We start from the raw sequence: 57,671 nt of genomic DNA, 5'->3' as shown, positions 1-57,671 counted from the left end.
GAATCCCCAGATCGACCGTAACCGTCGCAAACATCAGAAGTCGGAGAAAGACTGGATTGAACAGATCGCGGACAAACCATTCTCACTTGAGGAACACCTAATCTCTCAACTTAAGATTACACACTTAACAGCCGAGCAAATGAAAGTGATTCGGCATTTAATCAAGAATCTTGATGAAAACGGTTACTTTGTTGGTGATCTTACTGAAATCTCCCTTAAATTGCAGGTTGATCACGAAATAGTAGAAGACAGTCTAGCCATTATTCAAACCCTTGAGCCAGCTGGCATAGGGGCAAGGGACTTGCAAGAATGCTTACTGATGCAATCTTACTATAAAAATCCTAACAATGACCTAGCGCAAACAATTCTATCAAAATATTTCATTCCGTTTGCTGAAAAGAAGTGGAAGCCAATCGCAAAAGAATTGGGGATTAGCATGAAGGATTTACAAGATGTGTTTGATGAAATCCAACAGCTAAATCCAAAACCAGGAGCATTACTGCGAAATGAACCGACCACCTACATTATTCCCGATGCAATCATTGAGCAAACGAATGAGGGACTAACAGTACGTATGGTTGATGAATCCCTGCCGCGGATTAGTTTTAATCAGCCTTACTATCAAAAGTTTCATAATCAAAATCAGCAGGTCAGCCGTTTTTTACAGGATAAAGTCCAAGACTACCAATGGATTTTAAAAAGTATTGAGCAGCGGAAGGAAACCCTAACAAGGGTAGTGGGCAAGATTGTTGAAAAACAACCGGCTTTTTTTCAAAAAGGAAGTCAATATCTAGTTCCGATGACCATGAAAGAAATAGCCGGCGAACTTGATATCCATGAATCGACCGTCAGCCGGGCGGTTCGCGAAAAATATGTGCAAACACCAATCGGAACATTCCCATTAAAAACCTTTTTTACTAGTACGATTCAAACTCTAACAGATGAAGAAAGTACATCCTCTACCCAGGTGAAAAATGAAATCCATTCATTAGTTGCTCAGGAAAATAAACAAAAGCCGCTGTCGGATCAAGACATGGTGGAGCAATTAAAGCTTCAAAAAGGAATTCTTGTCTCAAGGAGAACGGTGGCTAAATACCGGGAACAACTTGGAATTCCATCGTCATCAAAGAGAAAACGGTTTATCTAGAAAGGATAGAAGAAATGCATACGATCACGTTATATACTAGGAATCGCTGTCCTCTCTGCGACAAAGCGAAGGCTGCTATTATCGAATTGCAAGATCAATGGAAGTTTCAACTTGAAGAAATTGATATTGAAACAAGTGATGAGTTAACAGAACGCTATGGTCTAATGATTCCTGTTGTTCATTTGGACGGAGAAGAAGTAGGATTCGGATTTGTTGACAAAATCGACATAAGTAACCGTTTGCAAAAAAAAAACCAAATTAAATGAGTTGAAATCGATTTTTACTCCTGTTACAATAAAAAACGTAGTAGGGGTGATTTTTTTTAGTGTAGGTGGGACATAATATGTCTAGGGTGGACTTTTTGTGACCAACTACATATAATAAAGGAGCATGCAGTTCATGCAGTCATTTATTGATATACAAAAAAGATTATTACCCGATCTCCTTCAAGTCCTGCAGAAACGACACACAATTTTACGTTACATAGGATACATGCAGCCAGTAGGAAGAAGGAGCTTAGCTGTCAGCCTTGGGCTTACCGAAAGAATACTTCGTAGTGAAGTAGAATTCCTCAAAGAACAAAATCTTATTAATACAAACAATGTAGGAATGAGTTTAACGTCGGAAGGGAAAAATTTACTTGAAGATTTAGAAGGTTTAATGCGTGAGCTAAAGGGTATAGACGTCATGGAACTAGAATTAAAACACCGGCTCGGCATTAAAAAGGTGATCATTGTCCCAGGTGATGGTGACGAATCACCGATGGTCAAAGGTGAACTCGGCAAGGCGACTGCGATTTGCATGAAAAAGCTTCTAGGCGGGAAAAATATCATCGCTGTGACTGGCGGTTCAACAATGGCGGCCGTCGCGGAAAGACTTTCACCCGATTTAACCCAGAAGGAATTACTGTTTGTTCCGGCAAGGGGAGGGGTTGGTGAAGATGTACAAAATCAGGCAAATACCATTTGCTCGAATATGGCACACAACACTGATTCCCGGCATCGAGTTTTATATGTTCCAGATCAGGTCCGTTCGGAAATTTACGAATCCTTGATCAAAGAACCTGATATCCACGAAGTCTTAACTTTAATTCAATCAGCCAGCATGGTTCTCCATGGAATTGGGGATGCTATTACAATGGCTGAACGACGAAAAACCAACCCTGAAATTAAGAAGAAGCTTGAAGAAGGGAAGGCTGTCGGCGAAGCATTTGGGTATTATTTTAATGAAGAAGGCGAGATTGTCCATAAGGTATTAACGATTGGACTTCAGCTTGAAGATCTTGAGCATATCCCAAATGTAATTGCGGTTGCAGGCGGGACATCAAAAGCTAAGGCAATAAAGGCTTATTTAAAACAAGCGCCAAAATCGACGATCTTAATTACTGATGAAGGTGCAGCAAAAAGGTTATTGAAAGGGTAATTCCTTTTAAAAAATATAGCTTTACCCAAACAAAAGGAGGAAATTTATCATGACAGTAAAAGTTGGTATTAATGGATTTGGACGTATTGGTCGTAACGTATTCCGTGCGGCTTTAAACAATAGCAATGTGGAAATCGTTGCAATTAACGACTTAACAGATGCAAAAATGCTTGCGCATCTTTTAAAATATGACACTGTTCACGGAACTCTTTCTGAAGATGTAACAGTTGACGGTGAATACCTAGTAGTTGGCGGTCACAAAGTAAAGGTTATCGCTGAGCGCGATCCTGCACAACTTGGCTGGGGCGACCTTGGTGTAGAAGTAGTTGTTGAATCTACTGGCCGTTTCACAAAGCGTGAAGATGCTGCGAAACACCTTGAAGCAGGCGCTAAGAAAGTAATCATCTCTGCTCCAGCAGACAACGAAGATATCACAATCGTTATGGGTGTTAACGAAGATAAATATGATGCAAATAACCACCATGTTTTATCTAACGCATCTTGTACTACAAACTGCTTAGCTCCATTTGCAAAAGTATTGAACGATACATTCGGTATCAAGCGTGGTATGATGACAACTGTTCACTCATATACAAATGACCAACAAATCCTTGACTTACCACACAAAGACTACCGTCGTGCACGTGCAGCTGCAGAAAACATGATCCCAACTTCAACTGGTGCTGCTAAAGCTGTTGCGCTTGTATTGCCTGAATTAAAAGGTAAATTAAACGGTATGGCAATGCGTGTTCCAACTCCAAACGTTTCAGTTGTTGACTTAGTTGCAGAATTAGAAAGAGACGTTACAGCTGATGAAGTTAACGAAGCATTAAAAGCAGCTGCTGAAGGTCCATTAAAAGGCATTCTTGCATACAGCGATCTTCCATTAGTTTCTACTGACTACAATGGAGCAACTGTTTCTTCAACAATCGATGCATTATCAACAATGGTTCTTGAAGGAAATATGGTAAAAGTATTATCTTGGTATGACAACGAAGTTGGTTACTCTAACCGTGTAGTTGACCTTTGCGATTACATCGCTTCAAAAGGACTTTAATCCTTAAGATTATATAATTTAATGTTTTCCAATGGGGAGCGGGGAAGATTCCCCCTCCTTTTTTCTTTGATTTATGAGCTTTCGACAATATTCGAGCGGCTGTCATGACACCGCGCATAATGGAGGTCCTTTACACATGAATAAGAAAACACTTAAGGATATCGATGTAAAAGGCAAACGCGTATTTTGCCGGGTAGATTTTAACGTTCCAATGCAGGATGGACAAATCACGGATGAAACACGTATTCGTGCAGCTATTCCAACCATTCAATATTTAATGGAACAAGGGGCTAAAGTGATCTTAGCCAGCCATTTTGGCCGTCCTAAAGGTCAAGTTGTAGAAGAAATGCGCCTTACTCCGGTTGGTGTAAGACTTTCTGAAATTCTTGGCAAAGAAGTTAAGAAGGCTGACGAGGCATATGGTGATTCTGTTAAAGCTATCATCGATACCATGAATGAAGGCGATGTTCTTCTTCTTGAAAATGTTCGCTTCTATCCTGGTGAAGAGAAGAATGATCCTGAATTAGCTAAAAACTTCGCTGAACTTGCTGATGTCTATGTAAACGATGCATTTGGTGCTGCTCACCGTGCACATGCTTCAACAGAAGGTATTGCTCATAACTTACCTGCAGTTTCCGGCTTTTTAATGGAAAAAGAACTTGATGTTCTTGGTAAAGCTCTTTCTAATCCAGAACGTCCTTTTACAGCAATCATCGGCGGTGCAAAGGTAAAGGACAAAATTGGTGTAATTGAAAACCTTCTTGAACTAGTTGATAACTTAATCATTGGCGGTGGTTTGGCTTATACATTCGTTAAAGCTCAAGGCCATGAAGTGGGTAAATCATTACTAGAAGCAGACAAACTCGACCTTGCAAATTCTTTCATTGAAAAGGCAAAACAAAAAGGTGTTAACTTCCTTATGCCGGTTGATGTGGTAGTAGCTGACGATTTCTCTGCTGATGCGAATAAAAAAGTCGTTTCGATCGAAGAAATCCCTGCTGATTGGGAAGCTCTTGATATCGGACCAAAAACAAGAGAAATTTATAGTGATGTTATCAAAAATTCAAAGCTTGTGATCTGGAATGGACCAATGGGCGTATTTGAAATTGATGCATTTGCTGGCGGTACAAAAGCTGTGGCTGAAGCACTTGCTGAATCTGAAGGTACATATTCTGTCATTGGCGGCGGAGACTCAGCAGCGGCAGTTGAAAAGTTCAACTTAGCAGACAAAATGAGCCATATCTCTACTGGCGGCGGTGCTTCTCTTGAGTTTATGGAAGGTAAAGCACTTCCTGGCGTAGTGGCATTGAACGATAAATAAGACTAGAAACGAGATATTAACAAATTTCAGCCTGATATTAACAAAATCTAGGCAGATATTAACAAATTTTTTAATATATTTACAAAATTACGATAGATATTAACAATTTTTTGATAGATATTAATAATTGGCGACGAACGTAATTATGAAAGGATGTGCCACCATGCGTAAACCAATCATAGCTGGTAACTGGAAAATGAACAAAACCCTTTCTGAGGCAAAAAGCTTTGCTGAAGAAGTAAAAGGGCTTGTACCTCCAACTGACACAATGGAGTCTGTTATTTGTGCCCCTGCTTTATTTTTACAAAGCCTTGTTGAAGTAACAGAAGGTACGAACGTAAAAATTGGTGCTCAAAATATGCACTTCGAAGAAAGCGGAGCATTCACAGGTGAAATCAGCCCGAAAGCAATCGCTGATCTTGGTGTTCAATATGTCATTATCGGACACTCTGAACGTCGTGAAATGTTCAACGAAACAGACGAATCTGTTAACAAAAAAGCTCTTGCAGCTTTTAACTATAACTTAACACCAATCATTTGCTGTGGTGAAACACTGGAGCAGCGTGAAAATGGTGAAACAAACCAATTGGTTGGCGATCAAGTAGGAAAAGCGCTTACTGGTTTAACAGATGAGCAAGTAAAGCAATCCGTTATTGCTTACGAACCAATCTGGGCGATTGGAACAGGAAAATCTTCTACTTCAGCAGATGCGAATGAAGTTTGTGCACATATCCGTCAAGTTGTGGCAGAGCAATTCTCGCAAGATGTTGCCGATGCAGTACGTATTCAGTACGGCGGTAGTGTAAAACCAGAGAACATTAAAGAATACATGGCACAGCCGGATATTGATGGTGCGTTAGTAGGCGGAGCAAGCCTTGAAGCACAATCATTCTTAAAGCTACTGGAGGCAGGTCAGTATGAGTAAATCTCCAGTTGCGCTGATCATCCTTGATGGTTTTGGATGCAGAAGCGAAACAAAAGGAAATGCGGTGGCACATGCGAAAAAGCCAAACTTTGATCGCTTTTGGGACACCTACCCGCATTCCCATTTAACGGCATCTGGTGAGGCTGTAGGTCTTCCAGAAGGACAAATGGGGAACTCAGAGGTTGGCCACTTAAATATCGGTGCTGGCCGAATTGTGTACCAAAGCTTAACTCGTGTAAATATTGCGATTCGTGAAGGCGAATTTGAAAAAAATGATACCTTTACTGGGGCAATGGATCATGTGAAAAAGAACGGAACTGCTCTTCATTTATTTGGCTTACTATCAGATGGGGGCGTTCACAGTCATATTCAGCATATGTTTGCACTCCTTAAGCTTGCCAAAGAAGAAGGCGTTGAAAAAGTTTACATTCATGCGTTCTTAGATGGACGTGATGTGGGTCCAAAAACAGCTGAATCATATATTCAGCAAACACTGGACAAAATGAAGGAGTATGGCGTTGGTGAATTCGCAACCATCTCCGGGCGCTATTATTCAATGGATCGTGACAAGCGTTGGGAGCGCGTTGAAAAATCATACCGCTCGATGGTTTATGGTGAAGGACCTGCCTACACCAATCCATTAGACGTTGTCAAGGATTCCTATGAGCACGGAATTTTTGATGAATTCGTTATCCCATCTGTGATAACAAAAGAAGATGGACAGCCTGTGGCAACAATTCAAGACAATGATGCCGTTATTTTTTATAACTTCCGTCCTGACCGTGCTATTCAGATTTCTAATACCTTCACAAATGAAGATTTCCGCGACTTTGACCGCGGGCCTAAGCATCCAAAGAACTTATTCTTTGTTTGCTTAACACACTTCAGTGAATCTGTTGACGGTTATGTGGCGTTTAAGCCAACAAATCTTGATAACACAATAGGTGAAGTCCTTTCACAGAATAATTTAAAGCAGCTTAGAATTGCCGAAACCGAAAAGTATCCGCATGTCACATTCTTTATGAGCGGCGGACGTGAGGCAAAATTCCCTGGCGAAGAACGAATTTTAATCAATTCTCCAAAGGTTGCAACCTATGACCTTCAGCCGGAAATGAGCGCTTATGAAGTAACCGATGCGTTAATGAATGAAATCCAAAATGATAAGTTTGATGCTATCCTGTTGAACTTTGCTAACCCAGACATGGTTGGACACTCAGGAATGCTAGAACCTACCGTTAAAGCGATTGAAACTGTTGATGAATGTTTAGGTAAAATTGTTGATTTAATCCTTGAAAAGGGCGGAACAGCAATTATTACAGCTGACCACGGTAATGCCGATGAAGTGGTAACACTTGAAGGCGAGCCAATGACAGCACACACAACGAACCCGGTACCAGTGATTGTAACAAAGCAGGGTGTTGAACTCCGTGATGGCGGAATTCTTGGCGACTTAGCGCCAACCATGTTAGACTTATTAAATGTGGAAAAACCAGCTGAAATGACTGGAACTTCATTAATCAAATAAATTATTATTTTTAAGGAGAGAAATTAAATGCCATATATTTTAGATGTATACGCTCGTGAAGTATTAGATTCCCGCGGTAACCCTACTATCGAGGTAGAAGTAACAACTGATTCTGGTGCATTTGGCCGCGCTTTAGTTCCAAGTGGTGCTTCAACTGGTGAATACGAAGCAGTTGAACTTCGTGATGGCGACAAAGAACGTTACCTTGGTAAAGGTGTTCTTAAAGCTGTTGAGAATGTAAACACAATTATTGCTCCACACCTTGTACAAGAAGAATTAAGCGTTCTTGATCAAGTAGCAGTAGACCGCGCGTTGATCGAATTAGATGGTACTGAAAACAAAGGTAAATTAGGTGCAAACGCAATCCTAGGTGTTTCTCTTGCTGTAGCTCGTGCTGCTGCTGACTACCTTGGCGTACCTTTATACCAATACCTTGGCGGTTTCAATGCGAAGCAGCTTCCAGTTCCAATGATGAACATCGTGAACGGCGGCGAGCACGCTGATAACAACGTAGATATTCAAGAATTCATGATCATGCCTGTTGGTGCTCCAAACTTCAAAGAAGCACTTCGCATGGGCGCTGAAATCTTCCATACATTACGTTCTGTATTAAAAGGCAAAGGCCTTAACACTGCTGTAGGTGACGAGGGTGGATTTGCTCCAAACTTAGGATCAAACGAAGAAGCACTTCAAACAATCGTAGAAGCAATCGAAAAAGCTGGTTACAAGCCAGGTCAAGAAGTATTCCTAGCAATGGACGCTGCTTCATCTGAGTTCTACAACAAAGAAGATGGCAAATATCATCTTGCTGGCGAAGGTGTTGTAAAAACATCTGCAGAAATGGTTGACTGGTACGAAGAACTTTCTGCTAAATACCCAATCATCTCTATCGAAGACGGTTTAGATGAAAACGACTGGGAAGGCCACAAGCTATTAACAGAACGTCTTGGCAAAAAAGTTCAATTAGTTGGTGACGACCTGTTCGTAACGAATACTAAGAAACTTGCTGAAGGTATTGAAAAAGGAATCGGCAACTCAATCCTAATCAAAGTTAACCAAATCGGTACGCTTACTGAAACTTTTGATGCGATTGAAATGGCTAAGCGTGCAGGTTACACAGCTGTTATCTCTCACCGCTCTGGTGAAACAGAAGACAGCACAATCGCTGACATCGCTGTTGCAACAAATGCTGGTCAAATCAAGACTGGTGCGCCATCACGTACTGACCGTGTAGCAAAGTACAACCAATTGCTTCGTATCGAAGATCAATTGGCTGAAACAGCTCAATACAATGGTCTTAAATCTTTCTATAACTTGAAGAAGTAATTCAATATTAAAAAGCCTCTGTTCACTGTGGTCATTTTTCAGTGAACAGGGGCTTTTTTATGTTCAATAACGAAATTCTTGGAAAAAACAAGCAGGGAAATCACATCGCTGTGTTTAATATTAAGATAAAACCTATGATAGAACTGGGGTAAAAAGATGAAAAAGTATTTTAAACAGCTATCATGGCCACAGCGTGTGATGATTATTATCGCAGTTATGGTTTTGTGTATCTTCTCTTATTATCAGACAACGGGATCGCTTCCTTTGCAAAAGGATACCGTAACCGTCTCGGTGCAAAAATCAGATGACGGCCAGTCCGTCATTAAAATGGATGACCCAAACAGCCAAGAAATTGAAAAAGAATTTCCTATGAATATGAAGGAAGATGAGGTAATGGATGCGATCCATAAAATGTCTCATCAAAAAGTGGAGTCCAGTAAGAAGTGGGGGGCGATCCCGCTGACACCTGGGCGTGTCAATCAATTACTAAAAGTTGTTCAGAAAAATGAGGAAAACTATGTTAATTCTTCTGTATATCTAGACATTTTAGAGCGCTGGTCTAAGGGGGATTTTTCGAGTGTCGACAAAGATCATAATAAAATCTGGTATCTGCAAGGCGGCACAGTGGGGAAAGCTGTAGGGATTTTATCAGCAGAAGATGAAAAGAAGTATATTGAAGCGAATTTTAAGGTTAAACAATAAGGAGTTAGTAGGGAATTCCCTTTAGGTCTGTCACAATAACGACTATTGTCTAAAGGGGAATAGTATGGTAAATTTAATATACTGTGAACTGTACGTCTAACAGGAGGTGGCTTACATGCATACATTAGTTGTAATTTTATTAGTTATCGTAAGTATCGCTCTTATTGCGGTCGTTTTACTACAGTCTGGTAAGAGTGCTGGGTTATCTGGTGCCATTTCTGGCGGTGCTGAAACGTTATTCGGTAAGCAAAAGGCACGAGGAATTGACTTGATTCTACATCGAATTACGGTTGTATTATCCGTATTATTTTTCCTGCTTGCACTTGCGGTTACTTATTTTAAAATTTAATAAAACAAGCATACAACCTGGCCGTTTGGCTGGGTTTTTTGTTTTTAAAGGGACATTTTAGGTGCATGATGCAAAAAGGCGAACAGTGTATAACTGTTCACCTTGAGTCGTTATAGGGCATGCGAAACTGCATCCTACTGATGATTAAATTGACCAAACCTTGCATGGATTGACAGTCTCTTGGCTAATTTCATTATCTCATCTATGGCTTTTTCTTTTTTGACTGTCCAACTGCTTTCGGTCATAGTAAAGCTGACTCCATTAACAATTCTACCTTCATGATTATAGATAGGAGCCGCTACACAATAAAATCCAAGCGCTGCTTCTTGCTCTTCACAAATATAACCAGACTTCTTTGCAGTTTCTAATTGTTCCCATAGCTGATCGAGACTATTAACTGTATAAGGGGTAACCTGTAATAACTCCTTTTCAGAATAGAGCTGTTTCAGCTTTTCATAAGTAAACTGTGTTAATTGAATTTTCCCTAATGCTGTAGCATGGGCAGGGAATTGCATGCCTGGTTCACTCACAAGTCGGACGCGGGAATCACTTTCTTCTTTTGCTAAATACACGATATGGGTCCCGTGCAGCGTCCCTAGTTGAATCGTCTCATTTATTGCATTTACCGATAGGGCAGCTTCTTTTTGAAAGGACTCTAAAAGATTAAATTGGCGAAAATAAGCACCACTATAACCTCCTAAGGTTGGACCTAACGAATAGGTATCCCCTTTTTCTTTTACAATCCACCCTAAGGTTTCTAGTGTATTCAATAATGAAAACATAGAACTCTTATTAACATTCAATGTTTTTGAAAGATCAATTAACCTGTGAAGGCCCGGTTCTCTGGCAATTAAGTTGATCACTTGATTCGCTCGTTCGATTGCTGGGACCCAATATTTTTCAGACACTTAAACACCTCTTTACCAATTAAAAAACACGTTGCGTTTAAAAATTTATGATAGGATATTCGATTTCTCTAAAAGTATGCTATAAACCTGTTCTTTCTTTTCTGGACTTAGTGAGCGGACTGGGGCTAAAACATCTGTAGAGATTTCTATTCCGCGTAAGCGAATGGCTTCTTTCACAACATTCATGAATGGAGAGTCAAGTTTATATAAAGGGAGCAACGAAGCCAACTGCTGGTGCAAGTCAATGGCTTGTGCATAGTCTCCCTCCTTAAAGGATTGGTAGATTCCCACTGAAATTTCTGGTGCAAACGATGAAGTTAAAGGGATCGAACCATCTCCGCCAAGGGATAAAGTGTTTAGAAGGTGCTCGTCATACCCAGAAAATACAGCAAAATCGGGATGTTCGGACTTAATGGTTTGGATTAATTCTCTCGTATGTCCAACTGCTAATACAGTATCTTTAATTCCGACTATATTTGGATATTTATTAACTAGTCTAAGCACAAAGTCTGGCGCTAAATCTTGGCCTGTTAATTCAGGGTAATTGTATAAAATAATGGGCAGGTCTACATTTTCGGCAATTTCAGAATAGTGTTGAAAAAGGCTCTCCTCGGTCAATTTATAATAATAAGGATTAATGACCACCACTCCATCCGCCCCCATACTTTTAGCGTGAAGGCTTAAGGAAATGGTTTCGTTCGTACTTGGGGTACCTGTTCCAATTAGAACAGGAACACGGCCATTTACATAGCGAATGGTAAACTCAACTACTTCTTTTCTTAACTCGACTGGCATTTGTCCAAACTCTCCCCCAGATCCTAAAAAGAAAAGCCCGTCTACCTTTGAATGAATGAGGAAATCAATCAGGTTTCCCATTCCTTTTTCATCAATCTGTCCTTCTTTAAACAAAATAGTGGGTACGGGTGGAATAATTCCATGAAATTTCCTGTTGGTTACCATAAGCATCCTCTTTTCTGGTTTAATATACAAAACTATGGTTTCTTATGTAAAACTCAAATTAATTGTATCATACATTTTCCTTTTTATAACAAAATTTTTTCGATAATGTTCAGAAAAGTAAGATATAAAGTTAAATTCATATTTTTATCCATTTTCATCTAGCAATTTTCATTTGGAAGCGCTATAATTAAATTATGAAACATCGTTCCATAATACGGAACGATATAAAGGAGATGTAGATTGTGGAAACAAGATACTCAACACACCCAGATCAAATAAAAACATTTACGACCGAGGATATTCGAAAACATTATCTAATTGAAGAACTATTTGTACCAGGTGAGATTAAGCTTGTTTATACAATGGAAGACAGAGCGATTGTAGGCGGCATCACTCCTATTGGAGAGGCAATTTCCTTAAAGGGATATGATGAAATTAAGGCTGATTATTTCTTAGAGAGAAGAGAAGTAGGAATTTTTAATGTGGGCGGAAGCGGTACAATCATCGTTGATGGCGAACCGTTTGCAATGGAAAATAAAGATTGCTTGTATGTAGGACTCGGAAAGAAAGAACTGCTGTTTAGAAGCGAATCATCAGAAAGTCCTGCCAAGTATTATTTATTCTCAGCACCTGCCCATAAAGAGTATCCGACGCAGCATGTGGCCTTTAAGGATATTGAAGGTGAGAGGTTAGGTTCGCTTGAAAGTGCTAACGACCGAGTCATTCGCCGAATGATACATAATGAGGGGATCCAAAGCTGTCAGGTTGTGATGGGGATGACCCAATTAAATACGGGAAGTGTTTGGAACTCTATGCCCACTCATACCCACAGCCGAAGAATGGAAGTATACTTGTACATTGATTTAGATGAGAATGCCCGAATGTTCCACATGATGGGAGACCCGGCTGAAACGCGGCATATTGTGATGAAAAATGAACAAGCGGTCATATCTCCTCCTTGGTCAATTCATTGTGGCAGTGCCACTAGTAATTATACTTTTATCTGGGCAATGGCCGGCGAAAACAAGACTTATAATGACATGGATGCCGTTACTATGGACCAGATTCGATAATTTATGTTTAGAAGATTAATAGATTAATCTTCTAAACAGGTTGATATGCTAAAAATATTCGACTGACAAAATGGGGTAAAGAGGTGCGAAATACATGAGCTTAGAAGATTTTTCACTAGATTATTTTAAGTTAACAGATAAGGTAGCGATTGTGACAGGAGGCAATTCCGGTCTTGGCCAAGGGTATGCTGTTGCCTTGGCAAAAGCAGGAGCCGATTTATTTATCGTGACTCATAATAACAATTGGGAGGAAACAAGAGCCCTTATCGAAAAAACAGGAAGAAAGGTCCATTTCTTCCAAGCAGACTTAGCGGAAAGAGAAACGTTAAAACAAATCGTAGATGAATGTTTACATGTATACGGAAAAATAGATATCCTGGTCAATAATGCAGGAACGATCCGACGTACACCATTATTAGACTATAAACCAGAAGATTGGGATGCGGTCATGGATATTAACTTGAACGCTGTCTATTTCCTAAGTCAAGAGGTTGCTAGAGTGATGGTTCAGCAGGAGAGTGGAAAAATTATTAACATCGGTTCCATGCTCTCTTTCCAAGGGGGGAAATTTATTCCGCCATACACAGCAAGTAAACATGGTGTGGCTGGACTTACCAAGGCGTTTGCCAATGAACTAGGACAGTATAATGTTCAGATTAATGCTATTGCGCCGGGATATATTGCAACCGCTAACACCGCGCCAATTCGAGAAGATGAACAACGGAATGCAGAAATACTCTCACGTATTCCTGCTGGAAGATGGGCGTCACCTTCAGACCTCATGGGGGGAGTGGTCTTCTTAGCTAGTAAAGCATCTGACTATATGAATGGACATATACTTGCGGTTGATGGCGGCTGGTTAGCTAGATAACCAAACGGTGAAAGGAACCAACAGGGAAGTAATAAAAGATTGTCAAGAGAAACTAGGAAGTTGCTAATTTCGAAAGCGCTTATAGCTCACGTGCGGAAAAAGAAAAAATTCACACAGCAAGATATATCTGAATCTACCATTTTAAATCTATAAAAAAATGCCCCATTTTAAACTGAAATGTAAGGTAGACATTTATGAAAATTATGAAGTCAATGGAAAAGATCCCTGGCGGTCTAATGCTGGTTCCTCTTTTTTTAGGAGCGATTATCCATACGTTTGCTCCTAAATCCGGTGAGTACTTCGGTTCATTTACCAATGGTTTGATGACCGGGACGGTTCCCATTTTAGCGGTATGGTTTTTCTGTATGGGTGCAGGTATCAATATTAAAGCAACAGGTACAGTGTTAAGGAAGTCCGGAACACTTGTAGTGACAAAGATATTGGTTGCTTGGGCCGTAGCTTTTATTGGTGCATTGTTTATCCCAGAGGGAGGAATTCAAACAGGCTTCTTTGCAGGATTTTCTGTTCTTGCGTTAATTTCATGTATGGATATGACATATGGGGGTCTGTATGCTTCTATTATGCAACAGTATGGTTCTAAAGAAGAAGCAGGCGCATTTGTTTTAATGTCTCTTGAGTCGGGACCACTCGTAACCATGTTAATTTTGGGTACAACTGGATTAGCCGCATTTCAGCCGCAGGCTTTTGTAGGCGCTATTTTTCCTTTCTTAGTTGGGTTTATTCTGGGTAACCTGGATCAAGATTTCCGTGAATTCTTTAGCAAAGCTACGCACACCATGATCCCATTCTTTGGTTTTGCATTAGGTAATTCGATTGATCTTACGGTTATTGCTAAAACTGGTTTAGCCGGAATTCTATTAGGTGTCCTCGTAATCATTATTACAGGTATTCCATTGATGCTGACTGATAAATTTATTGGTGGAGGAAATGGAACAGCAGGACTTGCTGCTTCTAGTACTGCTGGAGCTGCAGTTGCTAATCCGATGATTATTGCTAATATGAAACCTGAATTTATGCCTATTGCTCAGTCAGCTACGGCTTTAGTAGCAGCATCAGTAATTGTAACTTCCATAATAGTTCCAATTTTGACAGCCTATTACTCTCAATATATGCAGAAGAAAAACAAAGGAAAAGTTGTTCGAAAAAAGGGAAATCAGTTTACTGCTTAATTTTCTACTCTTAGGGGGACATATCATTTATGTCTCCTCTTTAAAATAACAAGGAGGATTTCGTATGAGTAAAATTATTACTGTTGGTGAACCAATGGCTCTATTTGTTGCCGAACATGAAGGGGCTTTGGAAAATGTAGAGCATTTCAACCGTTTTGTTGCAGGTGCAGAAGTCAATTTTTCGATTGGGATGTCACGTTTAGGACATCAAGTCACGTATATTACACAACTGGGAAACGATCCATTCGGAAAAAACATTGAAACGTTTCTTCAGCACAATGCCATTGATACCACCTATGTGACATTTCATCCTAACTATATAACTGGTATGCAATGGAAACAAAAGGTAGTAAGCGGGGACCCGGAAGTATTTTCCGCGCGCAAAAATTCTGCGGCCTCCCATATGGGACTTGATACCATCGCAAATTTGAACTGGGATGGCTTTGATCATATTCATTTGACAGGCATCCCGCCAGCATTATCTGCAGGATGCCGGGAGATGGTATACGAGCTAATCAAGGAGGCCCGAGCAAGAGGTGTACAAATTTCGTATGATCCTAATTTACGTCCGGGTCTTTGGGCTGACAAGGAGGAAATGGTTCAAGTCATAAATGATCTTGCCTGTCGCGCAGACATTGTTCTTCCTGGTATTGAAGAAGGGAAGCTGTTAACAGGCAGACAAGACGTTCAGGGGATAGCTGATTATTATCATGCTGCTGGTGTAAAAACAGTTGTCGTTAAGCTAGGGGCAAAAGGTGCCTTCACAAGCTCCAAAGGTGAGCAATTCTATACGAATGGCTTCCCCGTAGAACAAGTGGTTGATACGGTAGGTGCAGGTGATGGTTTTGCAGTCGGGGTGGTAAGTGGCATTCTTGAAGGGCTGCCACTTAAAGAAGCAGTCAAACGCGGGGCAGCTATCGGAGCCATAGCGGTTATGTTCCCAGGAGACAATGACGGGCTGCCAAATAGAAACCATTTGGAAGAATTTATTGGAAGCACTTCTGTTCAGCTCTAAAAAAATAGGGTATTCCCAAGATAGAGAATACCCTATTCTCAAGAACCCGTATAGCCAAGGTTTCTTGAGATGGCGATGCTGTAATGTTTCATTTTTTCGACTAATGTTTGATTGATTACATCCAACGTTACTCGATTATTAGGCCCTGAAATACTAAAGCTGGCAATAATCTTCCCTCTATGATCGTAGATGGGGGAAGCGATACACATTAAGACCGCTTCATTTTCGGCATTGTCTAATGCGTATCCCTGGTTCCTAACCCTTTCGATTTCCTTTAAAAATTCTTCTTTAGAGGTAATGGTGTTCGGTGTTTTAGGGATGAAGTGAATGGTTGAAACGATTTTTTCAAGAGTGTCTTGATCCTTGTCGGAAAGTAAGATCTTTCCTACCCCCGTACAATACATGGGTGCTCGGCTCCCTATTCGGGAGTACATACGGATGGTCTGATTACTTTCAATTTTATCGATATAAACAACTTCTCCTTGATCTTCTATGCATAAGTGTACGGTTTCATTTACTTCTTGTGAAAGTCTTTCAAGATAAGGTTTTGCTATGGTAACAATATTGGAGTTATTTAATAGATTTCTAGAAAGAAATAGGACTTGTAATCCGAGTTTATACTTGTCCGTTTCCTCGTCTTTCACAACATAATTCATACTCGATAACGTAGCTAACAGTCTGTGAACCGTACTCTTTGTTAAACCAACCTGCTCAGATAATCGAGCAATTTGGATGCCGTCTGGATACTCGGAAAGCTTGTTTAATATCGTTAGAGCCCGTTCAAGGGATTGAACATTAGACATCGTTTATAACCTCGTTTATTAGAAATATTTTCTAGTATTAGATCTTTTTTGAAACGGCGTTCTATTATATGATACGCCATGTAGAAACTTTTGTAAATTTAATTCTAGGATGTAGGGAACTCATTCTATTGGCATTTTAGAATAATTAATTGAAAGAGGAGTCAAGGTGATGAAAAAGGTGAATATTTTATCAAAAATATCCGAGTGTGGTGTAGTAGCAGTCGTTCGGGCGGATTCAAAGGAAGACGCTGTAAATATTTCTGAAGCGTGTGTCAAAGGTGGGATCCAAGGAATTGAAGTGACCTTTACAGTAAATGGGGCGGATGAAGTCATTAAGGAATTGTCGGCTGTTTATCAGGGCAATGAAAATGTTGTAATTGGAGCTGGAACTGTTCTAGATGCGGCAACGGCAAGAATCGCGATTTTAGCAGGTGCACAGTTTGTCGTTAGTCCAGCATTTGATGAGGAGACAGCTAGATTATGTAATCTTTATCAAGTTCCTTATATGCCGGGCTGTATGACTCTAACTGAAATGAAACGTGCCTTGGAGGCAGGCGTGGATATTGTGAAATTATTCCCTGGAAGCGCCTTTGGCCCAGATTTTGTGAAAGCGGTAAAAGCGCCTCTGCCTCAAATTAATATCATGCCAACGGGCGGAGTGGATTTAGAAAATGTGGATCGATGGATTCGAAATGGATCTGTGGCAGTTGGAGTTGGTGGTAATTTAGTAGCTCCAGCGAAAACAGGAGATTTTGATAAGATTACGGAATATGCGAAACAGTATATCGAAAAAGTCCAAGCTGCAAGAGGATTATAATCGAGCGGATTGTAACAAAGATTTGACAGTAATGACTATTTTTTAGGAGGAATAGATGATGCTAACAAATTTAAAAGACACTACGACATTACATAATGGTGTGAAAATGCCATGGTTTGGATTAGGAGTTTTTAAAGTAAAGGAAGGCGAAGAGGTAGTTGAGTCGGTCAAAGCTGCGATTCAAAATGGATATGTAAGCATTGACACAGCGGCTATTTACGGTAATGAAGGAGGGGTCGGTCAAGCAATCAAAGAGTCCGGGGTTCCTCGTGAAAATTTGTTTATTACAACAAAGCTTTGGAATTCCGAACAAGGGTATGAATCGACCTTAAAAGCGTTCGAAACAAGTCTTAATAAGCTAGGTCTCGATTACTTAGATCTTTATTTAATTCACTGGCCAGGTAAAGATAAATATAAAGAAACCTGGAGAGCGTTTGAAAAACTCTATAAAGAGGGCCGTGTACGCGCCATTGGTGTTAGTAACTTACAGACTCACCATTTAGAAGATTTAATCAGTTCTGCAGAAATTAAACCGATGGTTAACCAAGTGGAATACCATCCTCATTTAACTCAAAAAGAACTGCATGCTTTCTGTAAACAAGAAGGAATTCAACTGGAAGCATGGTCACCATTGAAACAAGGACAACTTCTAACTGATCCTGTTCTTGAAGATATTGCACATAAATATAATAAAAGCGTTGCCCAAGTGATTTTACGCTGGGATCTGCAAAATGAAGTGGTTACGATTCCAAAATCAATCAAAGAACACCGCATTATTGAAAATGCCAATGTCTTCGATTTTCAATTATCCCAAGAGGATATGGAAAGAATTGATTCATTAAATCAGGATAGCCGCGCTGGCTCCCATCCTGATAAAATGACGGTTGGCTTTGAATAATATAACCAAAAATCAACGAACCTTGCCGTCTTCAGCAAGGTTTTTTTTATTATTTGGATCTCAAGGGAGTCGGTAAGGCTTTTTTCTGGAATGTTACCTCTTTTAATGCTTAAACTAATAGAAGCTAATAGAAATAAAAGGAGTTTTCAAAATGAAAGTTGCACCACCGAAACCATTTACCTTTGAAGGAGGAAAACGGGCCGTCTTGCTGCTCCACGGTTTCACCGGCAATTCAGCAGATGTCCGGATGCTCGGCCGTTTTTTAGAAAAAAAGGGCTACACCTGCCATGCCCCGCACTATAAAGGCCATGGAGTACCACCGGAAGAACTCGTCCATACAGGTCCAGAAGATTGGTGGCAGGACGTCCTAAATGGCTATCATTTTTTAAAAAATAAAGGACATGAAGAAATAGCAGTCGCTGGACTTTCACTTGGCGGCGTATTTTCCTTGAAATTGGGATACACTGTACCTATAAAGGGTATTGTACCTATGTGTGCCCCGATGCATATAAAAAGTGAAGAAGTCATGTACCAAGGAATTCTCGATTATGCCCGTGAATATAAAAAATATGAAGGAAAAACAGACGAGCAAATCGAAATGGAAATGAAGGAATTCCAAAAAACACCGATGAATACATTAAAAGCACTCCAACAATTAATTGCCGACGTACGTGAGCATGTTGATATGATCTATGCCCCGACGTTTGTTGTACAGGCTCGCCACGACAAAATGATTAATACCGAGAGTGCCAACATCATTTACAACGAAATTGAATCCACCATAAAAGAAATTAAGTGGTATGAAGAATCAGGACATGTCATTACGCTGGATAAAGAGCGCGAACAGCTTCATGAAGATGTATATGCTTTTTTAGAAAAGCTAGATTGGCATGATTAATAAAGCACCCACATAGGAGGGAATAGTTTGGAAGAAACAATTCAAAAGCACATAGATAAGCTTTTGCAATATATGAGGGACGAAGCCTACAAACCATTAACGGTCCAAGAACTGGAGGAAGCATTTGGGATTCAGGATTCCGGAGACTTTAAAGAGTTCGTAAAGGCACTTGTTCAAATGGAAGAAAAAGGACTTGTCGTACGCACACGCAGCAACCGTTACGGTCTGCCGCAAAAAATGAATTTAATCCGCGGTAAATTAATTGGCCATGCAAAGGGATTTGCATTTGTTGTACCTGATGAACCAGGTATGGATGATATATTTATCCCACCGAATGAAACGAATACCGCAATGCATGGCGATACGGTCCTTGCCCGTGTATCTACGGAATCATCAGGAACTCGCAGGGAAGGAAGTATCATCCGAATTATTGAACGAGGTGTCCAACAAATCGTTGGAACCTATGTCGAAAGCAAAAGCTTTGGCTTTGTGATTCCGGACGATAAAAAATTTGCCAGCGATATTTTTATTCCGAAGAATGCCTCTAAAGGGGCAGTGGAAGGACATAAGGTAGTCGTTAAACTTGTTACGTACCCTGATGGACGAAAAAGTGCGGAAGGCGAAGTTATTGAAATACTTGGCCATAAAAATGACCCTGGCGTAGATATTTTATCAGTCATACATAAACATGGACTGCCAATGGCCTTTCCTGATGATGTATTAACGCAGGCCAATGAGACACCTGATACGATTGATGAAAGTGAACTAGCAAATCGCCGTGACTTACGGAACGAAACCATTGTAACAATTGACGGGGCAGACGCTAAAGACTTAGATGACGCGGTCACCGTTACAAAATTAGAGAACGGCAATTATAAGCTGGGCGTACACATTGCCGATGTCAGCTATTATGTTAAAGAGGGTACGCCGATTGACGTAGAAGCAGAGGACCGGGCAACAAGTGTTTATTTAGTAGACCGAGTGATTCCGATGATCCCGCACCGCCTCTCAAACGGAATTTGCTCCTTAAATCCTAAGGTGGATCGTCTTGTGTTATCTTGTGAAATGGAAATTTCACCGGAGGGTACCGTTGTTTCGAATGAAATTTTTCAAAGTGTGATTAAAACAACGGAGCGAATGACCTACTATGATGTGAACCGAATCCTTACTGACAAAGATGAAGAAACACGTGCAAGGTATGAGTCACTTGTCCCGATGTTTGAATTAATGGAAGAACTCGCAGAAGTTCTAAGAAACAAACGAATGAAGCGCGGGGCCATCGATTTTGATTTTAAAGAATCAAAAGTCTTGGTAGACGAAGAAGGAAAACCAACGGATGTTGTCTTACGAGAGCGGTCAGTTGCCGAGCGGTTAATAGAAGAATTTATGTTAGCTGCCAACGAAACCGTGGCTGAACATTTTCACTGGATGGAAGTTCCGTTTATTTACCGTATTCACGAGGATCCAAAGGAAGATAAATTACGGAGATTTTTCGAGTTTATTACTAACTTTGGCTATATCGTAAAAGGAACTGCTAACGATGTTCATCCTCGTGCACTGCAGGAAATTATTGAAGAGGTGCAAGGCAAACCAGAAGAAATGGTGATTTCGACTGTCATGCTCCGTTCGATGCAGCAGGCAAAATATTATCCTGAGAGCCTTGGACACTTTGGTTTATCGACTGAGTTTTACACTCATTTCACCTCGCCGATTCGCCGTTATCCGGATACGATTGTCCATCGCTTAATCCGTACCTATTTAATTGAAGGAAAAATCGATGAGGCAACGAGGGAAAAATGGAATGCCCGCTTGCCTGAAATTGCCGAGCATTCTTCGAAAATGGAACGTCGTGCAGTAGATGCTGAGCGTGAGACGGATGAATTGAAAAAAGCGGAGTACATGGAGGATAAGGTTGGTGTCGAATATGACGGCATTATCAGCTCTGTGACCAACTTCGGCATGTTTGTGGAGCTGCCAAACACGATTGAAGGTCTTGTGCATGTCAGTTATATGACCGATGATTATTATCGTTTTGACGAGCGGCATTTTGCGATGATTGGCGAGCGAACCGGAAACGTGTTCCGAATTGGTGATGAAATTACGGTTCGAGTCGTTAAGGTTAATAAAGACGAACGTTCGATTGATTTCGAAATTGTCGGCATGAAAGGGACTCGCCGCGAGAGACCAGAAACTACAAGAGTCTTTAGTACAGGCAGTGATACACGGAAACCGCGCCGAAATAAACAGCAAGGCGAAGCCAAACAAGGTCGAAGCAGAAATGGACAAAAGTCTGAATCAGGCGGCGGTCAGGGCGGCAAGTCCAAAAATAAACGTAAATTTTACGATAATGTACCGAAATCCAAGAGCAGAAAGAGAAAAAATAAATAATAGGAAGAGGGGCCTTTCTGCAAGGCTCCTTTTCACTGTCCAGGTCCTGGCACCTGCACCTTGGGGTCTCGGGCTCAAGAAGGCTAAAGAAGAGCCTTCTCACCGGCTTGTCTGTAGCAGCCTTACGCCCCTGTTCAAGGCGCTTCCGCCTTTCTAATTGTACAGGCTATTATATTCTGCTAAAATAAATCCATAGAGTTGAGGTGATATAAATGCCAAAGGGTGTAGGAAAGGTAGTCGCGCAAAACAAGAAGGCTTACCACGACTATTTTATCGAAGAAACGTACGAAGCGGGCATTGTTCTTCAGGGGACTGAAATTAAATCGATTCGTGCCGGGAAAGTCAATCTGAAGGATGCTTATGCACGGATCCAAAATGGAGAAGCGGTTCTGTTTGGAATGCACGTGAGTCCTTATGAGCAGGGAAACATTTTTAATCACGATCCATTGCGTACGCGCAAACTGTTACTTCATAAACGTGAAATTAATAAACTGCTTGGAGAAACAAAAGAAGCAGGTTATGCACTTGTGCCGTTAAAGTTATATTTAAAAAATGGCTTCTGTAAGGTTTTAATTGGTCTAGCAAAGGGTAAAAAGAATTATGATAAGCGCGAATCGTTAAAGCAGAAAGAGGCAAAGCGTGAGATTGAAAGAGCCTTCCGTGATCGTCAAAAGATGTAATTGGAAATTAATTTACAAATAGTTACAATTGAAAAATGTTCTGAGTGTGTTATAATAAGTTTGTCGCTAAATCAGCGGCACAATCTTTTGCTCTGACAAAACGTGCCTGAGCAATTCCTAACGTCTGTTGCTAAATCTTTAAGTAGATTTCAGCACATTTTATAATGGGGACGCTACGGATTCGACAGGGGTAGTTTGAGCTTAGGTTGCGAGTCGAGGGGATCGGCCTCGTTAAAACGTCAAAGCCATAACTGGCAAAACTAACAAAACTTTCGCTTTAGCTGCTTAATAGCGCTTAGCGGTTCGCCCCTCCATCGCCCATGTGGTAGGGTAGCGGACTCACTTTAAGTGGGCTACGCCGGATTCCACCGCCTGAGGATGAAGGAAGAGAACAATCAGGCTAGCTGACCGGACGCCGGTCGATAGGCAAAAGGATCAGTGAAACGCCAATATATCGACTACACTCGTAGATGCTTAAGTGCCGATATCTTTGGACGCGGGTTCGATTAATTATTAGTCGCCTTGTGTGGTAACATACAAGTGATAATCTGGCTTTATCGGTGAAACCTAAGTCGCTTTTGGCGATAGGGCAATGCCGAGCGGTATGTGAAGTAATTCAACAGCCGTGTATCGACTTATAGGCTGCCTGCAACAGGTAGTACTAGGATGCGATTCCTGCCTTGAAGAGGTAAATTTATGTTTCGCATAAGACGCCAGAGGGCCTGTTTCTGGACAGGTTCAAGATATAGTCAGTGCCATGTCGAAAGCATGGATGAGCACGTCCCGCCGTCTCCACCATACATAGGTGGATAACAAGACTAGCAGAAATTGCTGGTCTTTTTTATTTTTGAAAAAATTCTTCTTCAAACATGATTTTCTTCCTCAATAAATTAGTATTGTACTTTCCATTCCGTAAAGTAACCTTTTCATAATTCTCTAATATCCATGGTTTTCATCCTAGAAAGAGAACGATAACTTTTGAACCCTTACCTATCTGTTAGGAATAAGTTCATATATCTGTTTGATTTATTTTGGTTTCAAACCATTCTTGAGAAGAACAAATTAAATGATCAGACTTGAAAACCCTCCAAGTCTTTTTTAGTGTCTATTAGTACATGAAGCGGAGGCAGTTACTCTCCAATTAAGAAAAGACATGCAAGTAGTAGTAACAACAAATATACTTTAATATTAGATTAGGATAACCACTAGAACATTGCAAAAATAATAGGGAGGAAGAGTAATTTGAAACGAGTTGTTATTTCTTGGAGTGGCGGAAAGGATTGCTGTATGTGTTTAGACAAAGTTATCAAACAAGGTTACCAAGTTGTAGGATTAATCACCATGGTTTCTGATGTTTTTAGGAGAACATGTGCTCATGGTATTCCGATAGATGTGGTAAAAATACAAGCTGAAGCATTACAAATACCTATCACTTTTATAAATTCTACACCTGATTATGAAAATCAATTAGTCAATGCTCTTAAAGACCTGAAGGAAAATCAAAATGTCGATACGGTGATTTTTGGATCCCTTTATGTAGAGACGGATCGACAGTGGAACGAGCAAGCTGCTGCGAAAGCGGGACTTAAATCAGAGTTTCCACTTTGGATTCGTACAGAAGAAGTAGGTGAACTAGTCAAAGAATGGTTGCAGTTAGGTTATAAGGCCATTATTTGTAGAGTGAAAGATGGTTATTTAGACAAGTCTTGGGTAGGGACAAATCTAAACGCTAATTTCTTCTCTCATGCTAGCCATTCGGATGTTTGCCCGATGGGGGAAATGGGGGAATTTCATACATTTGTTATTGATGGGCCCTTATTTAAAAAGAGATTAGGAGTGACTTATACCGATATTGTATTAAACAGTGGCCTCTGGTCATTAGATATTAAAGAGTCAAATTTAGTAGCTAAATAATCTACCATTTAGATTTAGCAAATAGGTTGCTCATTCGTTGAAAAATTTGAATAGTAGAAACAAACTATAATGAATAACTTTTACCTAATTGAAATAACCTGTGACTATTTACCCTTTTTTAGTATAATTTATTAAATGTCATATTAAATAATGATTTTTTTATTGGAAGGTAATCGTTATGGGAAAAATAGTTGTAACAGGATATGGGGTCAAAGCACCAAAAACAAATTCGCCAAAACGAAATAATGCTTTTGCATATATAAGAAAACATAAATAGAGTGGTGAATGGTTTGATCATTGCATTTTTAATCGCTATTATTGGAATGATTCCTGTGGTATTAGCGATTTGTGTTATAAAAATATATAAAGGTTCAGAATTAGCAACTGCCTTATTGCTTTATATGCTCTTTATCAGCTTTTGGCAGTTGGATGTAGCCGTTTTGTATTTGGATGGAATATTTTCGAAAAATCTAATCATGTTGCTTTTCAGGCTGTTTAGAATAGGAACAACCTTTATGGTTCCCATCGTATTTTACTTGGCTTATATATTAATAAAAAAACATACGGCCAACTTTAAAAACAAGACATATTATCAGTTTTTATTATCCATATTTAACCGAAAAGTATTATTCTTTTTAGTAGTATGGAGCTCCATTATCTATCTGATCAACATGACAAGACTTGGAATAGTAGATATAAAAGAAGTGAAAATATTACATTCTACTACTTATTTTTATTTTCCAGAGTATGGACCACTCCAATTCTTATATCTTTTCCATACAGGAAGTCTTATCATTTTTGTCATTTTTACTCTTATTATTTCTAGACAAATTCAAAATATCTATTTAAAAGGTTTTTTAAGTACATTTTCCTTTTGTACTTTTTTATTGTTTGTTTTTGGTTTTTTAAATTTTATCCCAGGAGCCGGAGCTTTATTTAGCAGTTTAGGTATTATTATCTTTTCTGTTATTATTGTTTTTTCGTTTATAAGAATGCATACCATGCTGACAGTGAATTTTAATCGGTTATTGGAGCGACAGAAGAAACTTGATAATGCTGGGAATCTCACCGCCAGTTTAGTTCATGAAGTTAAAAATATACTCCAAATTATAAACGGATATTCAAAATTATTAAGTGAGTTAAAGACCTTACCTAGCGAAGGTAAAAAGATGAATGAAATGATTCAATCCGCTGCACTGCAATTGGATGAATTAATTAAAAATTACACAGGATATTTGAAATATAAATCGATTGAATTTAATACGGTGGATCTAAACGAAATAATTGAACAAGCAATCGAAATATCTGAAGAATTTTTACAAAGAAATTCTGTAAAAGCTACTTTTGAGAAAGAATATAGAACTCTAAAAACTTACGCAAACCAGACATATTTAAAACAAGTATTTGTTAATTTAATAAAAAATAGCTCGGAAGCTTTTCCGAAAGAAAGAGCGATAAGAGAGATAATCATTTCTACCGATATCCAAATAGATCGCATCTTTATTCATTTGATCGATACCGGAAGTGGAATACCGGAAGAAAATTGGGAAAGTATTTTCGATCCTTTTACTTCTTCTAGAAAAGAAGGGTTAGGTTTAGGACTACCATTTGTAAAAAATATCATTATGGAACATCGTGGAGAAATAAAAGTGGTGGATAGTGGTCCGAAAGGAACCCATATTCAAATTATTTTACCCCAGTATTCTTTTAGTGATTTTTAAAGAAAAATTTAATAATGACAATAAATCCGAATTTTGTAGCAAGGTATGTAACCAAGATAATGAACAGAGAAATACAATACAAGTTGCGAAAGAAATAATCCTTTTTAAGAAGGTTTGTTTCATAAACGGAAATAAGAAGGACACACATAAACTAAACCAAACAATAATGGATAAAATAATTAAGCTGTCCCAGAGGGAATAAGGAAATATTTCAAAATAAATTAATCCACCTAGGATACTGCTAAACAAGAGGGGAACAAAAAAATCCCTTCTATTTTTTATAACAGGTTCACATGCTTGGGCTAGTGACTTTCCCAAATATATCGGATAAAGAAAATAGGGAAGAACAAAACCAAAGCAAATACCTGTTATTAATCTTCTTACGTTATTACTTTGAAATAAATGGGTGTATGACCCTAGTCCATCAAAGATCATAGGCACCATAAAGAATAATAGAAGAAAACTTACTTTAATTGTGGGTATGGAGATTATTGATTTCCTTTTCACGATATGTAAATATAATACGGTCGAAAAAATCCCAATATAGATCCCTGTATCTCTGGCACAAACGGAAAGTGTTGCTCCGGATACATGAAGAGATCGCTCTTCTAACTGGTGGCAGATGGCCCTTCCGAAAAAGTTTAATACCTCATGGATCAAATTGTATTCACCCCCTAAGTGAAGAACCCAATTTTATCATTATGTAAAATTGGGTTCCTGAACATCTGTTTAATGACTTAACTTTAATACCCCGAAAACGCCGGCATGATTGACAATGCCGATGCGGCAAACCAGCAGATACAGCTTAAAACCATCACAACGATCGCGATAATTAAACAGTTCTTCCCGACAACTTTCTTCTCAGGATCCTGATCATTCATCCAAATAATCCCGACAATAATCCCAACAATCGGAATAAGTATCGATAGAATATAAAAAAGTGCTTTTTGTCCACCTGACACTCATTTCACCTCCAGCAAGATGCATAAGAATATGGAATAGGAGAAAAATCTTGTTTCAATGATATGTATGTTAAACGGTAGTGTAATTTGCCTGTACTCCTTTTAGAAATTTCAGATTTATTTCTCCTTATATCCCCCCTTTATTACTTTTAATTGGTATAATATGTTAGTAAAACTTGTAATATGTAGAGTGACTAAATACCTGTGATAAAAGTACGATTTAATAGAAATGTAATATTTTTAATAGATTTGAAACAATTATTTAGGAATTTCGTCTATAATGGGGAAAGTGAAAAAACATCAAAGAGGGTATGTAAAATGCGAAATCTAAAAAAAGGTTGGTCCAAAGGGACACTTGTCGTCCTGCTGGCTATTGGATTCGTATGCACAGGGGTATTCTTGAGCCATCATTTTCAGGAAAGAACGATAAATAAACCTATTAATCATTCAAAAAATGAAACTATTAAACGTGCGATAGCGAAAGGACCAGCACCGGAGGAATTCATTAGGGACACCAATGATTTTAGACTTGAAAAAGAACGAATACGCAAGCAGCAAGAGCAAGCGATTGCGTGGAGAAATCAACAAGAGCGAGAGAAAAGTAACGTAAAAGAATCGACTACTACAGAACCTGCCGCGGCAAAACCTGCCACAAACGCTACAACTTCTTCAGAGCAACCAACAAAGGAATCAAAACCAGCACAGTCTGAACAACCGAATGCACCGCCAGCTAATCCAGTTCCGCAGAAAACGGTTTATTTAACATTCGATGACGGCCCGTCAGTATTTTCCGGCCAGATTATAGCTCTACTGGAGAAATATCGTTATAAAGCCACCTTTTTTATGATTGATGGCAATATTCGCCGTTATCCGAATGCGGTTAAATTAATGGTTCAATCTGGAGAAACGGTAGGCTTGCATAGCGTATCGCATAATCCGAAGATTTTTTATGCATCTGCGACAACTATCATTTCGGAATTAACGCAAAACCGTAATACGTTAAAAGAAATTTCCGGTGTAGATTCCTATATAATGAGAACCCCATATGGCAGTGTTCCGTATATGACAGAGGAATATCGAAAGGCTGTTCATGATAATGGATATTTAATGTGGGATTGGAATATTGACAGCAGGGATTGGGATTATAAAGATGCGAGATATGTGAACAGTGTCATCACGCAATTAAATCAACTGGCTAATCATAATGGTCCTATCGTTATTTTGCTGCACGAACGGAGGGAAACGTTAGCCCATTTACCACAGCTGCTTGATTTTCTATCGAAACAGGGCTGGATGAGTAGAGCAATTGACAGTTCGATGACACCGGTTCAATTTAAACCGTAAAAGAAGACTAAAACCGACAAAATACGGTAAAGATTTGATATAATTAAAAAAAGTGTAAAAACTTTTACTAGTAAACATAATGGGGTTCGATCAGTATCTATGATAAATAAACTTATGCAGAGCAGTGGATTTAAGAGAATTTCTATTTTTGTTCTCATTGCCCTTGTTTTATATGCAATGAGATCGATGATTAATTTAATTTTACTTACCTTTATTTTTACCTTTTTAATGAATCGCTTAGTCCAATTCATCGAAAAAAAGATCCCGCTTAATCGCAGGTTAATTGTGGTTATCTCTTATGCCTGTATTGTCGGGCTGCTTTCCTATTGTTTCGTCATGTATTTGCCGATGATTATTCAGGAAATTACCGCCCTAATCAAGCAGTTAACGGCTTTTTACACGGCCAAGCACGATAATATTATTTTAAATTATCTTGTGAACCGGATGGAAGAAATTAAAATCTCCAGTTACCTGGAGCAAGGATTTACTTTCTTAATTAAGTATTTTACGGATATTAGCAGTGTTACCTTACAAGTCTTATTGGCCTTGCTGCTAAGTATTTTCTGCTTACTTGAAAAGCCTCGCTTAATTGAATTTACAAAGAAATTTAGGAACAGTAAAATCTCTTCCATTTATGAAGAAGTTGAGTTTTTTGGCCGAAAGTTTGTTGGGACATTCGGTAAGGTGATTGAAGCACAATTGATTATCGCGGTAGTCAATTGTATCTTAACTACGATCTCCCTATGGTTGTTAGATTTTCCACAATTAGGCGGCTTATCAATTATGGTTTTTGTTTTGGGATTAATTCCTGTTGCTGGGGTTATTATTTCATTAATTCCGCTTGTGATTATCGCTTATAGTATCGGTGGATTAATGAAGGTTCTTTATGTGGGAATAGCGATTTTTATTATTCATGGAATTGAGGCTTACATCTTAAATCCGAATTTAATGAGTTCAAAAACGAATCTTCCTGTTTTCTATACCTTCATTATCTTGATTTTCTCCGAGCACTTTTTTGGTGTATGGGGCTTAATTATCGGAATCCCTGTTTTTGTTTTCCTTTTGGATGTTTTAGAAGTGACAGATCATAAAAAAGTTTAATTGAAAAAGCCCAAATCATGGGCTTTTTTTTTTACATCCCGCTTTAGCACCTAGGGGGTCGGGGGCATAAGCCCCTGTTCGAGGCGCTTCCGCTTTTGGTCTTTGAATCTTTTCTGTTATCCTAGACGTACATAGTTGAGGAGGAGAGATCAAATGAGCGAATGTAAATTGAATCACACTGAGGAAGATGTAAAAAGTAAATACGAATCCCAAGCAGCTTTTTTACCGGAAGATATGAAGGATTTATTTAAGCAGTTTTTTTCAAAAGAACATTCACAGGAACTATTGAATGAAGTGTTCCATTTGTTGAAAAAATATGATTTAGCACCCTCCGAGGAAAAAAATGAACGAAATAACCGTTTATATATGGTGCTAAAAAACGTTTAAGAAATGAGGATAGGATGGGAGAATTATTTCAATTATTAAAACGAGGGAATAAATCAGCTTTTTTGGCTGCCATTATTAATACCATTATTGCGATAATCAAAGGTGTGGCCTTTCTTTTTACAGGAAATGTGGCCATGTTTGCCGAAACGATGCACAGCCTTGGCGATGCGGCTAATCAATTCTTTGTGTTTGTCGGTTCGGCATTAAGTAAAAAGGCACCGACTGAGAAATATCCTAATGGGTTTGGCCGCTTGGTTAACCTGGTTCTTTTAGGGGCAGTGTTAATTGTAGGGGTTATGGCGTTTGAAACCATTAAAGAAGGCTACCACCATATTATTCATCCAACGGAGTCCAGTGGTTTTCTGATTAATATTCTTGTGTTAGCATTAGCAACCCTGCTCGAAACCTTTGTCTTGTTTAAAGCGATGAAAGAAATTTTACACGAAATCGAGATAGAGGCAAAAGGTCTAAATGTATTTACGGTGGCTTTTGCCAATTTGGGACGGGCGAAGCCGGCAACAAAGCTTGTGTTTATGGAGGATATGGTGGCGACTTTAGGCGGCTTGTTAGCCATTATTGCTGTTGTTATAGCCCACTTTACCCCTTTACATCAATCAGAAGGTATCGCCTCTGTTTTAATTGGTGTGATGATGCTCTTTGTAGTTGGTAAGGTCTTTTTAGATAATGCAGCCGGGGTTATTGGGCAAGCTGATGAGGAAATGGAAAATAAAATTGGTGTACTCGTGATGGAGGATCCAGATGTAAAGGATATTCAAGATATAACCGTTATTAAAGAGGGGGAAGACCTGCACGTTGAGCTGGAAATTGAGATTGACCCTCAATTAACGGTTGCTGCCGCCGATGATATTAAGGACAGAATACATGAAAAAATTATGGCAGAAAAAGGCGTCGTTGATGTCACGATCGAGATTGATGAAGCGGATGACGTTATGACATGGCAAAAGTCAGAACCAACTAAACAATCATAAGAAAGGTTCACGAGCAGATCGTGAACCTTTTTTATGTCGCGCTTCCGCTTTTCTGTGTTGCCTGCTTCAGCGTCTGGTAAAGGCGCTTCCGCTTTTCTATGTTGTCTAGCTTCAGCGCCTAGGGGCTCGGGGTCATAAGCCAATCCGTCAAGAAGGCTAAAGAGCAGCCTTCTCGCCGGCTCGTCTTATGCCTGTCGCCCCTGATCAAGGCGCTTCCGCTTTTCTTTATTCCCAGGGCTTATGTGTGGTAAAGACGCTGGCGAGATCTTTACTGCTTTTTCGATGTTCTTTCCGCTTTTCTGCTCGGTCTTTACCGGTTTCAAACAGCTTTTTCTCTTCTTCCGTTTCCGGGATGATCACAGGAACCTTTGTTGGTTTTCCGCTGTTATCTAAGGCAACAAAGGTTAAAAAGGCTGTCGCAGCAATTTTTCGAGTACCGGACATAAGATCTTCAGCAATCACTTTAGCGAAAACTTCAATTGAAGTCGTACCCGTATTCGATACAAAGGTTTCAATGCAAACAGAATCCTTTGGTGTAATCGGACTAAGGAAATCCACTGAATCAATGGAGGCTGTTACACACTCTGCTCTTGAATGACGTACAGCGGAAATCGAAGCAATCATATCGATATCACTGATCAGCTTTCCACCAAACAGGGTATTATGGTTATTTACATCGTTTGGAAAAATTCGGCTTGTTCGAACAACTCTTGTTTCATTGCATGTTTTTGCTTCCATATGATCCCTCCAAGTTTTATTTTGTCCACAAACTGATTTTTCTTGTTTCATTTTAGTGAAAAGAAGTGAAATGTGGTACATTACATATATCAATTAATTGGTGAGGAGGTCAACAAATGAGTTTGCAAGCACAAATTATGAAAGATTTAAATGTAAATCCCAGCATCGACCCGAAGGAAGAAATTCGTAAGAGAATTGATTTCTTAAAAGATTATATATTAAAAACGAAGGCAAAGGGCTTTGTACTGGGAATTAGCGGCGGACAGGATTCTACATTAGCAGGACGCCTAGCCCAGCTGGCAGTGGAGGAATTACGTACAGAGGGAACAGCGGCTACGTTTATTGCAGTGCGCCTGCCATATGGAGTTCAACAGGACGAGGAAGATGCTATGCGCTCGTTAGCCTTTATAAGGGCTGATCGCGAGGAAGTTTTTAATATCAAAAATGCAGTTGATGAAGTACAAAATGAATATAATGCCAGCATTAAAGGGGATCAGCTGAGTGACTATCATAAAGGGAATGTCAAAGCGAGAATGAGAATGATTGCCCAATATGCGATCGGCGGTATGGAAGGTCTGCTCGTCATAGGTACAGACCACGCTGCAGAAGCCGTAACAGGCTTCTTTACTAAATACGGGGATGGGGGCGCGGATCTCTTGCCGCTGACAGGCTTAACCAAGAGGCAAGGGAAGGCTTTGCTTAAGGAGCTAGGCGCAGATGAACGACTATATTTAAAGGTGCCGACTGCTGATCTCCTCGATCAAAAACCAGGACAAGCAGATGAGACCGAATTAGGAATTACATATGATGAACTTGATGATTATTTGGAAGGGAAACCTGTTTCACCAGAAATTGCAGAAAAAGTTGAAAAAAGGTATATCCTCACTGAGCATAAACGGAGACTTCCGGCCAGCATGTTTGATGAGTGGTGGAAATAAGGTAATAAGAGAATAGAAATAGGAGATGGCCTGCTGGGCTGTCTCCTTTTTTGTGGTAATACTTTAGTGAGATAAAATTTCCCATTGACTAACACCTCGGTAGGTTTTATATTGGATGAGGTTCATTAATATTCATACATTTAAAACATTATTTTTAATATAAAAGTTCGTCGAGGAGGATAACCGTGGGGAAATCAAATAAATTAGGATTCTGGGTGTTAACCGCCCTTGTCATTGGGAATATGGTTGGCTCAGGTATTTTTATGCTGCCTCGCTCCCTGTCAGAAGCAGCTAGTCCAGCCGGTGTGATTTCCGCTTGGCTTGTTACAGGCTTAGGCGTTCTGATGCTGGCCTTAGTTTTTGGCAGCTTGGCGATTCGTAAACCAAATTTGACAGGTGGCCCGCAAATCTATGCAAAAGAACTATTTAAGCCAGGTTCTCATGCATCCACTTTATCTGGATTTATGACTACCTGGGGTTACTGGATTGGAAACTTAGCTGGAAACATTGCGATGATCACCACCTTTGCCGGATATTTATCAACCTTTTTTCCAATCTTAACAAGCGATGCAAACTGGTTTACAGTCGGTAATTTCACTCTAAAAGTAGGTAATGGCCTAACATTTCTAGTCTGTTCCTTACTGCTTTGGGGTACCCATTTTATTATCCTGCGTGGGATGGAAAGTGCGGGGAGATTAAACTTCCTTGCTACTGCAGCAAAAGTAGCTGGTTTTGTCTTCTTTATAATTGTTGGTTTGTTTGCGTTTGAACAGAGCAACATCCTGCCGTTTATGGCTCCGAGAATGGATGAAGCTGGACATGCTATCGGTATTATGGGGCAAATTAACGGTGCTGCTGTCAATACCTTATGGGCATTTATTGGGGTAGAGTCAGCCGTCGTATTTGCTTCCCGTGCCAAAAAACAATCCGATGTAAAAAGGGCTACCATTTTAGGATTATTTATTGCACTGGGTATCTATATTGGTATTAGCACCCTTGTGATGGGGATGTTGGACCAAAACACGCTTATTCATTCTGATAAACCATTAATTGATGCCATTCAAACTGTTTTAGGACCTGTCGGCGGAAAATTATTAGCAGGGATTGGATTAATTAGTTTGTTTGGTTCAACCATCGGCTGGTTAATGTTAACTGCGGAAGTTCCTTATCAAGCAGCGAAACAAGGATTATTTCTGCCAGCATTCCTAAAAGAAAACAAAAAGGGTCTGCCTGTTTTTTCAATGATTGTATCCAACGGAATAGGACAGTTATTTATTTTTTCTACCGTTTCAAAATCCATCTCAGGAGCATTTGATTTTGTCATTGTCATTGCGACCTTAGCCTATTTAGTACCGTATCTTATTTCATCAGTCTATCAGCTAAAGTTAGTAATAACAGGAGAGACGTATAAAGCAGGAAAGCAGAGAATGACAGACGGTATTATTGCTTTACTGGCAACCGTTTATTCCGTTTGGGTGATTATAGCAGGTACAGCAGATCTTAAAACGTTTATGTATGGTATGATTTTACTTGCGAGCGGTATTCTTTTCTATCGGCCAAAAACAAAAAAGAAAAAGTCGGCCGATCAGAAAACAAAACGTGCATTATCTGCTTAACCTATCAGAATTTTTCTGATAGGTTTTTATTTTTTATAAAAGGGTAAAATAAGGATGCTTCATATAATCATTTCTTTTGACAGTTGCTAGAGGTTGTAATAAAATAAGTAAATCCGATAAAAATAGTAAGAATTAGGGGGTTTAATAACATGAAAAAACTTACGGTCATTTTTGCGCTGCTCCTAAGCTTTATGTTGGTGCTTTCAGCATGTGGCAAAGATGAGAAAGAAGATCAAAAGAGAGCAGTTAACACTGAAGAAAAGAAAACTGCGGATAATCAAGATTTATTGAAAAAGATTCAAGACGATGGAAAGATCACAATTGGTACTGAAGGTACATATCCGCCATTCACTTTCCATGATACAAGCGGTAATTTAACTGGATTTGATGTTGATTTAGCAAATGAAGTGGCAAAACGATTAGGTGTAAAAGCAGAATATAAAGAAACTCAATGGGACGCTATGTTTGCAGGTTTAGATGCAAAACGTTTTGATATGATTGCGAACGAGGTTGGAATTCGTCCAGACCGTCAAAAGAAATATGACTTTTCTGATCCCTATATTACGTCAGCCGGTGTTCTCATTGTCAATACTTCAAACACTAAGGTGAAAAAATTTGAAGATATTAAAGGCTTAAATGCTGCCCAATCATTGACAAGTAACTACGGTGATATGGCAAAAAAATATGGAGCCAATCTTGTTGGAGTAGAAGGATTTCAGCAAGCCGTTGAATTGTTGACACAAAAACGTGTCGATGTGACGATTAACGATAAGCTTACCTATTTAGACTATAAAAAACAAAAGCCTGATGCACCAATTAAGATTGCCGCAACGGCAAATGATGCGTCTTCAAGCGGATTTATGTTTAGAAAGAATAGTGACAAACTCGTTGATGAAGTCAATAAAGCCTTAAAAGAGATGGTTGACGACGGCACTTATAAAAAAATCTCAGAGAAATGGTTTGGTGAAGATGTACTTAAATAGTATTTTTGCTGATCCGGAACGAACAGCAAGGTTAATTGATATTGCAAAAAGTTCCCTCCAGCCTCTGCTGGAGGGGGCTGTTTTTTATACGATCCCGTTAACGCTTATCTCATTTGTGATTGGGATAATACTGGCCATTCTTACGGCATTAGCCCGAATTTCAGAGGTAAGAATATTTCAAATCATCGCTCGAGTGTATGTTTCAGCGATTCGTGGTACTCCATTGCTTGTGCAATTATTTATCATTTTTTACGGACTGCCTAATCTCGGAATCACGTTAGACCCGTATATTTCGGCGGTCATTGGTTTTTCTCTAAGTGTCGGCGCCTATTCGTCCGAAATTATCAGAGCGGCAATTTTATCAACGCCAAAAGGACAGTGGGAGGCTGGCTATTCAATTGGCATGACCTACTGGCAAGTACTTAGAAGAATTATCTTGCCACAGGCTGCAAGGGTATCCGTTCCGCCTTTATCCAATTCATTCATAAGTCTTGTTAAGGATACTTCGCTGGCTTCACTGGTATTGGTTACAGAAATGTTCCGCCGCGGTCAGGAGATTGCTTCCACCAACTACGAATTTTTATTAGTCTATTCAGAAGTAGCACTCATTTATTGGGTTATCTGCTTTTTCCTTTCCATCCTTCAAGGGTACTTGGAAAAGAGACTGGGCCGCTATGGGGCTTAACTTAAGGAAAAAGGGAGTGTTATCATGATTAAAATTAATGGTTTATATAAACAATTTGACCAGTTACAAGTGTTAAAAGGGATCGATCTAGAAGTGGAAAAAGGTAAAGTGGTTGTCGTAATTGGGCCGTCCGGTTCTGGGAAAACAACGATGCTCCGCTGTTTGAACGTGTTGGAAACACCAACGAAAGGTGTTATTTCGATCTCAGGTCAAAGTTTAGATTTTTCAAAAGCAGTTCCAAAGAAAGATATTGCTTCATTCCGCCGCTTAACCGGTATGGTTTTTCAAAGTTATAATTTATTCCCGCATAAAACAGCCCTTGAAAACGTGATGGAAGGGCCAATTGTTGTGAAGGGAGTAAATAAGGAGACAGCGAGGAAAAAAGCAGAAACTCTACTGGAAAAAGTCGGGCTAGCTGATAAGCAGGACTATTATCCGGCACAGCTATCTGGCGGTCAGCAGCAGCGTGTCGGGATTGCCAGGGCGCTCGCGATGGAGCCGGAGGTTATGCTGTTTGATGAACCTACCTCCGCACTTGACCCAGAATTAGTCGGTGAGGTGTTAAAAGTAATGAAGGACCTCGCAGCAGAAGGTATGACGATGATTGTGGTTACCCATGAAATGCGCTTTGCCCGTGAAGCAGCGGATGAAGTGATTTTTATGGACCAAGGTGTCGTTGTCGAACGTAATAAACCGGACGAAATTTTTACGAATCCAAAAGAAGAACGGACGAAAAAGTTTTTGAATATGATTCAATAGAGTGCTGTAGCTCATGTAGCTATGGCACTTTTTATTTTCGTCCAGCTCCAGCGCCTAGNNCGTCTTATGCTTGTCGGGGCTGTTCAAGGCGCTTGCGCTTTTGTTCTTTTGGATAAATTAGTAAAAATTTGTGAAACTTTTCCTTTTGTTAGTTCGTATTACTTAGTATATTAAACAAGTAAGTAAGAATATCTATACATGACTGCCTATTAAACTAGAATATGCCTTCATTATAATTAATAAAAAATAAGGATGGATGCCAATGGAACCTTTCAGCATTCCTTTAGATACCGTTTATTTATACGCCTTAATTATCTCAGGTGTCATCACTGTGTTGTACGTATTATTTGCGGACGTCTTTCACTTTCATGGGGCAGGGGAAGGTCTGGATTTTTTAAATCCGGTATTAATTTTTGCATTTGTAACGATTTTGTCTGCGAGCGGATACTTATTTGAAAATCTGTCTTCCTTACATTATTTACTTATACTCGGGATATCCGCAGTGATTGCGTTTATTGTTGTTACATTTTTAAATGTATTTGTACTTGTGCCGGTATCTAGAGCCGAGGAATCACTTGTCTACAAAGAGTCGGATTTACAAGGAAGGGTTGGTACTGTCATAACGCCAATTCCCGCTGATGGGTATGGAGAGGTGATGATTGATAGTACGAGCGGCCGGATTGCCAAACCTACAAAAAGCTTTGACGGTGATTTCATTCCAGACGGGACAAGGGTATTAGTCGTTCAGGTGAAAAACGGTGTACTAGAAGTAACCGTTTATCAACAATTAGAGAAATTCACATTATAGGGAGGTTTTAAAACATGGGAATGATTTGGATTATTATTGGGGTTGTCATACTTATTCTTCTGGCATTAATCGGTGTATTTATTACCAAGTACAAAACCGCAGGACCAGATGAAGCGTTAATTGTAACGGGCAGTTTCCTTGGGAACAGGAATGTCCACGTGGATGAATCAGGTAATAAAATCAAGATTATTCGCGGCGGCGGGAGTTTTATTTTACCAGTTTTTCAACAAGCAAAACCATTAAGCTTGCTATCTAGCAAACTAGAAGTAACCACACCGGAGGTTTATACGGAGCAAGGGGTTCCTGTCATGGCGGATGGAGTGGCGATTATTAAAATAGGCGGGTCGATTAGCGAGATTGCGACAGCAGCAGAGCAGTTTCTTGGAAAACCGAAGGAAGACCGTGAAAACGAAGCGAGAGAGGTACTTGAAGGGCATTTACGTTCGATCCTTGGTTCGATGACGGTCGAAGAAATTTATAAAAACCGCGATAAATTCTCCCAAGAAGTCCAAAGAGTTGCCTCGCAGGACTTAGCAAAGATGGGATTAGTGATTGTTTCATTTACGATTAAAGATGTTCGTGATAAAAACGGCTATTTAGATTCCCTAGGGAAACCGCGGATTGCTCAAGTTAAACGGGATGCCGATATTGCGACTGCAGAGGCAGAAAAGGAAACGCGGATTAAAAAGGCAGAAGCAGCTAAGGAAGCGAAACGGAATGAATTAGAGCGAGCGACGGAAATTGCGGAAGCAGAGAAGATTAATCAGCTGAAAATAGCCGAGTTCCGCCGTGAGCAGGATATTGCCAAAGCCCGTGCAGACCAAGCATATGATTTGGAAAGTGCAAGAGCCAAGCAGGATGTAACCGAGCAGGAAATGCAAATCAAGATTATTGAGAGACAAAAGCAAATTGAACTAGAGGAAAAAGAGATCCTTCGCCGTGAACGTCAATATGATTCTGAGGTGAAGAAAAAAGCGGACGCTGATCGTTATTCTGTAGAGCAATCAGCGGCGGCTAATAAGGCCAAGGAAATAGCTGAAGCTGAGGCTAATAAATACCGGATTGAAGCAATGGCAAAAGCCGAGGCAGAACGGATCCGTCTCGATGGTCTGGCAAAAGCGGAAGCACAAAAAGCACAAGGTTCAACAGAAGCGGAAATTATCCGCTTAAAAGGTTTGGCAGAAGCGGAAGCAAAGGAAAAAATTGCCGAGGCCTTCGAACAGTTTGGTCAAGCTGCTATTTTGGATATGATTATCAAAATGCTTCCGGAGTACGCGAAGCAAGTGGCTGCCCCGTTATCCAATATTGATAAGATTACCGTTGTTGATACAGGCGGTGCTGCGGGTGGAAATGGCGGTGCTAATAAAATCACTAGCTATGCTACCAACTTGATGGCTACCCTGCAGGAGTCTTTGAAGGCTTCGAGTGGTATTGATGTGAAGGAATTAATTGAAAACTACTCTGGTAAATCTAATGTAAGAAAAAGCATTGAGGAATTAACGGACGAACTAAAAAATAAAGCTGAATAATAAGAAAAACCTTATCCATCGTGATAAGGTTTTTTTTTAATAGGTTTGTTCTCTTATTAGCACAAAATATTTGCGTATTCTATGGAATGCTTGCTCGGTGTGAATTAATAGTTCAAATGACTCAAATTTCGAGTTTCGGAATATTAGTATTTAGTAGAAAAAGAGATGCAAAGGAAGAAAATGGGTAAAAAGGCTTCTTTTAAAGGCGTTTTTACATGAATTAACACCTATGATTTCGCTTTCATTTGAGTATTTTGGGATTAAATACCTGTTATTTTATAGTAATTTATCACTAAATTTTGATTATTTACAATTTTTGTATTAGTCTGATAAAATAGGAGAGCACTGTTCTTATAGAAGAACTTTGTAATATATAAATTGGGGGGAATAAACAGGTGAAGAAGAAAAATACCTTAAAGGTCTTATCCAGCCTTGCAGCTAGTACAATGGTAGCTACGACCATGTTCGCAGGCGCGTTTGCTGGAAGTACGGTCGCACCAAAACCAGCAGCAGCTGCCACCACTGCTGTATCAGCTCCAATGGATCTAAATGTAGTAGATTTTGATCGTTTGGGTGCTGCCTTGCAAAAAAGAGGACTTATTGCAAAGAACGCCTCAAAAGCAGAAATTACGAAAGCGGTAAAGACCTACATAGAGAAAAAACAGGGTCAAAAACCAGGTAAAGCGGACAAAAATTTAACAAAAGAGCAGCAAGAGTTTGATAAAAAAGCAAAGGACTTCGTGACAAAACAAAAGGACAAGCTAGCAAAGCAGCTTGCCAAAGGTCACGAGAATTTTAAAAAAGGCAAGCCGACTGGCGCTGTAAAAGTGGATTCTGCTAAGCAAGCAGCTTATGATGGTTCTGTTCGAAAAGATAAAGTGCTTGTACTTTTAGTAGAATACTCAGACTTTAAACATAACAACATCGAGCAAGAGCCAGGCTATATGTATGCTAAGGACTTCAGTAAAGAACATTATGAAAAAATGCTTTTTGGTGATCAAGATTTCACTCTATTCAATGGAGATAAGGTAAAAACCTTCAAACAATATTATGAAGAACAGTCTGGTGGCAGCTACACCGTTGACGGAACTGTATCCGATTGGTTAACTGTTCCTGGAACTGCAAAGGAATATGGTGATGATAACCCTGCAGGAGGGCATGACAACCTTAATCCAAAGGGACCACGTGATCTTGTAAAGGATGCATTAGTCGCTGCAGTTAACAAAGGTATTAATTTAGCCGATTATGATCAATTCGATCAATATGATCTTGATGGTGATGGCAATCGAAGCGAGCCGGACGGTTTAGTTGACCACTTAATGGTTCTTCATGCAGGTGTCGGACAGGAAGCTGGCGGCGGAGCACTTGGTGACGATGCGATCTGGTCACACCGATGGACATTAAACGGTGTTTATGCAGTACCTAATACGACTGCGAAAGTAAATTACTGGGGCGGGAAAATGGGTGCTTATGATTACACAATTGAGCCAGAAGACGGAGCAGTTGGTGTATTTGCGCACGAATATGGGCATGATTTAGGGGCTCCGGATGAGTATGATACTCAATATACTGGCAATGGCGATACAGTTGCACAATGGTCCATCATGAGCGGCGGCAGCTGGAGTGGTCATATTGCTGGTACGCAACCGCCAAGCTTCTCCCCGCAAGTGAAAGAATTTTATCAAAAAACAATCGGCGGCAACTGGGCTAATATTTCAGAAGTAAACTATCAAGATATTGATAACAATGGTTTAGCCACAATTATCGATCAAAGTGTTACAAAATCTAAGAATCCTGGTATCGTGAAGGTGAACTTACCTGAAAAGAAGGTTCCTGGAATTACACCTGAGTTTGGTGCAAAGTACTATTACAGTACAAAAGGTGATGACCTAAATACAGTACTTGAAACTCCAGTATTTGATTTAACAAATGCATCAAGTGCTACATTTAATTATAAGCAGTGGTTTGAAGTAGAGTACGACTATGATTATCTGTATGTGGATGCTGTAACAGAAGATGGTACGAGCACACGTCTTGATATTCTAGGAGATGAAAACACTGCAGACGGTTTAGATTCCTCAAAAGGTCAGTGGGTAGACAAATCCCTTGATTTAAGCCAATTTTCAGGAAAAAAAGTTAAACTAGTATTTAATTATGTAACTGACGGCGGTCTTGCACCAAACGGTTATGCTATTGACAACCTACAATTAACAGTAGATGGACAGGTGAAATTCTCAGATGATGCAGAAGGAACACCACAAGTTACATTAAATGGCTTTGAAGTATCTGATGGCTGGATCAAAAAACCTCATTACTATTACCTAGAGTGGAGAAACTACGCTGGTTCAGATACAGCTCTTCAATACTCTCGTGACGCAAAATATAATACAGGTTTAGTAGTTTGGTATGCTGATGATACATTTACTGATAACTGGGGCGGCGTTCACCCAGGTGAAGGCTTCCTAAGCGTAGTGGACTCTCATCCAGAAGCGCTTGTATTTAAACTAAATGGTGTTAACTCCATTGCTCAAACTACTCGCTACCAAGTTGCAGATGCTGCCTTCTCATTAGACAAGTCACCTGCATGGGATGTTAATTCACCTACACGTGGAATCTATGATTACAATGGACTTCCAGGTATAATGGAATTTGATTCTACAAAGTCTTATATCAATAATGTTATTCCAGATGCCGGAGTTAAGGTTCCAGCACAGTATCCTATTAAGGTCCAAGTCATTGGCGAAGCAAAAGACAACTCTGCTGGTGCCGTTTGGATCCACAAATAAGAAAAAGAAAGAGACAGTGGGATTTCCCAGTGTCTCTTTTCATTATTAAAGGAAATTATAAAATTTCGCTTGTGGATAACTGTAAATAAAAGGACTGTCGACGTCTAGCTCCAGCACTTATGTTCCTTACTTATAATGAAAATCTCAAACGGTTGATCTCCATTCCAATCAAAATGCTTAAGTTCAGCCAAAATACAGCCAATCAAAAAAGTGGGTGTCCCAACGACCGGGACACCCTTTATATAGTAGAGAGGTTAATTTTGGGATGAGTAAGATGGCTGAAAACCAATGTACTCGATCGATAAAGAGCCGATCACCGAAACTTTGGGGAGTTCGAAGTGTCATCTTCTCTTTACACGATTATCTTAGCGAAAAAGATTGAAGATGTTATGAAGAAGTTGTGGTGAATTTGTGAAGTTACGAACATCACAGACCGCTGGTGGTATAGTAAGGGTATGAGGAGTGATGATTCATGAAGATTCTTTTAGTGGACGATGAACGAAGAATAGTAGAAGTCCTCGAAGCATATTTAGAGAGAGAAGGCTATGAAATCCATAGCGCAGATAATGGGATAGATGCTTTGAAAAAGGCAAAAACAATCGAACCGGATCTAATGATACTTGACCTTATGCTGCCTGATATATCTGGTGAAGAGGTTTGCCGGCTGGTGAGAAAAGAGTCTGATGTTCCCATCCTTATGTTGACAGCGAAATCGGCAGAGGATGACCGTATCAACGGAATCGTTATGGGTGCTGATGACTATTTAACCAAACCCTTTAGTCCAAGGGAAGTTGTTGTTCGGGTTCAAGCCATCCTTAGACGCGTCAAAAAGGCAGATAAAGTTGAAGAACGCCTTGAATTTAACGGTAAAAAACTGTCCATTGATTTAGTCAAAAAAGAAGTAACAGTAAACGGTGAAGATGTGACGTTAACACCGATTGAATATAAATTATTAACCAATATGGCTGTTAATCCTGGTCGTGTTTACAGTCGAATGGATTTGCTTGAAAAAATTCAGGATGAAGGCATGTATTATGAAGGCTATGAACGGAGTGTCGATACTCATATCAAAAATCTCCGTAAAAAAATAGAATTAGATTCACGGCAGCCGGACTTTATCGTCACCGTTTTTGGGATGGGCTATAAATTTGGAGGGGTACTAGATGCTGCAAACGCTACGGTCTAAAATCCTTTTTTATCTAGTACTCATCTCGATGATTGGAATTCTAATTGTCAGTTTTTTTATCCAATATGGTTTTGAAGAAAGCTTTAATAGCTATTTGGATCGGAACCGTGAAAAAAAGATTGATAGAATTATCACCGAGATTGAGAAGGACTATCGAAAAAATGGCCATTTCACGAGTGACCCGGTGTATGGACTGCTCCATGAAAATGCGATGACAGACCAGCTTTATTTCCAATTATATGACCGATTTGGGAAAATGCAGATGGATACGTCCAGTATCCGCGGCATGCTAAATAGCTTTGGATTAACGGAACCGGAGCCAGATGGAGAAAACTGGCATAGTAAAACCTATACTTTGAAAGTTGACAATGCTATTATCGGCAAGCTGGTAGCGATTTACCCAGAAGGCTTAATTGATGATGAATACACCTTTATTCAAACCATTCAATTGTATATATTAGCGGCAGTTTGCTTAACGATTGTTTTAGCGATCGTCTTTAGTATGATCTTTTCTAAAAAACTAACTTCTGGTCTCAAGAAGCTCTCGTTTGCAGCAGGTGAGCTGCAGCACCATAATCTTGATATCCGCATACCTTTAAAAGGTCTGCCGACGGAGGTCAAGCAGATTGCCGTTTCCTTTAATAATTTGGCTGAGTCATTAGCAAAAGAAGAAATCCTTAGAAAGCAATTTACAGGCGACCTCGCTCATGAGCTGCGGACGCCGCTTGCCACATTAAGAAGTCAAATTGAAGCTTTCCAGGATGGGATTTGGGAGCCAACAGCACAGCGTTTGCAGGTAAGTCATGAAGAGCTGATGCGTTTAGTAAGACTTGTAAACGAATTAGAAAAGCTGCTTGCAGCGGAGAATCCGCAAATAAGACTAGATAAAATGGAACTTGAGGCAGGTAGTGTATTAGCGGCCTTATGGGAAATGTTTTTACCTATTTTTAAAGAAAAGGGTGTCGGTCTGCAAATTGAAGAACCCCTTCAGGAAGAAATATTTGAGGCAGATAAAGACCGGCTGATGCAAATTTTATCAAATGTACTTAATAATGCTTTGAAATACACACCGGAAGGGAAAAATGTAACGATTTCGGTTGTGACCGACAAAGAAGGGTACGTTGGTTTTAAGATTCAAGATGAAGGCTCCGGTATGGCGGAAGAGGATATCCCCCATATTTTTGAACGATTCTATCGAGGTGACAAATCCCGTGACAGAAAAACAGGCGGAGTAGGAATCGGCCTCTCCATTGTGAAGGCCTTAATGGATGCCCATAAAGGATTAATTAAAGTAAAAAGCAGGGTCAATAAGGGAACAAGCATTACCTTATGGTTTCCGCAGGAAGAGTAAAGGCCGCAATGTTGTGAACGGCCTTTTTTCTATGAATTTATTAATTCTTTAATATGGTAAACCCTTCCGCTTTCAGGGTTTCCTCTAAAAACTAGGTCAACTAAGGCGTTAGCAACGGCGTCAGTTTCCAATAACAAATTCTTTTCTTTATATTCCTTAAATTTTTCAAGTTCCTTAAAGGCATTCTCGGAGGAAGAACGGATCGTTTCCTGCATGCTAGTATCCATGACCCCCGGGCTAAAGCCAATAATGGTATTTTTCGTTTTCAATTCTGCCTGTTCAATTGCCGCTGTTTGGGTGAACATGTTTAATCCGGCCTTTGAGCTGCAATAAACACTCCAGCCTTCAATCGAGCGGACAGCCGCACCGGACGTAACATTGATAACGGTTACTTTTGTATTCGTTAATTGCGCCTTACTTAAAAATAAATTAGTAATTAGAATGGGTGCAATCAGATTTACTTTTATATTTCGAATGATCGGAGTTTGGTCTAAGTTACCTACTTTTTGAATCGGTTCGATCATGCCTGCATTATTAAATAGAAGAATATCTGTTGGGTTTTTTTCAAAAATACAGTGGGAAATCTCCATAAAGACCTCTTGTATTTCTTTTTCTAATGAGAGATTGCAAGAAACGTGTTTATATTCAATCCCGTTTTCGAGTGCAAAGTTTTTTAACTCCTCATTTTTTGTCCGGGAAACAGAAACGACTGCAATTTGCTCCTGTAAAAGGCGTTTCGCAATACTTTCTCCCAAGCCCTTCGAAGCCCCGGTTATGATTGCATATTTCATGGAAAACTCCCCCCTGAAAGCCAGTGTAATTATGTATAATACTATTTTATTCTTCTAAAAAATATTAAGCAAATCTTGGCAACTATATTTTAATATAAAAAAAGCAGCTCCAAAAAGGAACTGGGCCGCTCTTTTAATCATTAAAGCTTTAAAAATTTTTCTTGTCTAAAAGAATTGTCCGTTAATGCTGGAAAGAATTTCTTCCACTCATTTAGAAAGGATTGCGTGGAAGTATTAGGATGTTCAAGGACCAAAGTGGTTGGTCCTGACTGCTTCACTTGACCATTGACGATAATTGCTAGACGGTTGGTAAGATAATGAATCTCCATCAAATCATGGCTGACAAACACAGCGGTTGTTCTGGTGTCTTCCATAATCCTTTTAAAATCTTCCATTAAGCGGATCTTCGTAGGAAAGTCTAGTGCTGAAAACGGTTCATCGAGAAATAGAATTTCCGGCTCCACGATCATCGCTCGGGCAAGGTTGACCCTCTGTGCCTCACCGCCAGATAGATAGAGGGCATTCGTTTTGGCTAAATGACAAATCCCAAACAACTCCAGCCAATGAGTTACTTTTTCCTTGATCATTGCTTTGGGAACTTTCCGTAATTTTAAACCTAACGCGATATTCTGAAAGACCGTTCCATCTAATAGAAGGGATTGCTGCAGGGCAACTGAAAACCTTCTCCGTAATTCCAAAGGCACCTGTCCAGACGGAATGGTTTGCCCTCGGTACACAATCTCCCCGCTGGACTGCTTTTCCAAGAACGAAAGAACTTTAAGTAATGTACTTTTCCCAGCTCCGTTCGGCCCCATCAACCCGAGAATTTCTCCATCGTATATCTTGAATGAAGGGATATCAAGAATTGTTTTCTGCTGAGCACTATAGGCCATATTCTTTAGCTCAATTAACGGGTTCATGATATTCGCTTCCTTTGCTGTAAAAATGTTAATGCTGCGGTGATTAATAGTGCAACGGACAACAAAATAAAGGAAAGGGCTAAGGCAATGTCAAAGTTTCCCTTCGAAACTTCCATTACGATGGTAGTGGTTAATATTCGGGTATCACCTTGAATATTGCCGCCAACCATCATTGCAGCACCTACTTCAGCAATCACTCGGCCAAAACCGGCCATGATGGCTGCCAATATCGCCATCTTTAATTGTTTGATCAGAATGAACAATGTCTGCATTCTTGTTGCCCCGAGTGCCTTAATTTGCAGCAGCATCTTGTCACTGATCTGCTGAAAAGCTGTACAGGTAAGGCTCGTGACGATAGGCAGGCTTACTAAAACTTGGGCCATGACAATGGCTGTCGGCGAATAGAGCAAGGAGAAATCTCCTAATGGACCGGAGCGCCATAGGAGCATCGTAATCCAGAGGCCGGCCACAACTGGAGGCAGTCCTAAACCAATATTAATGAAAATTAATAGAGCTTTGCGGCCTTTAAATCTAGTTAATCCTAGTAACATACCAAGAGGCAGTCCGATGATGGTACTAATTAGAATGGAAATGAGACAGACTTTTAGTGTCAGCCCGGTAATAGCTAACACTTCCTGATCACCGGAAAGAATCAACTCTATTGCCTTTTTCAGTCCATCTAGCAGTAATTCCATAACGTCATGCCTCCAGGAGTTTCATTCAAAGTTTGACAAGAGGCGGACTCATATAAGAGGCCGCCCTGCAGTTATTTTATTCGGTATATTTAATGAATAAGGATCTACCAAATTCCTTTTTACCAAAGTTCTCAATCACATCTTGTGTTTTTGGATCTACCATAAATTCTACAAACTTTTTAGCATCGGTACTATTCACTTTATCATGTTTTTCTGGATTTACTTCCATTACATGATAAATATTCATTAAATCTTTGCCGCCTTCAACGACAATTTTAAGCGTATCTAAATTTTTTGATTGGGCAAGCCATGTGGCTCGGTCCGTTAATACATATCCTTTTTTTTCTGCGGCCACTTGTAAGGTTTGTCCCATCCCTTGTCCGGTTGAAACATACCAATTGCCTGCCGGTTTAATATTTGCAGTTGTCCAGATCGCAAGTTCTTTTTTATTGGTACCTGAGTCATCTCCGCGTGAAACGAAAGTAGCTTTGGTTTCCGCTAATTTTTTAAACGCAGCGACAATATCATCGCCGCTAACACCAGCAGGGTTTTCCTTTGGACCTACTAAGACAAAATCATTGTACATTACACGCTTATAGTTAATCGCATCACCTGCATCCACGACAGCCTTCTCTGCCGCTGGAGCGTGAACAAGCAGAGCATCTGCTTCGCCTTTCGTACCCATAGCTAAGGCTTCGCCTGTACCGACAGCAATTACCTTTACTTTGACATTATTTTGTTTTTCAAACATAGGGATAATCACATCTAATAAGCCGCTATCCTGCGTACTTGTTGTAGTGGCAAGAATCATTTCGGTGGGTGCCGGTTTAGCAGCTGTCTTTTTCTCTTTAGTAGCTGTTTCCTTTGTATTGGTGTTTCCGCAGGCTGATAAAACTAGAAGCATCAAAGCAAATAAGGCGATAATTAAACGATGTTTCTTCATACAAGTTCCTCCGTTTGACTAGTTTGATAGATGATTTTTCCTAAATCCTGAACCGAATAACCGTCTAAATCTTTCAGACTATCTTTGAAGCTAGCAGACTGTAAATAATGAATTATAGCCATTAAATGCGCCTTATTTTCTGTGGTAAAACGGAAAACAAGATCAAACTTTTCTTGCGCTACTGGTACAAAGTCCAGACCTAAGTGACTGGCGGCAGATTGAATGCCGAACGCTACATCAGCCATGCCGCGATTTATGTAGGAAGCAGCAGATAAATGGTTCCATTCTTCATTTGCGTAGCCGCTAATCTGACTTGGATTAATCCCGTGGCTCGAAAGCATTGATTCGAGTAAAAATCTTGTTCCTGACCCTTTTTGACGGTTCACGAACTGAACATCTTTTCTAGTCAAGTCCGTGAAATGATGGATATTTTTCGGATTACCCTTTGCGACAATGAAGCCTTGTTGCCTTGCAGCAAATCTCATGACAGTAATATTTTCATAGACAAAAAGCTGATGGATAAAAGGCAGATTATACTCTTGTGAGGCCGGATCTAATAGATGAATCGCCGCAATATCGCATTGGCCGCGGTAGAGCATCATTAATCCCTCTAAACTGCCGATGAAAGAAGGTTGAATTTGTAAGTTTAAAGCGCTTCCAGCTTGTTTAGCAAAATGTTCTACAAGAAAATCATGGCTGCCGAAGAGGCGAATTGGTACTGCTGGCATGCTGATTATGTTGGGAGCATCAGCACTTTTTTTAGCTGGCGCCTTCATGCTTTCTTTATAGCGTTCGAGTTCTATATACTCGATTCTCATTTTATTTCCTATTTTAAAAGCTTGAAGTTCCCCTCTTTTAATCAGTTCATAAACCGTATGCTTAGAGATTTGAAAGATTTGTGCAACTTCATCGGGAGTATAAGCCCGTTCGTCCATTATTTCCCCTCCTTTTTCCAGTTCATTTTATACAAAGAATAGCATATTACCTGTGACTTTTGTTAAGTTTTGTTAAGTTTCGTTAAGTTTTGTTTGGAATTGTCATGAATAGTTCAAGGGGAAGTTAAGAATTCATCTTTTCGTCACAAACTTCACTTTTTGTTCATTCGTGAGCAAGATGATTTGATGTAGTATTGTCATAGTAGGAAAATTTCTGGGTTAAGGGAAGGGATGTAAATGTCGAAACTTTTATATATTACAGCAAACCCTAAAAATGATATTAAACTATCAAAGGGGATGCAAATCGGGGAAGTATTTTTAGAGGAGATTAGGGCTGCGCAGCCGGATGTGGAAATTGAACGCTGGCACTTATATGATATGGACATCCCTGATATTGACATGGATCTTTTATACGCACGGGCTAAACTATCATTCATGGGCTATACAAAAGAGCAATTATCAGAAGCAGAGCGGACCAAACTTGAAAAAATGCACGAGCTTGCCGACCGTTTCATTGCCGCTGATTATTATGTATTTGTGACTCCGATTTGGAATCTTGGCGCTCCGTCCATTTTGAAAAAATTTATTGATAATTTATTTATTGTGGAAAAGACCTTTACGAATACCCCAGAAGGTCCTAAAGGACTGTTAACTGACAGAAAAGCGATTCATATCCAAACTCGCGGAGGTATCTATTCTTCAGGACCAATGGTTGACTTTGAGTTTGGCGACCGCTATTTACGCAAGGTATTTGATTTTCTTGGTTTCGAGAGCTTGGAAACCGTGGTTGCGGAAGGTATGGATCATTTTCCTAAACAAATTCCAGAAATTATGGCCAAAGCAAAAGAGCAGGCAGCCGAAGCAGCAAGAGAAATGGCAAAAGAATCGGTTACTATATATTAGAAAATGCGACTCACTGATGAGTCGCATTTTTTTAGAATCTACCCGTGAATTGAAAGAATAGAACAAGGATTCCCAATGCCCAAACATATATCGCAAATGGCTTTAAGGAATGATTTTTTAAATAGCCGATCATCCATCGTACCGCTACATAACCGAAAAGGGCAGAGGCGGCAATACCAACAAGTAAGGCAGATAAAGAAATCGCTTCGCCTTGTCCTTCTAGTAAATCCTTTGTCTGCAAAACAATCGCACCAGCAATCGCTGGAGTCGATAATAGAAATGAAAAGTAAGCAGCTGTTTCTCGGTCTAATTTTCGCCATAGTGCTGCTACAATTGTCATGCCGGAACGAGAAATCGCTGGCATGATCGCAACCGCCTGAAAGGTCCCAATGATGAATGCATCCTTATAACTGATATCGTCCATTTTCTTATAACCATTTTTCGCTGAGTCGGCAAGCCACAGGAATAACCCCGTAATTAAAAACTCCCAGCCAATCGTCACACCTGTTTTCGAAATGTCATCAATATAATCTTTAAACGCAAGACCAAATACGACAGCAGGAATAGTCCCGACGATTAATAGAAAGGTTAGTTTGCTAAACGGCTTCTTGAGTATTTTTATAAATTGGTCCTTATAAAAAACAAAAACAGCTAATAATGTCCCGACATGCAGCATGGTATCAAGCAAAAGTCCCGCTTCTTGAAGGCCAAATAAGTTTCTCCCTAAGTAAAGATGACCGGTACTGCTGATAGGCAAAAATTCCGTTAAACCTTGAATAATCCCGAGGATTAATGCTTCGAGTTTCGTTAACATACGCTCCCTCTCATTCTAAAATATTCTAAGCCTGTACATTTAAAAGATATGCAGAAAATTCTATTTCATGAAATCCTTATCTGATTTAGGCGGATATGGGATAACTGGTCAATGAAAAAATCTGTGGATGGAATCAAAATAAGTGCAAACCAACAGTCTTCTCCCATAAAATAGGAATATACCTTCCTTGAGAGGAGAACGCGTCTTGGAAAATTCTCATCTTCATTTTAATACGTCTATCGGAGTCAAGAAGCCAGAAAATATTCGAAACAAAGAACAGGCTTGTCCTTTTTGCGAAAGAGACCAGTTGACAGACCTCATTGCGGTGGATGGTCCGATCATTCTTTTGAAAAATAAATATCCAGTCCTAGAAAATGCTTATCAAACCGTATTAATTGAAACAGATGATTGCCATGGTGATCTATCGACCTATTCAAAAGAGCATCTCCATCGCTTGATTCGTTTCGGACTTGAACATTGGTTTGAAATGGAGGAAACGGGTCAGTACCGTTCGGTTATTTTTTTCAAAAATCATGGCCCGCTGTCGGGAGGGACGATTGCTCACCCACATATGCAGATTGTCGGTTTACATGATATTGATTATCGAGAAAAGGCATCACATGACATGTTCGAGGGTCTCGTTATTGCCGAGCAAAATGGTGTCCGTTTTACTTTGTCAACGAAGCCGCGCGTGGGCTTTTATGAATTTAATGTCGAAATGGAGGATACCGGTTACAGGCAAGAGTTTGCGGAGTATATTCAAAATGCCGTCCACTATATCCTGAATCATTTTCCTTTTAAGGCCACAAGCTATAATGTCTTTTTTAATCATGTAGATAATAAGATTTATGCAAAAATCGTCTCCCGTTTTGTAACCACTCCCCTTTATATTGGCTACGGAATTCCTCAGGTCCCGAATAATCTGGAATGGATGGCAGAAGAGGTAAGAAGGATTTATTTTTCCATCATGTAAATAAAACCAGCAGCCGGTTATAAGTTGAGATTTGTTGTTTTTCAAAATATAATGGAGGAATGGACAAGTTTTTGGTAAGGTGGAACGAATATGACTTCAAATAGCAATACAACTTCAAAGCTTGATTACAGCCTTGTGTTTATATTAATCTTACTTTTTCTAGCGAGCTGTTTCGCGATTTATAGTGCGCAAGCTAGCGGACAATATAAGGAGAACTTCTTAATCAAGCAAATTGTCTGGTATGTTGTCGGGGCCGGTATTATTACAATGGTTATGACCCTGGATTCAGATCAATTGAAAAAATTAACCTGGTACGCATACGGGTTTGGCGTCTTTTTACTAGGTTTTTTAATTGTTGCACCAGCAAGTATTGCTCCGGTCATTAATGGAGCAAAAAACTGGTTTGTGCTCCCAGGGATTGGCTCGATCCAGCCTTCTGAATTTGTTAAAATTTTTATTATTCTGGGTCTTTCACGTGTGGTTGATCAGCACCATTTAAAAAATTCGGTCAAAACACTGCAAACGGATTTGTGGCTTTTAATTAAAATGGGCATTGTCACGATGGTTCCGTTGGGCATGATCATCAAGCAAGACTTGGGAACTTCGCTTGTTTTCTTGGCCATTTTACTTGGAATGATTTTTATTTCCGGGATTTCGTGGAAACTGTTAGTGCCGATATTTTCGATCGGAATTATCTTAATTGGTACGATATTTTATTTTGTTCTTTGGAGCCCGGATGTTTTGGAAAAGTATCTGGGGGTTGGTGAATATCAGCTTCGCCGTATTTACTCTTGGCTTGATCCTTATAGCTACGAGGGTACGGATGCGTACCAGCTGACGAAATCCTTGCTTGCAATCGGCTCAGGTCAAACTGGCGGTAAGGGCTTCGGTAATCGGGAAGTTTATCTGCCTGAAAGCCAAACGGACTTTATCTTTAGTGTCGTTGGTGAGGAGTATGGTTTTATTGGTTCAAGTGTGTTAATAAGTTTGTTTTTCTTATTGATCTACCATATTACGAAGGTTGGTATGGAAACAAAGAATAATTTTTATACGTATATTTGTGTTGGTGTGATCAGTATGATTACATTCCACGTGTTCCAAAACATTGGCATGACCATTGGCGTACTGCCGATTACCGGAATCCCGCTGCCATTTATCAGCTACGGGGGAAGTTCCTTAATGGGGAACATGATGGGATTGGGATTAATCTTTTCGATTCGCTATCATTATAAAAAATATATGTTTTCTACTACGGCATAAAAAGAGCGACATTTGTTCGCTCTTTTTTTCTTTTTTGCAATACCGAGTTGCGGAAATAATGCAGAAGTCCGCGGGAAAAAAGGAAAAGTGCGCGGAAATAATCCAGAAGTTGGCGGGAAAAACACAAAAAAGCGCGGAATTATCACCCAAGTCCGCGGAATCAACCCAATTATCAGAATCAACCCACCAATGTCCGCGCTAAAATATTTTCAAATAACAAAAAGGACCACCTTCATCCTCAGGAAGGCGGTCCAATCATATTATTTTTTCAAAAAGATCTTTTCAATATCATCCAACATCAGGTTGGCAGCAAGGACCCCGCCGGCTGTATTCCAAATCGTGTCACTTACCTTGTGAACCTCACCCTTCTTAGCGACCTCTAAGTTCCTGAATAATGGATCAGCAATCCACTCTTTCTCCAGTTCTGAGCCTTTTCCATCACCCGTTTCATACGTGAAATAGAAGAGGATATCTCCCTCCATTGCCGGAACTCTTTCCTTCGTTACATTTCTCTCAGCAAAATCATCCACATTTTGGCTGTCTGGACGGGCGAAACCAAGATCACTTAAAATGACCCCTGAAAAAGTATCCTTATGATAAATCCGGACCTCTCCAGCCATAAAACGAACCATAGAGACCTTCATCTGTAATTGATCGCCAAGCTTTTCCTTTAAACCAGCAATACGAGAATCATAGTTTTGGATAACCTCGTTACCTTTATCTACTTTATTCAGCGCTTTAGCATATAATTGAAAGTTTTCCTTCCAGTCGCCACGAAGAGTCTCCGCGAAAACAGTAGGAGCAATCGCGCTTAGCTGCTGATAAATCTTTTCCTGACGCATTTTATTACCAATAATCAGATCAGGCTTCAATGCAGCAATGGCTTCTACATTTACTTCACTTTCCGTACCGACCACTTTGACATTTTTCATTTGATCGGCAATATGCTCATACCAAGGGTTCCCAGTAAACGATTGAACGGCCCCAACCGGTGTAACGCCTAATGCTAATAGAGCTTCTGTTCCTTCGTTTGTGAGAATGACCACGCGTTTTGGATTACCTTTAATGGTCGTAGACCCCATTGCATGCTCAACCGTATAGCTTTTTTCCTCAGCTGTCTTTGGTTCTGTATTTGTTTTCTCCTCGGTACCGCCACAGGCAGCTAATAAGAAAATAGCCATGATCGAGAAGAGCGAGAAAATCCTTTTAATTGCTTTCATTTGTGTATGTATCCCCCTTGGAAAAATAATTGATAATGATTTTCATTTACATCATAAAATGCCTGCAGCACCCATGTCAATAGCTAATTGAAAATGATTATCAAAATCATTGACAATCATTATCATTAACAGATAAACTAAAAGTAAAAGAGGTGGAAAGGGTTTCAAATCAATGCTTCTAAAAAGTACTACATTAAAATGGGCTGGATGCATAAGCGCGGCTCTTGTCATGCTTCTGTTACTGGGCGCAAGTGTAATCTTTGGTTACACAGATACAAGTGTGCAGACAGCTATCGATGCTTATAGAAATTACAATGGTTCCAACGAACATATTATTATCCAAACGGTCAGAGTTCCGAGAGCATTCATAGCAGCCGCAGTAGGGGCAAGTCTGGCGATTGCCGGGACACTCATGCAAACCTTAACGAAAAATCCACTGGCCTCGCCGGGAATATTTGGAATCAATGCGGGGGCTGGCTTTTTCGTGGTAGCCGCAGTTAGCTTGTTTACCGTAAAAGATTTACAAGCATACAACGGCCTAGCTTTCCTTGGTGCTGCAATTGCAGCGATCAGTGTTTATGGGATTGGATCCTTTGGACGAGAAGGGTTAACTCCTATGAAGCTTACCCTTGCCGGAGCTGCGATTTCAGCGATGTTTTCCTCCATCACGCAAGGATTATTGGTAATGGATGAAGCCGCACTAGAGCAGGTTTTGTTTTGGCTGGCGGGTTCTGTTCAGGGTAGAAAGCTTGAAACACTTGAAGCAGTGTTACCATATATCGCAATTGGCTGGGTCGGAGCATTTATGATTGCCGGAAAAATGAATATCCTGTCTATGGGAGAAGAAGTTGCAAAAGGGCTTGGCCTGCATACAGGACTTGTTAAAATCACCATCGGGGTATTGGTCATCCTCTTGGCAGGAGGTTCCGTAGCAGTTGCCGGACCAATCGGCTTTGTGGGGATTGTCATCCCGCATGTTACCCGGGCCATCTTCGGAATCGATCATCGCTGGGTGATCCCCTTATCCGGAATCCTTGGTGCCATTCTGTTACTTACTGCCGATATAGCGGCTAGATATATCCTGATGCCGTCAGAAGTACCTGTCGGGGTCATGACCGCCATCATTGGAACTCCATTCTTTATTTATATCGCGAGAAGGGGGTTCAATGGTAGATGAGCAAATATAAAAATTTCCGCCCGCTCAAGGGAAAAATGTCTTTTTTGATTGATCGAAAGGCTGCTTTATTACTTCTAATCCTGCTGATTGGCACATTTATGGTGTTGGTGATCAGTACAGGGATTGGGGATATGAAAATTAACCCGTTAACTGTAGTAAAAGTATTATTTGGCGGGGGGCCGGAAATGGAGAAGCTGATTATTACTTCATTTCGCCTACCAAGAATCATAGTTGCCTTAGCGGTTGGAATGTCATTAGCTGTAGCGGGGGGCATTTTACAAGGAATGATTCGCAACCCACTTGCCTCGCCGGATGTCCTCGGCATAACAGGGGGAGCCGCGGTTGCCGTTGTTGCCTTTTTAGCCGTTTTTAGCGATAAAAATAATGCTTTAACCGTCAGCATTGCTTGGTTACCACTAGCCGCCTTTTTAGGGGCGGGGATCGTTGCCTTTTTAGTTTATTTCCTAGCCTGGAAGAATGGTGTGTCACCGATAAGATTAGTGTTAATTGGCATTGGGATTTCTACCTTAATGCAGGCTTTAACCACCTTAATGATGATCATGGGTCCCATCTATCAAGCAGCTCAAGCAAATATCTGGATTACGGGTACCGTCTATGGATCCAATTGGAAGAATGTTGCCACCTTAGTGCCATGGACTGTTATTTTCCTCCTTATAGCTTTTATTGCGGCACGAACCATCAATATCCAAGAGTTGGGCGATGAGGTGGCTGCCGGACTCGGCGGCAAGGTCCAAAAACAACGGTTCCTGCTATTGATGATTAGTACAGCCTTGATTGGCAGCTCGGTAGCTTTTGCTGGAGGCATTGGGTTTGTCGGCTTAATGGCACCGCATATGGCCAGGAGATTAGTCGGCTCCTCGTTTGGTGCATTACTTCCGACGGCTGCTTTATTGGGCGGGATACTGGTAATGATTGCTGATTTAATCGGCCGAACGCTGTTTTTGCCATTAGAGGTGCCTGCAGGGGTATTTACTGCGGGAATAGGTGCACCGTATTTTATTTACCTGCTTTTTAAAACAAGAAATGCTTAAAATATCTGCTTCGCTAAATAAAGGAGTTGGAAAAATGAAGAACGCAATTGAAACGAAAAATTTATCTCTTTCATACGGTGAAAATCTTATTATTAAAGAACTGGATTTAGAGATTCGGAAGGGCGAGATAACCGTATTTATCGGAGGGAACGGCTGCGGAAAATCCACGCTTCTACGTTCAATTGCCCGCCTCTTAAAGCCGAAATCCGGCAGTATTTTACTTGAAGGTAAGACCATCGCGAAGCTTTCTACAAAAGAAATTGCTAAAAAAATGGCCATCCTCCCGCAATCACCGGCAGCACCAGAAGGACTAACCGTCCTTCAGCTTGTTAAACAAGGCCGGTATCCGCATCAATCCTGGTTAAAACAGTGGTCAGAGGAAGATGAAAAAAAGGTAAATGATGCCCTAAAGGCGACACGTCTCGAGCATTTAAAAGAAAGAACAGTAGATTCTCTATCAGGCGGACAGAGACAGCGGGCCTGGATTGCGATGACCTTAGCGCAGGATACAGACATCATTTTATTGGATGAACCGACCACCTATTTAGATATGACTCATCAAATTGAAATCCTCGATTTGTTATTTGAGTTAAACGAATTCAAAAATAGAACGGTTATTATGGTCCTTCACGATTTAAATCTAGCCTGCCGATATGCTCATCATATTGTCGCAATGAAGGACCAAACGGTTTACGCCCAAGGTGCACCAGAGCATGTGATTACCGGCAGTCTAGTAAAACATGTATTTGATATGGACTGCGAAGTAACCATTGATCCATTATTCGGCACACCACTATGTATTCCATATGGAAAAGGGAGACGGATCCTTAATAAGGCGGTTGCAATGAATGGTTAACAAAGTGAGAGTTGAGGAACTTGCCCACCTGCAAAAATACAGATTTAAGCCAGAATTGACGAATAGCATGAATGTTTTAGAGCTACTGGACGATGTATTTCTGAAGGACTTTTTAAAAAAATTGACTAATATAATTGGAGCACCAAATGAAAAAACAGCAGCCTCAATGTTTATCAAACGTTATGCCTTTGTTGCTGTCATGTCACTCTATACGATGACGGCATGGAATAAAAAGATGGATGTGTCACTTGAAAATTTAAAAATGGAATCTCCTGAACCGGGGAAAACTTGGCTTCCTTCTTTTTCATTAGTGGATGATACCCTTCAAGATTGGAATGGGGAAAATCGACATAAGTGGCGTGAAGAAATTGTAAGCAATCTCTTTGCAACAAACATTGATATACTGATTAATAAATTAGCAAACATAGCTGGTATTTCGAGGTTAATCCTGTGGGAAAATATCGCCGTTTACCTATTTTGGCTGTATGAAACGGAGCTAAAAGCACATAAGAGTTCTAATGTTTTTGACGACTTTACTTTTTTACTCTTTGAAGGGGAAGGATCCTTATTTGGCGCCTGCAACCTAAATCCATTGCAAAAATACTATGGGAATAAACCAAATATGGTAGAATGGGACAATGAGGTACGAATAAGAAATACGTGTTGTTTTTCTTATCAGTTACAGGCAGGCAAACGCTGCAAAACCTGCCCATGTACGCAAATTGCCATGGATAGAAGGTGTCAAAATGGAGAAGGAATTTACTGCCCAGTTCGAAGCACTGCTCGATAAATATAGTGAGCTCCTTGTTGGAGAAAGCAGTGAAGATACAAAAGAAAAGGTAAAGGCTTGGGCGTTATACACCCACATCGCCAAGTCCATGCCCGCCTTAGCTAAGCACTGGAATGGAATGTATCCCGATGCAAAAGAGGAAATGAAACTAATTATTAATGAGATTAAAGAGCTAAATGAGCAGCATCGAAATACAAAGAAATAGAAATAAAAATGGCCATGTCTTTTGAGACATGGCCGTTTTCTTACATTTGATCGTCAGATTGGTTG

Annotated in this window: 57 protein-coding genes and 1 other RNA gene (2 of these 58 cut by a window edge); 44 read left to right on the top strand and 14 right to left on the bottom strand. The window is 40.0% G+C overall.

From position 1 onward, the window contains the following. The 10 genes from rpoN to secG all read left to right on the top strand — a co-directional run. Nucleotides 1–1,147, top strand: the 3' portion of a protein-coding gene (rpoN, locus tag COD92_RS02490) for an RNA polymerase factor sigma-54 (RefSeq protein ID WP_098530409.1). Its footprint begins 176 nt before the window's first position; 1,147 of the gene's 1,323 nt are visible here — the last part of the coding sequence; its start codon lies beyond the left edge, outside the window; the stop codon is at nucleotides 1,145–1,147. A 14-nt stretch (nucleotides 1,148–1,161) separates the two neighbouring features. Next, complete coding sequence (locus tag COD92_RS02485) at nucleotides 1,162–1,413, top strand: glutaredoxin family protein (RefSeq protein ID WP_098530341.1); 252 nt, start codon at nucleotides 1,162–1,164, stop codon at nucleotides 1,411–1,413. 133 nt (nucleotides 1,414–1,546) lie between these two features. Continuing rightward, nucleotides 1,547–2,569, top strand: a complete 1,023-nt coding sequence (locus COD92_RS02480; RefSeq protein WP_098530340.1) for a sugar-binding transcriptional regulator — start codon at nucleotides 1,547–1,549, stop codon at nucleotides 2,567–2,569. Nucleotides 2,570–2,618: 49 nt separating this feature from the next. Then, nucleotides 2,619–3,626, top strand: coding sequence for a type I glyceraldehyde-3-phosphate dehydrogenase (gap, locus tag COD92_RS02475; protein WP_098530339.1), 1,008 nt, complete (start codon nucleotides 2,619–2,621; stop codon nucleotides 3,624–3,626). Between the two features lie 136 nt (nucleotides 3,627–3,762). After that, the gene (locus tag COD92_RS02470; RefSeq protein WP_098530338.1) at nucleotides 3,763–4,947 is read left to right on the top strand and encodes a phosphoglycerate kinase; all 1,185 of its coding nucleotides are present in this window, start codon (nucleotides 3,763–3,765) and stop codon (nucleotides 4,945–4,947) included. Between the two features lie 163 nt (nucleotides 4,948–5,110). Next, nucleotides 5,111–5,872, top strand: coding sequence for a triose-phosphate isomerase (tpiA, locus tag COD92_RS02465; protein WP_098530337.1), 762 nt, complete (start codon nucleotides 5,111–5,113; stop codon nucleotides 5,870–5,872). Then, entirely contained in the window at nucleotides 5,865–7,397 is a 1,533-nt protein-coding gene (gene gpmI, locus COD92_RS02460; RefSeq protein ID WP_098530336.1) for a 2,3-bisphosphoglycerate-independent phosphoglycerate mutase, read from the top strand. The genes tpiA and gpmI overlap by 8 nt, the downstream gene beginning before the upstream one ends. Before the next feature lie 27 nt (nucleotides 7,398–7,424). Further along, entirely contained in the window at nucleotides 7,425–8,723 is a 1,299-nt protein-coding gene (gene eno, locus COD92_RS02455; protein WP_098530335.1) for a phosphopyruvate hydratase, read from the top strand. A 156-nt stretch (nucleotides 8,724–8,879) separates the two neighbouring features. Then, nucleotides 8,880–9,425, top strand: a complete 546-nt coding sequence (locus COD92_RS02450) for a DUF6241 domain-containing protein (protein WP_098530334.1) — start codon at nucleotides 8,880–8,882, stop codon at nucleotides 9,423–9,425. A 115-nt stretch (nucleotides 9,426–9,540) separates the two neighbouring features. Then, on the top strand, nucleotides 9,541–9,774 hold the full coding sequence (gene secG / locus COD92_RS02445; protein WP_098530333.1) for a preprotein translocase subunit SecG: 234 nt from the start codon (nucleotides 9,541–9,543) through the stop codon (nucleotides 9,772–9,774). 134 nt (nucleotides 9,775–9,908) lie between these two features. Here secG and COD92_RS02440 read toward each other — a convergent pair whose 3' ends face one another. Both COD92_RS02440 and COD92_RS02435 read right to left on the bottom strand, forming a co-directional pair. Then, nucleotides 9,909–10,682: an IclR family transcriptional regulator gene (locus tag COD92_RS02440; RefSeq protein WP_098530332.1), complete on the bottom strand. Its 774-nt coding sequence runs from the start codon at nucleotides 10,680–10,682 to the stop codon at nucleotides 9,909–9,911. A gap of 45 nt (nucleotides 10,683–10,727) precedes the next feature. Continuing rightward, on the bottom strand, nucleotides 10,728–11,642 hold the full coding sequence (locus COD92_RS02435) for a dihydrodipicolinate synthase family protein (protein ID WP_176541194.1): 915 nt from the start codon (nucleotides 11,640–11,642) through the stop codon (nucleotides 10,728–10,730). A gap of 242 nt (nucleotides 11,643–11,884) precedes the next feature. Here COD92_RS02435 and kduI point away from each other — a divergent pair, with 242 nt between their 5' ends. The 4 genes from kduI to COD92_RS02415 all read left to right on the top strand — a co-directional run bounded on the left by kduI (nucleotide 11,885) and on the right by COD92_RS02415 (nucleotide 15,791). Beyond that, complete coding sequence (kduI, locus tag COD92_RS02430) at nucleotides 11,885–12,715, top strand: 5-dehydro-4-deoxy-D-glucuronate isomerase (protein WP_098530330.1); 831 nt, start codon at nucleotides 11,885–11,887, stop codon at nucleotides 12,713–12,715. A gap of 94 nt (nucleotides 12,716–12,809) precedes the next feature. Further along, nucleotides 12,810–13,586, top strand: a complete 777-nt coding sequence (gene kduD, locus COD92_RS02425) for a 2-dehydro-3-deoxy-D-gluconate 5-dehydrogenase KduD (protein WP_098530329.1) — start codon at nucleotides 12,810–12,812, stop codon at nucleotides 13,584–13,586. Nucleotides 13,587–13,780: 194 nt separating this feature from the next. Continuing rightward, nucleotides 13,781–14,776 carry a 2-keto-3-deoxygluconate transporter gene (gene kdgT, locus COD92_RS02420; RefSeq protein ID WP_098530328.1) on the top strand — a complete coding sequence of 332 codons (996 nt, stop codon included), beginning with the start codon at nucleotides 13,781–13,783 and terminating at the stop codon, nucleotides 14,774–14,776. A gap of 64 nt (nucleotides 14,777–14,840) precedes the next feature. Continuing rightward, the gene (locus tag COD92_RS02415) at nucleotides 14,841–15,791 is read left to right on the top strand and encodes a sugar kinase (RefSeq protein ID WP_098530327.1); all 951 of its coding nucleotides are present in this window, start codon (nucleotides 14,841–14,843) and stop codon (nucleotides 15,789–15,791) included. 38 nt (nucleotides 15,792–15,829) lie between these two features. Here the strand turns inward: COD92_RS02415 and COD92_RS02410 are convergent, their stop codons facing one another. Beyond that, nucleotides 15,830–16,594: an IclR family transcriptional regulator gene (locus tag COD92_RS02410; protein WP_098530326.1), complete on the bottom strand. Its 765-nt coding sequence runs from the start codon at nucleotides 16,592–16,594 to the stop codon at nucleotides 15,830–15,832. Nucleotides 16,595–16,763: 169 nt separating this feature from the next. Between COD92_RS02410 and COD92_RS02405 the strand changes: the two genes are divergently transcribed. The 8 genes from COD92_RS02405 (at nucleotide 16,764) to COD92_RS02370 (ending at nucleotide 25,910) form a co-directional block, all read left to right on the top strand. Beyond that, on the top strand, nucleotides 16,764–17,411 hold the full coding sequence (locus tag COD92_RS02405) for a bifunctional 4-hydroxy-2-oxoglutarate aldolase/2-dehydro-3-deoxy-phosphogluconate aldolase (RefSeq protein ID WP_098530325.1): 648 nt from the start codon (nucleotides 16,764–16,766) through the stop codon (nucleotides 17,409–17,411). 58 nt (nucleotides 17,412–17,469) lie between these two features. Next, nucleotides 17,470–18,309: an aldo/keto reductase gene (locus COD92_RS02400; RefSeq protein ID WP_098995870.1), complete on the top strand. Its 840-nt coding sequence runs from the start codon at nucleotides 17,470–17,472 to the stop codon at nucleotides 18,307–18,309. Between the two features lie 151 nt (nucleotides 18,310–18,460). Continuing rightward, a complete protein-coding gene (locus COD92_RS02395; protein ID WP_098530323.1) occupies nucleotides 18,461–19,207 on the top strand; it encodes an alpha/beta hydrolase in 747 nt (248 codons plus the stop codon). A gap of 27 nt (nucleotides 19,208–19,234) precedes the next feature. Then, the gene (gene rnr, locus COD92_RS02390; protein ID WP_098530322.1) at nucleotides 19,235–21,595 is read left to right on the top strand and encodes a ribonuclease R; all 2,361 of its coding nucleotides are present in this window, start codon (nucleotides 19,235–19,237) and stop codon (nucleotides 21,593–21,595) included. 212 nt (nucleotides 21,596–21,807) lie between these two features. Further along, the gene (smpB, locus tag COD92_RS02385) at nucleotides 21,808–22,275 is read left to right on the top strand and encodes an SsrA-binding protein SmpB (RefSeq protein ID WP_098530321.1); all 468 of its coding nucleotides are present in this window, start codon (nucleotides 21,808–21,810) and stop codon (nucleotides 22,273–22,275) included. Nucleotides 22,276–22,449: 174 nt separating this feature from the next. After that, nucleotides 22,450–22,784, top strand: a transfer-messenger RNA (tmRNA) gene (gene ssrA, locus COD92_RS02380). 733 nt (nucleotides 22,785–23,517) lie between these two features. Further along, nucleotides 23,518–24,189: a Dph6-related ATP pyrophosphatase gene (locus tag COD92_RS02375; protein ID WP_098530320.1), complete on the top strand. Its 672-nt coding sequence runs from the start codon at nucleotides 23,518–23,520 to the stop codon at nucleotides 24,187–24,189. Between the two features lie 290 nt (nucleotides 24,190–24,479). Beyond that, nucleotides 24,480–25,910 carry an ATP-binding protein gene (locus tag COD92_RS02370; protein ID WP_098530319.1) on the top strand — a complete coding sequence of 477 codons (1,431 nt, stop codon included), beginning with the start codon at nucleotides 24,480–24,482 and terminating at the stop codon, nucleotides 25,908–25,910. On the opposite strand, the gene COD92_RS33210 is transcribed toward COD92_RS02370, so the two are convergent. Both COD92_RS33210 and COD92_RS02360 read right to left on the bottom strand, forming a co-directional pair. Continuing rightward, on the bottom strand, nucleotides 25,881–26,570 hold the full coding sequence (locus tag COD92_RS33210; protein WP_098530318.1) for a DUF2085 domain-containing protein: 690 nt from the start codon (nucleotides 26,568–26,570) through the stop codon (nucleotides 25,881–25,883). The two genes, COD92_RS02370 and COD92_RS33210, sit on opposite strands and share 30 nt — an antisense overlap. 83 nt (nucleotides 26,571–26,653) lie before the next feature. Next, nucleotides 26,654–26,872, bottom strand: a complete 219-nt coding sequence (locus COD92_RS02360; protein ID WP_098530317.1) for a hypothetical protein — start codon at nucleotides 26,870–26,872, stop codon at nucleotides 26,654–26,656. A gap of 318 nt (nucleotides 26,873–27,190) precedes the next feature. Here COD92_RS02360 and COD92_RS02355 point away from each other — a divergent pair, with 318 nt between their 5' ends. The 4 genes from COD92_RS02355 (at nucleotide 27,191) to COD92_RS02340 (ending at nucleotide 30,693) form a co-directional block, all read left to right on the top strand. Then, on the top strand, nucleotides 27,191–28,216 hold the full coding sequence (locus COD92_RS02355) for a polysaccharide deacetylase family protein (RefSeq protein ID WP_098530316.1): 1,026 nt from the start codon (nucleotides 27,191–27,193) through the stop codon (nucleotides 28,214–28,216). A gap of 99 nt (nucleotides 28,217–28,315) precedes the next feature. Continuing rightward, nucleotides 28,316–29,317 (top strand): AI-2E family transporter, encoded by a 1,002-nt coding sequence (locus tag COD92_RS02350; RefSeq protein WP_098530315.1) that lies wholly within the window; start codon nucleotides 28,316–28,318, stop codon nucleotides 29,315–29,317. A 153-nt stretch (nucleotides 29,318–29,470) separates the two neighbouring features. Beyond that, entirely contained in the window at nucleotides 29,471–29,704 is a 234-nt protein-coding gene (locus COD92_RS02345; RefSeq protein WP_098530314.1) for a group-specific protein, read from the top strand. 14 nt (nucleotides 29,705–29,718) lie between these two features. Next, nucleotides 29,719–30,693, top strand: coding sequence for a cation diffusion facilitator family transporter (locus tag COD92_RS02340; RefSeq protein ID WP_098530313.1), 975 nt, complete (start codon nucleotides 29,719–29,721; stop codon nucleotides 30,691–30,693). A 225-nt stretch (nucleotides 30,694–30,918) separates the two neighbouring features. Here the strand turns inward: COD92_RS02340 and COD92_RS02335 are convergent, their stop codons facing one another. Next, nucleotides 30,919–31,431: an acyl-CoA thioesterase gene (locus COD92_RS02335; protein ID WP_098530312.1), complete on the bottom strand. Its 513-nt coding sequence runs from the start codon at nucleotides 31,429–31,431 to the stop codon at nucleotides 30,919–30,921. Nucleotides 31,432–31,547: 116 nt separating this feature from the next. Between COD92_RS02335 and nadE the strand changes: the two genes are divergently transcribed. From nadE to COD92_RS02285, 10 genes are all read left to right on the top strand, one after another. Further along, on the top strand, nucleotides 31,548–32,369 hold the full coding sequence (gene nadE, locus COD92_RS02330) for an ammonia-dependent NAD(+) synthetase (protein ID WP_098530311.1): 822 nt from the start codon (nucleotides 31,548–31,550) through the stop codon (nucleotides 32,367–32,369). Nucleotides 32,370–32,554: 185 nt separating this feature from the next. Continuing rightward, entirely contained in the window at nucleotides 32,555–33,985 is a 1,431-nt protein-coding gene (locus COD92_RS02325) for an amino acid permease (protein WP_098530310.1), read from the top strand. 149 nt (nucleotides 33,986–34,134) lie between these two features. Then, a complete protein-coding gene (locus COD92_RS02320; protein WP_098530309.1) occupies nucleotides 34,135–34,968 on the top strand; it encodes an amino acid ABC transporter substrate-binding protein in 834 nt (277 codons plus the stop codon). Further along, entirely contained in the window at nucleotides 34,955–35,653 is a 699-nt protein-coding gene (locus COD92_RS02315) for an amino acid ABC transporter permease (RefSeq protein WP_098530308.1), read from the top strand. Before COD92_RS02320 ends, COD92_RS02315 begins: the two co-directional genes overlap by 14 nt. 24 nt (nucleotides 35,654–35,677) lie before the next feature. Then, nucleotides 35,678–36,412 (top strand): amino acid ABC transporter ATP-binding protein, encoded by a 735-nt coding sequence (locus tag COD92_RS02310; protein ID WP_098530307.1) that lies wholly within the window; start codon nucleotides 35,678–35,680, stop codon nucleotides 36,410–36,412. 262 nt (nucleotides 36,413–36,674) lie between these two features. After that, nucleotides 36,675–37,220, top strand: a complete 546-nt coding sequence (locus COD92_RS02305) for an NfeD family protein (protein ID WP_098530306.1) — start codon at nucleotides 36,675–36,677, stop codon at nucleotides 37,218–37,220. A 14-nt stretch (nucleotides 37,221–37,234) separates the two neighbouring features. Further along, on the top strand, nucleotides 37,235–38,749 hold the full coding sequence (locus COD92_RS02300) for a flotillin lipid rafts scaffold protein FloT (RefSeq protein WP_098530305.1): 1,515 nt from the start codon (nucleotides 37,235–37,237) through the stop codon (nucleotides 38,747–38,749). Nucleotides 38,750–39,195: 446 nt separating this feature from the next. After that, the gene (locus COD92_RS02295) at nucleotides 39,196–41,535 is read left to right on the top strand and encodes an immune inhibitor A domain-containing protein (protein WP_098530408.1); all 2,340 of its coding nucleotides are present in this window, start codon (nucleotides 39,196–39,198) and stop codon (nucleotides 41,533–41,535) included. Nucleotides 41,536–42,007: 472 nt separating this feature from the next. After that, on the top strand, nucleotides 42,008–42,721 hold the full coding sequence (locus COD92_RS02290) for a response regulator transcription factor (RefSeq protein ID WP_098530304.1): 714 nt from the start codon (nucleotides 42,008–42,010) through the stop codon (nucleotides 42,719–42,721). Next, nucleotides 42,699–44,072 (top strand): HAMP domain-containing sensor histidine kinase, encoded by a 1,374-nt coding sequence (locus COD92_RS02285; RefSeq protein ID WP_098530303.1) that lies wholly within the window; start codon nucleotides 42,699–42,701, stop codon nucleotides 44,070–44,072. Before COD92_RS02290 ends, COD92_RS02285 begins: the two co-directional genes overlap by 23 nt. Before the next feature lie 29 nt (nucleotides 44,073–44,101). Here the strand turns inward: COD92_RS02285 and COD92_RS02280 are convergent, their stop codons facing one another. The 5 genes from COD92_RS02280 to COD92_RS02260 all read right to left on the bottom strand — a co-directional run bounded on the left by COD92_RS02280 (nucleotide 44,102) and on the right by COD92_RS02260 (nucleotide 48,356). Beyond that, nucleotides 44,102–44,863, bottom strand: a complete 762-nt coding sequence (locus COD92_RS02280) for a (S)-benzoin forming benzil reductase (RefSeq protein WP_098530302.1) — start codon at nucleotides 44,861–44,863, stop codon at nucleotides 44,102–44,104. Between the two features lie 140 nt (nucleotides 44,864–45,003). Continuing rightward, on the bottom strand, nucleotides 45,004–45,783 hold the full coding sequence (locus COD92_RS02275; protein WP_098530301.1) for an ABC transporter ATP-binding protein: 780 nt from the start codon (nucleotides 45,781–45,783) through the stop codon (nucleotides 45,004–45,006). Further along, entirely contained in the window at nucleotides 45,780–46,478 is a 699-nt protein-coding gene (locus COD92_RS02270; RefSeq protein WP_098530300.1) for an ABC transporter permease, read from the bottom strand. The genes COD92_RS02275 and COD92_RS02270 overlap by 4 nt, the downstream gene beginning before the upstream one ends. A gap of 76 nt (nucleotides 46,479–46,554) precedes the next feature. Continuing rightward, on the bottom strand, nucleotides 46,555–47,421 hold the full coding sequence (locus COD92_RS02265) for an ABC transporter substrate-binding protein (RefSeq protein ID WP_098530299.1): 867 nt from the start codon (nucleotides 47,419–47,421) through the stop codon (nucleotides 46,555–46,557). Further along, complete coding sequence (locus COD92_RS02260; protein WP_098530298.1) at nucleotides 47,418–48,356, bottom strand: substrate-binding domain-containing protein; 939 nt, start codon at nucleotides 48,354–48,356, stop codon at nucleotides 47,418–47,420. The genes COD92_RS02265 and COD92_RS02260 overlap by 4 nt, the downstream gene beginning before the upstream one ends. A gap of 237 nt (nucleotides 48,357–48,593) precedes the next feature. Here COD92_RS02260 and COD92_RS02255 point away from each other — a divergent pair, with 237 nt between their 5' ends. Then, nucleotides 48,594–49,259, top strand: a complete 666-nt coding sequence (locus COD92_RS02255) for an FMN-dependent NADH-azoreductase (RefSeq protein ID WP_098530297.1) — start codon at nucleotides 48,594–48,596, stop codon at nucleotides 49,257–49,259. A 31-nt stretch (nucleotides 49,260–49,290) separates the two neighbouring features. Here the strand turns inward: COD92_RS02255 and COD92_RS02250 are convergent, their stop codons facing one another. Continuing rightward, nucleotides 49,291–50,073 carry an undecaprenyl-diphosphate phosphatase gene (locus COD92_RS02250; RefSeq protein WP_098530296.1) on the bottom strand — a complete coding sequence of 261 codons (783 nt, stop codon included), beginning with the start codon at nucleotides 50,071–50,073 and terminating at the stop codon, nucleotides 49,291–49,293. A gap of 205 nt (nucleotides 50,074–50,278) precedes the next feature. Here COD92_RS02250 and COD92_RS02245 point away from each other — a divergent pair, with 205 nt between their 5' ends. Together COD92_RS02245 and COD92_RS02240 are read left to right on the top strand one after the other, a co-directional pair. Next, the gene (locus COD92_RS02245; RefSeq protein WP_098530295.1) at nucleotides 50,279–51,046 is read left to right on the top strand and encodes a DUF4931 domain-containing protein; all 768 of its coding nucleotides are present in this window, start codon (nucleotides 50,279–50,281) and stop codon (nucleotides 51,044–51,046) included. A gap of 90 nt (nucleotides 51,047–51,136) precedes the next feature. Further along, nucleotides 51,137–52,306, top strand: a complete 1,170-nt coding sequence (locus COD92_RS02240; RefSeq protein ID WP_098530294.1) for an FtsW/RodA/SpoVE family cell cycle protein — start codon at nucleotides 51,137–51,139, stop codon at nucleotides 52,304–52,306. A gap of 260 nt (nucleotides 52,307–52,566) precedes the next feature. On the opposite strand, the gene COD92_RS02235 is transcribed toward COD92_RS02240, so the two are convergent. Then, on the bottom strand, nucleotides 52,567–53,526 hold the full coding sequence (locus COD92_RS02235; protein ID WP_098530293.1) for an ABC transporter substrate-binding protein: 960 nt from the start codon (nucleotides 53,524–53,526) through the stop codon (nucleotides 52,567–52,569). A 172-nt stretch (nucleotides 53,527–53,698) separates the two neighbouring features. Here COD92_RS02235 and COD92_RS02230 point away from each other — a divergent pair, with 172 nt between their 5' ends. Genes COD92_RS02230 through COD92_RS02210 form a run of 5 tightly spaced genes read left to right on the top strand, consistent with a single transcriptional unit; the run spans nucleotide 53,699 to nucleotide 57,606 of the window. Beyond that, on the top strand, nucleotides 53,699–54,703 hold the full coding sequence (locus tag COD92_RS02230; RefSeq protein WP_098530292.1) for a FecCD family ABC transporter permease: 1,005 nt from the start codon (nucleotides 53,699–53,701) through the stop codon (nucleotides 54,701–54,703). After that, on the top strand, nucleotides 54,700–55,755 hold the full coding sequence (locus COD92_RS02225) for a FecCD family ABC transporter permease (protein ID WP_098530291.1): 1,056 nt from the start codon (nucleotides 54,700–54,702) through the stop codon (nucleotides 55,753–55,755). The genes COD92_RS02230 and COD92_RS02225 overlap by 4 nt, the downstream gene beginning before the upstream one ends. Nucleotides 55,756–55,789: 34 nt before the next feature. Beyond that, nucleotides 55,790–56,611, top strand: a complete 822-nt coding sequence (locus COD92_RS02220) for an ABC transporter ATP-binding protein (RefSeq protein WP_098530290.1) — start codon at nucleotides 55,790–55,792, stop codon at nucleotides 56,609–56,611. After that, entirely contained in the window at nucleotides 56,604–57,401 is a 798-nt protein-coding gene (locus COD92_RS02215; RefSeq protein ID WP_098530289.1) for an IucA/IucC family C-terminal-domain containing protein, read from the top strand. Before COD92_RS02220 ends, COD92_RS02215 begins: the two co-directional genes overlap by 8 nt. After that, entirely contained in the window at nucleotides 57,358–57,606 is a 249-nt protein-coding gene (locus COD92_RS02210) for a DUF2573 family protein (protein WP_098530288.1), read from the top strand. The genes COD92_RS02215 and COD92_RS02210 overlap by 44 nt, the downstream gene beginning before the upstream one ends. Before the next feature lie 40 nt (nucleotides 57,607–57,646). Here COD92_RS02210 and COD92_RS33560 read toward each other — a convergent pair whose 3' ends face one another. Beyond that, nucleotides 57,647–57,671, bottom strand: partial view of a DUF378 domain-containing protein gene (locus COD92_RS33560; RefSeq protein ID WP_098530287.1) — the 3' end only. The gene runs 341 nt beyond the window's last position; only the last 25 of its 366 coding nucleotides appear in the window; its start codon lies beyond the right edge, outside the window; the stop codon is at nucleotides 57,647–57,649.

The organism is Bacillus sp. AFS037270 (assembly GCF_002585305.1).
Note: the sequence above shows the minus strand (reverse complement) of the source record. Positions and strands in the feature narration are given on the sequence as shown.

What these genes read in the sequence shown, in the direction of transcription:
- COD92_RS02485 (WP_098530341.1), top strand. Translation starts at nt 1,162, where the DNA reads ATGCATACGATCACGTTATATACTAGGAATCGCTGTCCTCTCTGCGAC.
- COD92_RS02480 (WP_098530340.1), top strand. Translation starts at nt 1,547, where the DNA reads ATGCAGTCATTTATTGATATACAAAAAAGATTATTACCCGATCTCCTT.
- gap (WP_098530339.1), top strand. Translation starts at nt 2,619, where the DNA reads ATGACAGTAAAAGTTGGTATTAATGGATTTGGACGTATTGGTCGTAAC.
- COD92_RS02470 (WP_098530338.1), top strand. Translation starts at nt 3,763, where the DNA reads ATGAATAAGAAAACACTTAAGGATATCGATGTAAAAGGCAAACGCGTA.
- tpiA (WP_098530337.1), top strand. Translation starts at nt 5,111, where the DNA reads ATGCGTAAACCAATCATAGCTGGTAACTGGAAAATGAACAAAACCCTT.
- gpmI (WP_098530336.1), top strand. Translation starts at nt 5,865, where the DNA reads ATGAGTAAATCTCCAGTTGCGCTGATCATCCTTGATGGTTTTGGATGC.
- eno (WP_098530335.1), top strand. Translation starts at nt 7,425, where the DNA reads ATGCCATATATTTTAGATGTATACGCTCGTGAAGTATTAGATTCCCGC.
- COD92_RS02450 (WP_098530334.1), top strand. Translation starts at nt 8,880, where the DNA reads ATGAAAAAGTATTTTAAACAGCTATCATGGCCACAGCGTGTGATGATT.
- secG (WP_098530333.1), top strand. Translation starts at nt 9,541, where the DNA reads ATGCATACATTAGTTGTAATTTTATTAGTTATCGTAAGTATCGCTCTT.
- COD92_RS02435 (WP_176541194.1), bottom strand. Translation starts at nt 11,642, where the DNA reads ATGGTAACCAACAGGAAATTTCATGGAATTATTCCACCCGTACCCACT.
- kduD (WP_098530329.1), top strand. Translation starts at nt 12,810, where the DNA reads ATGAGCTTAGAAGATTTTTCACTAGATTATTTTAAGTTAACAGATAAG.
- kdgT (WP_098530328.1), top strand. Translation starts at nt 13,781, where the DNA reads ATGAAAATTATGAAGTCAATGGAAAAGATCCCTGGCGGTCTAATGCTG.
- COD92_RS02415 (WP_098530327.1), top strand. Translation starts at nt 14,841, where the DNA reads ATGAGTAAAATTATTACTGTTGGTGAACCAATGGCTCTATTTGTTGCC.
- COD92_RS02410 (WP_098530326.1), bottom strand. Translation starts at nt 16,594, where the DNA reads ATGTCTAATGTTCAATCCCTTGAACGGGCTCTAACGATATTAAACAAG.
- COD92_RS02405 (WP_098530325.1), top strand. Translation starts at nt 16,764, where the DNA reads ATGAAAAAGGTGAATATTTTATCAAAAATATCCGAGTGTGGTGTAGTA.
- COD92_RS02400 (WP_098995870.1), top strand. Translation starts at nt 17,470, where the DNA reads ATGCTAACAAATTTAAAAGACACTACGACATTACATAATGGTGTGAAA.
- COD92_RS02395 (WP_098530323.1), top strand. Translation starts at nt 18,461, where the DNA reads ATGAAAGTTGCACCACCGAAACCATTTACCTTTGAAGGAGGAAAACGG.
- smpB (WP_098530321.1), top strand. Translation starts at nt 21,808, where the DNA reads ATGCCAAAGGGTGTAGGAAAGGTAGTCGCGCAAAACAAGAAGGCTTAC.
- COD92_RS02355 (WP_098530316.1), top strand. Translation starts at nt 27,191, where the DNA reads ATGCGAAATCTAAAAAAAGGTTGGTCCAAAGGGACACTTGTCGTCCTG.
- COD92_RS02350 (WP_098530315.1), top strand. Translation starts at nt 28,316, where the DNA reads ATGATAAATAAACTTATGCAGAGCAGTGGATTTAAGAGAATTTCTATT.
- COD92_RS02345 (WP_098530314.1), top strand. Translation starts at nt 29,471, where the DNA reads ATGAGCGAATGTAAATTGAATCACACTGAGGAAGATGTAAAAAGTAAA.
- COD92_RS02340 (WP_098530313.1), top strand. Translation starts at nt 29,719, where the DNA reads ATGGGAGAATTATTTCAATTATTAAAACGAGGGAATAAATCAGCTTTT.
- COD92_RS02335 (WP_098530312.1), bottom strand. Translation starts at nt 31,431, where the DNA reads ATGGAAGCAAAAACATGCAATGAAACAAGAGTTGTTCGAACAAGCCGA.
- nadE (WP_098530311.1), top strand. Translation starts at nt 31,548, where the DNA reads ATGAGTTTGCAAGCACAAATTATGAAAGATTTAAATGTAAATCCCAGC.
- COD92_RS02320 (WP_098530309.1), top strand. Translation starts at nt 34,135, where the DNA reads ATGAAAAAACTTACGGTCATTTTTGCGCTGCTCCTAAGCTTTATGTTG.
- COD92_RS02315 (WP_098530308.1), top strand. Translation starts at nt 34,955, where the DNA reads ATGTACTTAAATAGTATTTTTGCTGATCCGGAACGAACAGCAAGGTTA.
- COD92_RS02310 (WP_098530307.1), top strand. Translation starts at nt 35,678, where the DNA reads ATGATTAAAATTAATGGTTTATATAAACAATTTGACCAGTTACAAGTG.
- COD92_RS02305 (WP_098530306.1), top strand. Translation starts at nt 36,675, where the DNA reads ATGGAACCTTTCAGCATTCCTTTAGATACCGTTTATTTATACGCCTTA.
- COD92_RS02300 (WP_098530305.1), top strand. Translation starts at nt 37,235, where the DNA reads ATGGGAATGATTTGGATTATTATTGGGGTTGTCATACTTATTCTTCTG.
- COD92_RS02295 (WP_098530408.1), top strand. Translation starts at nt 39,196, where the DNA reads ATGGTAGCTACGACCATGTTCGCAGGCGCGTTTGCTGGAAGTACGGTC.
- COD92_RS02290 (WP_098530304.1), top strand. Translation starts at nt 42,008, where the DNA reads ATGAAGATTCTTTTAGTGGACGATGAACGAAGAATAGTAGAAGTCCTC.
- COD92_RS02285 (WP_098530303.1), top strand. Translation starts at nt 42,699, where the DNA reads ATGCTGCAAACGCTACGGTCTAAAATCCTTTTTTATCTAGTACTCATC.
- COD92_RS02280 (WP_098530302.1), bottom strand. Translation starts at nt 44,863, where the DNA reads ATGAAATATGCAATCATAACCGGGGCTTCGAAGGGCTTGGGAGAAAGT.
- COD92_RS02275 (WP_098530301.1), bottom strand. Translation starts at nt 45,783, where the DNA reads ATGAACCCGTTAATTGAGCTAAAGAATATGGCCTATAGTGCTCAGCAG.
- COD92_RS02270 (WP_098530300.1), bottom strand. Translation starts at nt 46,478, where the DNA reads ATGGAATTACTGCTAGATGGACTGAAAAAGGCAATAGAGTTGATTCTT.
- COD92_RS02265 (WP_098530299.1), bottom strand. Translation starts at nt 47,421, where the DNA reads ATGAAGAAACATCGTTTAATTATCGCCTTATTTGCTTTGATGCTTCTA.
- COD92_RS02260 (WP_098530298.1), bottom strand. Translation starts at nt 48,356, where the DNA reads ATGGACGAACGGGCTTATACTCCCGATGAAGTTGCACAAATCTTTCAA.
- COD92_RS02255 (WP_098530297.1), top strand. Translation starts at nt 48,594, where the DNA reads ATGTCGAAACTTTTATATATTACAGCAAACCCTAAAAATGATATTAAA.
- COD92_RS02250 (WP_098530296.1), bottom strand. Translation starts at nt 50,073, where the DNA reads ATGTTAACGAAACTCGAAGCATTAATCCTCGGGATTATTCAAGGTTTA.
- COD92_RS02240 (WP_098530294.1), top strand. Translation starts at nt 51,137, where the DNA reads ATGACTTCAAATAGCAATACAACTTCAAAGCTTGATTACAGCCTTGTG.
- COD92_RS02235 (WP_098530293.1), bottom strand. Translation starts at nt 53,526, where the DNA reads ATGAAAGCAATTAAAAGGATTTTCTCGCTCTTCTCGATCATGGCTATT.
- COD92_RS02230 (WP_098530292.1), top strand. Translation starts at nt 53,699, where the DNA reads ATGCTTCTAAAAAGTACTACATTAAAATGGGCTGGATGCATAAGCGCG.
- COD92_RS02225 (WP_098530291.1), top strand. Translation starts at nt 54,700, where the DNA reads ATGAGCAAATATAAAAATTTCCGCCCGCTCAAGGGAAAAATGTCTTTT.
- COD92_RS02220 (WP_098530290.1), top strand. Translation starts at nt 55,790, where the DNA reads ATGAAGAACGCAATTGAAACGAAAAATTTATCTCTTTCATACGGTGAA.
- COD92_RS02215 (WP_098530289.1), top strand. Translation starts at nt 56,604, where the DNA reads ATGGTTAACAAAGTGAGAGTTGAGGAACTTGCCCACCTGCAAAAATAC.
- COD92_RS02210 (WP_098530288.1), top strand. Translation starts at nt 57,358, where the DNA reads ATGGAGAAGGAATTTACTGCCCAGTTCGAAGCACTGCTCGATAAATAT.